General features: G+C 67.9%; 56 protein-coding genes and 1 pseudogene (1 of these 57 only partly in view). 24 read left to right on the plus strand and 33 right to left on the minus strand.

Annotated elements, in window-relative coordinates:
- Positions 1-197 precede the first annotated feature (197 nt).
- Both ACWF82_RS26520 and ACWF82_RS26525 read right to left on the minus strand, forming a co-directional pair.
- The gene (locus ACWF82_RS26520) at positions 198-1,484 is read right to left on the minus strand and encodes a thymidine phosphorylase (protein WP_452505406.1); all 1,287 of its coding nucleotides are present in this window, start codon (positions 1,482-1,484) and stop codon (positions 198-200) included.
- A gap of 59 nt (positions 1,485-1,543) precedes the next feature.
- A complete protein-coding gene (locus ACWF82_RS26525; protein WP_452505544.1) occupies positions 1,544-1,945 on the minus strand; it encodes a cytidine deaminase in 402 nt (133 codons plus the stop codon).
- Positions 1,946-2,235: 290 nt separating this feature from the next.
- On the opposite strand from ACWF82_RS26525, the gene sdhC reads away from it, so the two are divergent.
- From sdhC to ACWF82_RS26545, 4 genes are read left to right on the plus strand one after another with little or no spacing between them, the layout of a single operon-like run.
- Positions 2,236-2,640, plus strand: coding sequence for a succinate dehydrogenase, cytochrome b556 subunit (sdhC, locus tag ACWF82_RS26530; protein ID WP_452505408.1), 405 nt, complete (start codon positions 2,236-2,238; stop codon positions 2,638-2,640).
- A gap of 1 nt (position 2,641) precedes the next feature.
- Positions 2,642-3,088, plus strand: coding sequence for a succinate dehydrogenase hydrophobic membrane anchor subunit (locus tag ACWF82_RS26535; RefSeq protein ID WP_452505410.1), 447 nt, complete (start codon positions 2,642-2,644; stop codon positions 3,086-3,088).
- A gap of 16 nt (positions 3,089-3,104) precedes the next feature.
- Entirely contained in the window at positions 3,105-4,874 is a 1,770-nt protein-coding gene (sdhA, locus tag ACWF82_RS26540; RefSeq protein WP_452505413.1) for a succinate dehydrogenase flavoprotein subunit, read from the plus strand.
- Positions 4,874-5,644, plus strand: coding sequence for a succinate dehydrogenase iron-sulfur subunit (locus ACWF82_RS26545; protein WP_452505415.1), 771 nt, complete (start codon positions 4,874-4,876; stop codon positions 5,642-5,644). The genes sdhA and ACWF82_RS26545 overlap by 1 nt, the downstream gene beginning before the upstream one ends.
- Positions 5,645-5,795: 151 nt before the next feature.
- Here ACWF82_RS26545 and sph read toward each other — a convergent pair whose 3' ends face one another.
- Positions 5,796-6,773 carry a sphingomyelin phosphodiesterase gene (gene sph / locus ACWF82_RS26550; RefSeq protein WP_452505417.1) on the minus strand — a complete coding sequence of 326 codons (978 nt, stop codon included), beginning with the start codon at positions 6,771-6,773 and terminating at the stop codon, positions 5,796-5,798.
- Between the two features lie 109 nt (positions 6,774-6,882).
- On the minus strand, positions 6,883-7,773 hold the full coding sequence (locus ACWF82_RS26555) for a fructosamine kinase family protein (protein WP_452505418.1): 891 nt from the start codon (positions 7,771-7,773) through the stop codon (positions 6,883-6,885).
- Between the two features lie 180 nt (positions 7,774-7,953).
- Between ACWF82_RS26555 and ACWF82_RS26560 the strand changes: the two genes are divergently transcribed.
- The 3 genes from ACWF82_RS26560 (at position 7,954) to ACWF82_RS26570 (ending at position 11,199) form a co-directional block, all read left to right on the plus strand.
- A complete protein-coding gene (locus ACWF82_RS26560; protein WP_452505420.1) occupies positions 7,954-9,183 on the plus strand; it encodes a cytochrome P450 in 1,230 nt (409 codons plus the stop codon).
- 28 nt (positions 9,184-9,211) lie between these two features.
- Positions 9,212-9,928: a TetR/AcrR family transcriptional regulator gene (locus ACWF82_RS26565; protein ID WP_452505422.1), complete on the plus strand. Its 717-nt coding sequence runs from the start codon at positions 9,212-9,214 to the stop codon at positions 9,926-9,928.
- Positions 9,929-10,029: 101 nt separating this feature from the next.
- Positions 10,030-11,199, plus strand: a complete 1,170-nt coding sequence (locus tag ACWF82_RS26570; RefSeq protein WP_452505424.1) for a hypothetical protein — start codon at positions 10,030-10,032, stop codon at positions 11,197-11,199.
- 3 nt (positions 11,200-11,202) lie between these two features.
- Here ACWF82_RS26570 and ACWF82_RS26575 read toward each other — a convergent pair whose 3' ends face one another.
- Together ACWF82_RS26575 and ACWF82_RS26580 are read right to left on the minus strand one after the other, a co-directional pair.
- Complete coding sequence (locus tag ACWF82_RS26575) at positions 11,203-11,871, minus strand: JAB domain-containing protein (RefSeq protein ID WP_452505426.1); 669 nt, start codon at positions 11,869-11,871, stop codon at positions 11,203-11,205.
- Between the two features lie 66 nt (positions 11,872-11,937).
- Complete coding sequence (locus ACWF82_RS26580; RefSeq protein WP_452505428.1) at positions 11,938-12,156, minus strand: type II toxin-antitoxin system VapB family antitoxin; 219 nt, start codon at positions 12,154-12,156, stop codon at positions 11,938-11,940.
- 257 nt (positions 12,157-12,413) lie between these two features.
- Here ACWF82_RS26580 and ACWF82_RS26585 point away from each other — a divergent pair, with 257 nt between their 5' ends.
- A complete protein-coding gene (locus ACWF82_RS26585; protein ID WP_452505430.1) occupies positions 12,414-13,310 on the plus strand; it encodes a phenylalanine 4-monooxygenase in 897 nt (298 codons plus the stop codon).
- Positions 13,311-13,464: 154 nt separating this feature from the next.
- Entirely contained in the window at positions 13,465-14,148 is a 684-nt protein-coding gene (locus ACWF82_RS26590) for a SnoaL-like polyketide cyclase (RefSeq protein ID WP_452505432.1), read from the plus strand.
- Here ACWF82_RS26590 and ACWF82_RS26595 read toward each other — a convergent pair whose 3' ends face one another.
- Entirely contained in the window at positions 14,149-14,733 is a 585-nt protein-coding gene (locus ACWF82_RS26595; RefSeq protein ID WP_452505434.1) for a TetR family transcriptional regulator, read from the minus strand.
- Positions 14,723-16,234, minus strand: a complete 1,512-nt coding sequence (locus ACWF82_RS26600) for an MFS transporter (RefSeq protein ID WP_452505436.1) — start codon at positions 16,232-16,234, stop codon at positions 14,723-14,725. Before ACWF82_RS26600 ends, ACWF82_RS26595 begins: the two co-directional genes overlap by 11 nt.
- 119 nt (positions 16,235-16,353) lie before the next feature.
- On the opposite strand from ACWF82_RS26600, the gene ACWF82_RS26605 reads away from it, so the two are divergent.
- A complete protein-coding gene (locus ACWF82_RS26605; RefSeq protein WP_452505438.1) occupies positions 16,354-17,664 on the plus strand; it encodes a D-alanyl-D-alanine carboxypeptidase family protein in 1,311 nt (436 codons plus the stop codon).
- Between the two features lies 1 nt (position 17,665).
- Here ACWF82_RS26605 and yhjD read toward each other — a convergent pair whose 3' ends face one another.
- The 4 genes and pseudogenes from yhjD to ACWF82_RS26625 all read right to left on the minus strand — a co-directional run.
- Positions 17,666-18,688, minus strand: a complete 1,023-nt coding sequence (gene yhjD / locus ACWF82_RS26610; RefSeq protein ID WP_452505440.1) for an inner membrane protein YhjD — start codon at positions 18,686-18,688, stop codon at positions 17,666-17,668.
- A gap of 42 nt (positions 18,689-18,730) precedes the next feature.
- Positions 18,731-19,762 (minus strand): tryptophan--tRNA ligase, encoded by a 1,032-nt coding sequence (trpS, locus tag ACWF82_RS26615; protein WP_379303427.1) that lies wholly within the window; start codon positions 19,760-19,762, stop codon positions 18,731-18,733.
- A 22-nt stretch (positions 19,763-19,784) separates the two neighbouring features.
- A complete protein-coding gene (locus tag ACWF82_RS26620; protein WP_452505442.1) occupies positions 19,785-20,729 on the minus strand; it encodes an oxygenase MpaB family protein in 945 nt (314 codons plus the stop codon).
- Between the two features lie 157 nt (positions 20,730-20,886).
- Positions 20,887-21,105: pseudogene (locus ACWF82_RS26625) on the minus strand (IS200/IS605 family transposase); the annotation flags it as partial.
- Positions 21,106-21,121: 16 nt separating this feature from the next.
- Between ACWF82_RS26625 and ACWF82_RS26630 the strand changes: the two are divergent.
- A complete protein-coding gene (locus ACWF82_RS26630) occupies positions 21,122-22,270 on the plus strand; it encodes an RNA-guided endonuclease InsQ/TnpB family protein (RefSeq protein WP_452505444.1) in 1,149 nt (382 codons plus the stop codon).
- A 79-nt stretch (positions 22,271-22,349) separates the two neighbouring features.
- Positions 22,350-22,985: a TetR/AcrR family transcriptional regulator gene (locus tag ACWF82_RS26635; protein WP_452505446.1), complete on the plus strand. Its 636-nt coding sequence runs from the start codon at positions 22,350-22,352 to the stop codon at positions 22,983-22,985.
- A 37-nt stretch (positions 22,986-23,022) separates the two neighbouring features.
- Here ACWF82_RS26635 and ACWF82_RS26640 read toward each other — a convergent pair whose 3' ends face one another.
- The 4 genes from ACWF82_RS26640 to ACWF82_RS26655 form a co-directional block, all read right to left on the minus strand.
- On the minus strand, positions 23,023-23,265 hold the full coding sequence (locus tag ACWF82_RS26640; protein WP_452505448.1) for a hypothetical protein: 243 nt from the start codon (positions 23,263-23,265) through the stop codon (positions 23,023-23,025).
- A 107-nt stretch (positions 23,266-23,372) separates the two neighbouring features.
- Entirely contained in the window at positions 23,373-23,843 is a 471-nt protein-coding gene (locus tag ACWF82_RS26645; protein WP_452505450.1) for a barstar family protein, read from the minus strand.
- A complete protein-coding gene (locus ACWF82_RS26650) occupies positions 23,843-24,376 on the minus strand; it encodes a ribonuclease domain-containing protein (protein ID WP_452505452.1) in 534 nt (177 codons plus the stop codon). Before ACWF82_RS26650 ends, ACWF82_RS26645 begins: the two co-directional genes overlap by 1 nt.
- 99 nt (positions 24,377-24,475) lie before the next feature.
- Positions 24,476-25,249 carry a helix-turn-helix transcriptional regulator gene (locus tag ACWF82_RS26655; RefSeq protein WP_452505453.1) on the minus strand — a complete coding sequence of 258 codons (774 nt, stop codon included), beginning with the start codon at positions 25,247-25,249 and terminating at the stop codon, positions 24,476-24,478.
- 57 nt (positions 25,250-25,306) lie between these two features.
- Here ACWF82_RS26655 and ACWF82_RS26660 point away from each other — a divergent pair, with 57 nt between their 5' ends.
- The 7 genes from ACWF82_RS26660 (at position 25,307) to ACWF82_RS26690 (ending at position 31,143) form a co-directional block, all read left to right on the plus strand.
- On the plus strand, positions 25,307-26,503 hold the full coding sequence (locus ACWF82_RS26660; RefSeq protein ID WP_452505455.1) for a M28 family metallopeptidase: 1,197 nt from the start codon (positions 25,307-25,309) through the stop codon (positions 26,501-26,503).
- A gap of 10 nt (positions 26,504-26,513) precedes the next feature.
- Positions 26,514-27,623, plus strand: coding sequence for a saccharopine dehydrogenase NADP-binding domain-containing protein (locus tag ACWF82_RS26665; RefSeq protein WP_452505457.1), 1,110 nt, complete (start codon positions 26,514-26,516; stop codon positions 27,621-27,623).
- 296 nt (positions 27,624-27,919) lie between these two features.
- On the plus strand, positions 27,920-28,549 hold the full coding sequence (locus ACWF82_RS26670) for a helix-turn-helix transcriptional regulator (RefSeq protein WP_452505459.1): 630 nt from the start codon (positions 27,920-27,922) through the stop codon (positions 28,547-28,549).
- On the plus strand, positions 28,531-28,857 hold the full coding sequence (gene cutA / locus ACWF82_RS26675; protein ID WP_378849269.1) for a divalent-cation tolerance protein CutA: 327 nt from the start codon (positions 28,531-28,533) through the stop codon (positions 28,855-28,857). Before ACWF82_RS26670 ends, cutA begins: the two co-directional genes overlap by 19 nt.
- Before the next feature lie 617 nt (positions 28,858-29,474).
- Positions 29,475-29,813, plus strand: a complete 339-nt coding sequence (locus ACWF82_RS26680) for a hypothetical protein (protein ID WP_452505461.1) — start codon at positions 29,475-29,477, stop codon at positions 29,811-29,813.
- The gene (locus ACWF82_RS26685) at positions 29,791-30,312 is read left to right on the plus strand and encodes a DUF6879 family protein (RefSeq protein ID WP_452505463.1); all 522 of its coding nucleotides are present in this window, start codon (positions 29,791-29,793) and stop codon (positions 30,310-30,312) included. Before ACWF82_RS26680 ends, ACWF82_RS26685 begins: the two co-directional genes overlap by 23 nt.
- Positions 30,313-31,143 (plus strand): helix-turn-helix domain-containing protein, encoded by an 831-nt coding sequence (locus tag ACWF82_RS26690; RefSeq protein WP_452505465.1) that lies wholly within the window; start codon positions 30,313-30,315, stop codon positions 31,141-31,143.
- Positions 31,144-31,461: 318 nt separating this feature from the next.
- Here ACWF82_RS26690 and ACWF82_RS26695 read toward each other — a convergent pair whose 3' ends face one another.
- A complete protein-coding gene (locus ACWF82_RS26695) occupies positions 31,462-32,241 on the minus strand; it encodes an exodeoxyribonuclease III (RefSeq protein ID WP_452505467.1) in 780 nt (259 codons plus the stop codon).
- A gap of 71 nt (positions 32,242-32,312) precedes the next feature.
- Between ACWF82_RS26695 and ACWF82_RS26700 the strand changes: the two genes are divergently transcribed.
- Entirely contained in the window at positions 32,313-33,167 is an 855-nt protein-coding gene (locus tag ACWF82_RS26700; protein WP_452505469.1) for an alpha/beta fold hydrolase, read from the plus strand.
- Positions 33,168-33,220: 53 nt separating this feature from the next.
- On the opposite strand, the gene ACWF82_RS26705 is transcribed toward ACWF82_RS26700, so the two are convergent.
- The 9 genes from ACWF82_RS26705 to glpK (ACWF82_RS26745) all read right to left on the minus strand — a co-directional run bounded on the left by ACWF82_RS26705 (position 33,221) and on the right by glpK (ACWF82_RS26745) (position 42,893).
- A complete protein-coding gene (locus ACWF82_RS26705) occupies positions 33,221-34,453 on the minus strand; it encodes an acyl-CoA dehydrogenase family protein (protein WP_452505471.1) in 1,233 nt (410 codons plus the stop codon).
- 13 nt (positions 34,454-34,466) lie between these two features.
- Positions 34,467-35,348 carry an SDR family oxidoreductase gene (locus tag ACWF82_RS26710; RefSeq protein ID WP_452505473.1) on the minus strand — a complete coding sequence of 294 codons (882 nt, stop codon included), beginning with the start codon at positions 35,346-35,348 and terminating at the stop codon, positions 34,467-34,469.
- A gap of 25 nt (positions 35,349-35,373) precedes the next feature.
- On the minus strand, positions 35,374-36,249 hold the full coding sequence (locus tag ACWF82_RS26715) for a MaoC/PaaZ C-terminal domain-containing protein (RefSeq protein ID WP_452505475.1): 876 nt from the start codon (positions 36,247-36,249) through the stop codon (positions 35,374-35,376).
- A 9-nt stretch (positions 36,250-36,258) separates the two neighbouring features.
- Complete coding sequence (locus ACWF82_RS26720; protein WP_452505477.1) at positions 36,259-36,693, minus strand: type II toxin-antitoxin system Rv0910 family toxin; 435 nt, start codon at positions 36,691-36,693, stop codon at positions 36,259-36,261.
- 20 nt (positions 36,694-36,713) lie between these two features.
- Positions 36,714-37,931 (minus strand): lipid-transfer protein, encoded by a 1,218-nt coding sequence (locus ACWF82_RS26725; RefSeq protein ID WP_452505479.1) that lies wholly within the window; start codon positions 37,929-37,931, stop codon positions 36,714-36,716.
- Positions 37,932-38,064: 133 nt separating this feature from the next.
- The gene (locus tag ACWF82_RS26730; protein ID WP_452505481.1) at positions 38,065-38,814 is read right to left on the minus strand and encodes an SDR family oxidoreductase; all 750 of its coding nucleotides are present in this window, start codon (positions 38,812-38,814) and stop codon (positions 38,065-38,067) included.
- A gap of 126 nt (positions 38,815-38,940) precedes the next feature.
- A complete protein-coding gene (locus ACWF82_RS26735) occupies positions 38,941-39,579 on the minus strand; it encodes a TetR/AcrR family transcriptional regulator (RefSeq protein WP_452505484.1) in 639 nt (212 codons plus the stop codon).
- A gap of 93 nt (positions 39,580-39,672) precedes the next feature.
- Positions 39,673-41,376: a glycerol-3-phosphate dehydrogenase/oxidase gene (locus ACWF82_RS26740; protein WP_452505486.1), complete on the minus strand. Its 1,704-nt coding sequence runs from the start codon at positions 41,374-41,376 to the stop codon at positions 39,673-39,675.
- Positions 41,376-42,893: a glycerol kinase GlpK gene (gene glpK / locus ACWF82_RS26745; protein ID WP_452505488.1), complete on the minus strand. Its 1,518-nt coding sequence runs from the start codon at positions 42,891-42,893 to the stop codon at positions 41,376-41,378. Before glpK (ACWF82_RS26745) ends, ACWF82_RS26740 begins: the two co-directional genes overlap by 1 nt.
- Before the next feature lie 115 nt (positions 42,894-43,008).
- Here glpK (ACWF82_RS26745) and ACWF82_RS26750 point away from each other — a divergent pair, with 115 nt between their 5' ends.
- Both ACWF82_RS26750 and glpK (ACWF82_RS26755) read left to right on the plus strand, forming a co-directional pair.
- Positions 43,009-43,761: an IclR family transcriptional regulator gene (locus ACWF82_RS26750; protein WP_452505490.1), complete on the plus strand. Its 753-nt coding sequence runs from the start codon at positions 43,009-43,011 to the stop codon at positions 43,759-43,761.
- A 13-nt stretch (positions 43,762-43,774) separates the two neighbouring features.
- On the plus strand, positions 43,775-45,283 hold the full coding sequence (gene glpK / locus ACWF82_RS26755; RefSeq protein WP_452505492.1) for a glycerol kinase GlpK: 1,509 nt from the start codon (positions 43,775-43,777) through the stop codon (positions 45,281-45,283).
- 33 nt (positions 45,284-45,316) lie between these two features.
- Here glpK (ACWF82_RS26755) and ACWF82_RS26760 read toward each other — a convergent pair whose 3' ends face one another.
- A complete protein-coding gene (locus tag ACWF82_RS26760; protein ID WP_452505494.1) occupies positions 45,317-45,898 on the minus strand; it encodes a TetR/AcrR family transcriptional regulator in 582 nt (193 codons plus the stop codon).
- 210 nt (positions 45,899-46,108) lie between these two features.
- Between ACWF82_RS26760 and ACWF82_RS26765 the strand changes: the two genes are divergently transcribed.
- Entirely contained in the window at positions 46,109-46,639 is a 531-nt protein-coding gene (locus tag ACWF82_RS26765; protein ID WP_452505496.1) for an ester cyclase, read from the plus strand.
- 57 nt (positions 46,640-46,696) lie between these two features.
- Here the strand turns inward: ACWF82_RS26765 and ACWF82_RS26770 are convergent, their stop codons facing one another.
- The 3 genes from ACWF82_RS26770 to ACWF82_RS26780 form a co-directional block, all read right to left on the minus strand.
- Positions 46,697-47,164: a hypothetical protein gene (locus ACWF82_RS26770; protein WP_452505497.1), complete on the minus strand. Its 468-nt coding sequence runs from the start codon at positions 47,162-47,164 to the stop codon at positions 46,697-46,699.
- 228 nt (positions 47,165-47,392) lie between these two features.
- Positions 47,393-48,595, minus strand: a complete 1,203-nt coding sequence (locus ACWF82_RS26775) for an MFS transporter (RefSeq protein WP_452505498.1) — start codon at positions 48,593-48,595, stop codon at positions 47,393-47,395.
- A 223-nt stretch (positions 48,596-48,818) separates the two neighbouring features.
- Positions 48,819-50,036, minus strand: coding sequence for an NADP-dependent isocitrate dehydrogenase (locus ACWF82_RS26780; RefSeq protein ID WP_452505500.1), 1,218 nt, complete (start codon positions 50,034-50,036; stop codon positions 48,819-48,821).
- A 244-nt stretch (positions 50,037-50,280) separates the two neighbouring features.
- Here ACWF82_RS26780 and ACWF82_RS26785 point away from each other — a divergent pair, with 244 nt between their 5' ends.
- A complete protein-coding gene (locus ACWF82_RS26785; protein ID WP_452505501.1) occupies positions 50,281-50,928 on the plus strand; it encodes a hemerythrin domain-containing protein in 648 nt (215 codons plus the stop codon).
- 21 nt (positions 50,929-50,949) lie between these two features.
- On the opposite strand, the gene ACWF82_RS26790 is transcribed toward ACWF82_RS26785, so the two are convergent.
- From ACWF82_RS26790 to ACWF82_RS26800, 3 genes are all read right to left on the minus strand, one after another.
- The gene (locus ACWF82_RS26790) at positions 50,950-54,798 is read right to left on the minus strand and encodes a BTAD domain-containing putative transcriptional regulator (protein ID WP_452505503.1); all 3,849 of its coding nucleotides are present in this window, start codon (positions 54,796-54,798) and stop codon (positions 50,950-50,952) included.
- Between the two features lie 81 nt (positions 54,799-54,879).
- Complete coding sequence (locus ACWF82_RS26795) at positions 54,880-55,569, minus strand: hypothetical protein (protein WP_452505505.1); 690 nt, start codon at positions 55,567-55,569, stop codon at positions 54,880-54,882.
- A 132-nt stretch (positions 55,570-55,701) separates the two neighbouring features.
- Positions 55,702-56,535 carry the 3' portion of an MFS transporter gene (locus tag ACWF82_RS26800; protein ID WP_452505507.1) on the minus strand. 660 nt of this gene lie beyond the right edge of the window, so only the last 834 of its 1,494 coding nucleotides appear in the window; the start codon falls outside the window, past its right edge — the gene reads right to left on this strand; it ends in the stop codon at positions 55,702-55,704.

Genomic DNA, 56,535 nt, shown 5'->3' on the forward strand with positions numbered 1-56,535 from the left:
CGCGCAGCGGCGGGTCCGCGGCCGTCCCGCCGATGAGAGGCCGTTGCGCAAGCGACGAAGGAGCAAGCAACGGCCTCTCATCGGCGGGACACAAGGGGCCGCGAACACGCGCGCGCCAGCGCGCCAACAAACACAGCACCGTTCTGGGACTGCGCACAGAAGGCCGCAGCCGACAACGTCAACCGGGCCGCGGCGGATCAGCCGATACGCCCAAGAACCAATTCCCCCGGCTTCCCGTCCGGCGCGGATTCGATAGTCACCGCGTCGACGAGTGCCCCCAACGCTCCCTCGAACGCCTCCGGGGTATCGGTGTGCAGGGTGAGCAGCGGCTGACCGGCGACCACGGCATCACCCGGCTTGGCGTGCATCTCGATCCCCGCCCCCGCCTGTACCTGTTCGCCCTGGCGAGCACGCCCCGCGCCGAGCCGCCAGGCGGCGATGCCGACGCCCATCGCGTCGAGCCGGGTGAGGATGCCGCTCGACTCGGCCCGGACGACCTCGGTGTACCGAGCCACCGGCAGCGGCGCGTCCGGGTCGCCGCCCTGTGCCTGGATCATCGCGCGCCAGTGGTCCATGGCCCTGCCGTCGGCGAGGGCATCGGCGGGGTCGATGTCCAGCCCGGCCTGGGCGACCATTTCGCGGGCGAGGGTGAGGGTCAGTTCGACCACGTCGGCCGGTCCCCCACCCGCGAGCACCTCCACCGACTCGGCGACTTCGAGCGCGTTGCCCGCGGTCCGGCCGAGCGGGGTGTCCATCGCGGTGAGCAGCGCGACCGTGTTCACGCCCGCGTCGCGGCCCAGCTTGACCATCGCGGACGCTAGTTCCCGCGCACCGTCGAGAGTCTTGAGGAACGCGCCGGAGCCGACCTTCACGTCAAGGACCAGCGCCGCCGTACCCTCGGCGATCTTCTTGCTCATGATCGAACTGGCGATCAGCGGAATCGACTCGACCGTGCCCGTCACATCGCGCAGCGCGTAGAGCCGCTTGTCTGCCGGGGCCAGATCCGCACCGGCCGCGCACACCACGGCGCCGATCGCCGGGTCGGCCAGGATCTCGCGCATCCGCGGCACGGTGACATCGGCCCGCCAGCCGGGGATCGACTCGAGTTTGTCCAGCGTGCCGCCGGTGTGGCCGAGTCCGCGGCCCGACAGCTGCGGCACCGCCGCGCCACAGGCCGCCACCAGCGGGGCCAGCGGCAGGGTGATCTTGTCGCCGACGCCACCGGTCGAATGCTTGTCGACGGTGGGCCGGGGCAGGTCGGTAAAGTCCATCCGGCTGCCGGAGCCGATCATCGCCGCCGTCCAGCGGGCTGTCTCGTGCCGGGTCATCCCGCGCCAGAGAATCGCCATGGCCAGCGCCGACATCTGCTCGTCGGCCACGATCCCCCGGGTGAATCCGTCCACCACCCAGTCGATCTGTGCGTCCGACAGCTCGCCCCCGTCGCGCTTGACCCTGATGACCGATACCGCATCCAGTGCCGTCATCCGGCCAGTTTGGCACGCAACCACCCGCCACGGCATGCGGACACCGTGGTCCAGCCAGCTTACCGCTGCCCGGCCGCCAGATCGTCCGGCCCGAACGCGTACGGCAGCAGCTCGCTCAGCGCCTTCGGCCCCTCCGCGTGAGCGACGAGCAACTCGCCCCCACCGTGCTCGAACAACAGCTGCCTGCACCGCCCACACGGCATGAGGATTTCGCCTCGGGAATCGGTCACGGAGACCGCAATGAGACGCCCGCCACCGCTCGCGAATAAGTTACCGACGAGTACACATTCGGCACACAGGGTTAGCCCATATGAGACATTTTCCACATTGCAACCGCTCACAATTCGACCGGCCGTCGTGAGAGCTGCCGCGCCGACCGGGAAACCCGAGTACGGCGCATACGCCAGGCCCATAGCGTGAATTGCCTTGTCATGCAAGGTATTCCAGTCTATTCCGGGCATCGCGAACCTCCAGCCGATCCCGCCGAACGCGTCGGCAATCAGGCCTCCGCACCAGTATCCGGCATCGAGAAAGGTAAACCTAACTCGGCTGATTCGCACGCAACGCACGGCACGCCGAATTAGTTCCGCGAAACAGAGAGGATTAGAGTCAGCCAAAGATCGGTTCAGGTTCCCGGCGGCGGGCCAGCGCTCGAGAACACAGCGCAGCCACCTGGGCATTTGCCTCTCCACGCACGCCGGCGTCGGATCTGTGACCGGGTCCATCAACGACGTTGGAGGCACCGCACTCTATGACCACGATAGAAGCTCCGGCTCCGGCTCAGCCGAAGCGGAAGAGCCTGTACCGAGGCGACCCCGGCATGTGGTCGTGGGCGCTGCACCGGATCACCGGTGTCACGCTGTTCTTCTTCCTCTTCGTGCACGTGCTGGACACGGCACTGGTCCGGGTCAACCCGGACACCTACGACAACTCCATCGCGCTCTACAAGAACCCCGTCGTCGCACTGATGGAGATGGGGCTCGTCGTCGCGGTCCTGTTCCACGCACTCAACGGTGTCCGGGTCATCCTGGTCGACTTCTGGTCCCAGGGTCCGCGCTTCCAGAAGCAGATGCTGTGGGTCGTGCTGACCATCTGGGTTCTGGTCTCCGCCGCCGGCGTCGGCCGCCAGTTCTTCTACCTGCTGACGGAGCACTGATATGTCTGCACCTGTCCTCGGCAAGTCCTACGATCGCCCGGCCAGCCTCGACGCCCCCCGCTCCCCGCGGGCGAACTCGAACGGCAACTTCGAGAAGTACGCATGGCTGTTCATGCGCGTCTCGGGCCTGTTCCTGATCATCCTGGTGCTCGGCCACATGTTCATCATGCTGATGATCGACGGTGGCGTGAACCGCCTGAACTTCGCGTTCGTGGCCGGTCGCTGGTCCAGCCCGTTCTGGCAGTTCTGGGACCTGTCGATGCTGTGGCTGGCGCAGCTGCACGGCGGCAACGGTCTGCGCACCATCATCGATGACTACTCCCGCAAGGACTCCACCCGGTTCTGGCTCAAGGCCATCCTGGTGGTCTCGATGATCCTCATCGTGAGCGTCGGTACGTACGTCATCTTCACCTTCGATCCGCACATCGACCCCAACTACACGGGTTAGGAACAGGCCCCCTCGCATGAGTGAATCCCGTCCGATTCAGGAACACCGCTACGACGTCGTCATCGTCGGCGCCGGCGGCGCGGGTATGCGCGCGGCGATCGAGGCGGGCCCCCGGGCCCGCACCGCGGTCCTGACCAAGCTGTACCCGACGCGCAGCCACACCGGCGCCGCCCAGGGTGGCATGTGCGCCGCGCTGGCCAACGTCGAAGAAGACAACTGGGAATGGCACACCTTCGACACCGTCAAGGGTGGTGACTACCTGGTCGACCAGGACGCCGCGGAGATCATGGCCAAGGAAGCCATCGACGCGGTCATGGACCTGGAGAAGATGGGCCTGCCGTTCAACCGCACGCCCGAGGGCAAGATCGACCAGCGTCGTTTCGGTGGCCACACCCGTGACCACGGCAAGGCGCCCGTGCGTCGCGCGTGTTATGCCGCCGACCGCACCGGTCACATGATCCTGCAGACGCTCTACCAGAACTGCGTCAAGCACGACGTCGAGTTCTACAACGAGTTCTACGTGCTCGACCTGGTGATGACCGAGTCCGAGCGTGGCCCCGTCGCCACCGGCGTCGTCGCCTACGAGCTGTCCACCGGCGAGATCCACGTCTTCCACGCGAAGTCGATCGTGTTCGCCACCGGCGGCTCGGGCCGCATGTACAAGACCACCTCGAACGCGCACACGCTGACCGGTGACGGCATGGCGATCGTGTTCCGCAAGGGCCTGCCGCTCGAGGACATGGAGTTCCACCAGTTCCACCCGACAGGCCTCGCCGGCCTCGGCATCCTCATCTCCGAGGCTGTTCGTGGTGAGGGTGGCATCCTGCGCAACGCCTCCGGTGAGCGCTTCATGGAGCGCTACGCCCCCACCATCAAGGACCTCGCTCCGCGTGACATCGTCGCCCGTTCGATGGTGCTCGAGGTGCTCGAGGGCCGTGGCGCCGGGCCGAACAAGGACTACGTCTACATCGACGTGACCCACCTCGGCGAGGACGTGCTCGAGGAGAAGCTGCCCGACATCACCGAGTTCGCGCGCACCTACCTGGGTGTGGACCCGGTGACCGAGCTGGTGCCGGTCATGCCGACCTGCCACTACGTCATGGGCGGTATCCCGACCAAGATCCGTGGCGAGGTGCTGCGCAACAACACCGACGTGGTCCCCGGCCTCTACGCCGCCGGTGAGTGCGCCTGCGTCTCCGTGCACGGCGCGAACCGTCTCGGCACCAACTCGCTGCTCGACATCAACGTGTTCGGCCGTCGCGCCGGCATCGCGGCCGCCGAGTACGCCCTGCGCACCGAGTTCGTCGAGATGCCGGAGAACCCGGCGCAGATGGTGCAGGACTGGCTGGCGCTGATCCTGTCCGACCACGGCAACGAGCGCGTGGCCGACATCCGCACCGAGCTGCAGTACTCGATGGACATGAACGCCGCGGTGTTCCGCACCGAGGACACCCTGAAGCAGGCCCTCACCGACATCCACGCGCTCAAGGAGCGCTACACCCGGATCACGGTGCAGGACAAGGGCAAGCGCTACAACAGCGACCTGCTCGAGGCCGTCGAGCTGGGCTTCCTGCTCGAGCTGGCCGAGGTGACTGTCGTCGGCGCGCTCAACCGCAAGGAATCGCGTGGTGGCCATGCCCGCGACGACTACCCGGATCGCGACGACGTGAACTTCATGCGGCACACCATGGCGTACAAGGAGGGCCCGGAGCTCATCTCCGAGATCCGCCTCGACTTCAAGCCGGTGGTGCAGACCCGCTACGAGCCGATGGAGCGTAAGTACTGATGACTGCTGTAGCCGAACCAACCACGCAGAAGCCTGCCCCCGTTCCCGAGGGCTCGGTCATGGTCACCGTCAAGGTGGCCCGGTTCAGCACCGAGAACGACAAGGGCGCGTACTGGGATTCGTTCCAGGTGCCGGTCCTGTCGACCGACCGCTTCCTGAACGTGCTGATCTACATCAAGTCCTACCTGGACGGCACCCTCACCTTCCGGCGTTCCTGCGCCCACGGTGTGTGCGGTTCGGACGCGATGCGGATCAACGGCGTGAACCGGCTGGCCTGCAAGGTGCTGATGAAGGACCTGCTGCCCAAGGGTGACAAGGCCCTCACCATGACCGTCGAGCCGATCCGCGGCCTGCCGGTGGAGAAGGACCTCGTCGTCGACATGGAGCCGTTCTTCGACGCCTTCCGTGCCGTCAAGCCGTACCTGATCACCTCGGGTAACGAGCCGACCCGCGAGCGCATCCAGTCCCAGCACGACCGCGCCCGCTTCGACGACACCACCAAGTGCATCCTGTGCGCCTGCTGCACCACCTCCTGCCCCGTGTACTGGAGCGACGGCAGCTACTTCGGCCCGGCCGCGATCGTGAACGCCCACCGCTTCATCTTCGACAGCCGTGACGAAGGCGCCCGCGAGCGCCTCGACATCCTCAACGACGTCGAAGGCGTGTGGCGCTGCCGCACCACCTTCAACTGCACCGACGCGTGCCCCCGTGGCATCGAGGTCACCAAGGCCATCCAGGAAGTCAAGCGGGCCCTGCTCTTCACCCGCTGACCATCCCCCGGTCCCCGAAGGCCGCCTTCATCGAAAGATGAAGGCGGCCTTCGCCATTGGTCGACCGATAGCCACCGGGTCCACGTCTGGGTCGTCCAGGCCGGGAGCGGCGGCTGGGCAGAGTTTCGGTGCCGCGCGGAGGTTCGGTTGATCAGCCGGCGTAGCCGAAGACCGGGTAGTGGTCGCTGTAGTCGGTGTACGTGTAGGTGGTGCCCATGGAGGTGACGCTCCAGGAGGGGCTTTTCACGCGGCGGGTTTCGTTGACGTAGCTGTCGGGGACCGGGTGGCCGTTGATGGGCAGAACGTAGTCGAGGTGCTCGGAGGCGTATTCGGCGCTGTACTGGTCAAGACAGACGGAGTTGTCGCGGCAGTCCCACGAGAACGGGTGACCGGAGTGTGCAGGGCCGACAGCGCCGAGTTCGGCGAGCATGGCGGGGTATTCGGCGCTGGATTCGATGACGTTCATATCACCTGCCACGTAGACCGGTTCACCGGCGGGGATCCGCTCCGCGGCGAGGAAGGCCGCGATCTGGGCGCGCTGCTTCGCGCGCACCTGACCCGGCTGCCCCGAGCTGCATCCTTTGTCCTCGGACTGCATGTGCGTGCCGATCACGTGGACGGGACCGTTCGGCGAGGACAGCCGCACGTAGGCGAAGCCCTTGTTGGAGAACCAGTCCGCGCCGCAGGCGTCCTTGTAGACGAATTGCACCTTGCGGCTGATCGGCCAGCGGCTGACGATGGCGACGCCGCCGTCCTCGGGCGTGAAGTCGGAGTAGGAACCCTGGGTGGAGTCCCAACCGGAGCGGGACCGGCCCACCACGGACGTCTGGTTCGGGTGGGTCCGCTTCAGATTGTTCAGCAGCTGGTCACCGCCCTCGTTGTGGAACAGCTCCTGCAGCACCACCACATCCTGATCGGCCAGCACATTCTGCTGAGCTATCAGATCGGCACGCTGTTCCTGCCCCCAGTTGGGGTGGATAGCTTCAGGAAGCATGAAGACGTTGTAGGAAGCGATCTTCGCCGGCGCACCAGCTTGTGGCGCGGCCCCAGCGGGGGCGACGGGGATGAGTACGGCCGCACCGCACAGGGCAGCGAATGCCAGTCGTTTGAACATGAGGCATTTAAACATCAAATCGTTACAGGAAATGTAAATCTGTAATCTTCGGTTCGGGACGCGCAGGGCGACAAGACCCCACCTTGACCGCCCTGACAGCAGCGGCGGCTCCCTCCGGGCATAGCTACCGGTAGCAGGCGGCGGCGTCGAGGACGGCGGTGCGGTAGGGGCGGCCGAAGAGGACGGCGTGGGCCAGGAGGAGCGTGAGGTTGTGGAGGGGGATGCGGGATTGCCAGTCGGGGGCCAGCGGGTGGATGTCGTTGTAGGCGGCGATGATTCGGGGAAAGTGGGCGGCGCCGCCGAAGAGGGTGAGGGTGGCGAGGTCGGTTTCGCGGTGGCCGCCGTGGGTGGCCGGGTCGATCAGCCAGGGGGTGTCGGCGGGGCCCCAGAGGATGTTGCCGGGCCAGAGGTCGCCGTGGATGCGGGACGGGGGTTCGGGTGGGGCTTCGATGTGGATCGATTCGACGGTGGCGGCGTCGGCGGGGTCGAGGGCGCCCGCGTCGACGGCGAGTCTCAGGTACGGCAGGATGCGATGCTCGCGGTACCAGGCCGGCCAGTCGTCACCGGGAGTGTTGTCCAGGGGTAGCCCGCCGAGGAAGCCGTCGGTGGTGGCGCCGAAGGCCGGGGCGCCCGCTCGGTGGGTGTGCGCCAGTGCCGCGCCGAATCGTTCGGCGGCCGCGCGACTCGGTTCGGCGTGGTCGATCCACTCCATCAGCAGGAGTTCTTCGGTGACGGCGTAGACCTCGGGCACCGCGACCCCGTCCGCCTCCCGCAGCCAGCGCAGACCTTCCGCCTCAGCCGCGAAGAGACCGGCGGGCGCGGCCGTGGACTCAGCCGTCGGCGCGGCGGAAGCGCCGCCCGGCCAGGTCTTGAGGAACAGATGCGTCCCGTCGTCGAGCACGATCCGCTCGGCGACACAGATCGAGCCACCCGTGACAGGCGTCGTCCGCAGCCGCTGATGCGCGAGGAAGGTCGGCAGCAGATGCGGGTGCGCACGCAGAAACGGCAGGTCCACGCGGCCATCTTGCCCATCCGGCGGCGAGCATGGTCGGCGAACCGCCCGAATGCCGCGACCACTTTTTCTAAACAGGTATTACTAAACACTGTTCATAAACCGGGTCGGCGTGGTCTCATGGTCTCGGAACGTGTTCTACATCACCTGCGAGAGCGGCGTGACGGACCGGAGGAGACACCCGTGATCAGCCCGAATATCCCGGCAGGATTCGATTTCACCGACCCCGACCTGCTGGCGTCCCGATTGCCGATCGAGGAGTTCGCCGAGTTGCGGCGGACAGCGCCGGTCTGGTGGTGCGCGCAGCCGGACCGGGCCAGCGGGTTCGACGACGGTGGCTACTGGGTGGTCTCCAAGCTGGCCGACATCAAGGAGATCTCGAAGACTCCCGAGGACTTCTCCTCGCACGAGAACACCGCCATCATCCGGTTCAACGAGGAAACCACCCGCGAGCAGATCGACATGCTCGGCAACATGCTGATGCTGAACCTGGATCCGCCGCAGCACACCAAGATCCGGCGGATCGTGTCCAAGGGATTCACGCCGCGCGCGGTGGAGAATCTGCGGGCGGCGCTCACCGAGCGGGCCGAGCGGATCGTGTGGGAGGCCAAGAGGACAGGGCGGGGTGACTTCGTCGAGCAGGTGGCCGTCGAGTTGCCGCTGCAGGCGATCGCCGAACTGCTCGGTGTCCCCCAGGAGGACCGCCGCAAGATCTTCGACTGGACCAACCAGATGATCTCCTACGACGATCCCGAGTTCGAGGGCAACCATCACGTCGCCACCGCAGAGGTGATGGGGTACGCCTGGAATATGGCCGAGCAGCGCCGCGGTTGCCCGGCCGCTGACATCGTCACCCAGCTGGTCAACGCCGACGTCGACGGCGAGCACCTCGGCTCGGACGAGTTCGCGTTCTTCGTCATCCTGCTCGCGGTCGCGGGCAACGAGACCACCCGCAACTCGATCACCCACGGCATGAAGGCCTTCGTCGACAACCCCGACCAGTGGGAGCTCTACAAGGAGCAGCGCCCGCGCACCGCCCCGGACGAGATCGTGCGCTGGGCGACGCCGGTGACCGCGTTCCAGCGCACCGCCACCCGCGACCTGGAACTCGGCGGTCAGCGGATCAAGAAGGGCCAGCGGATCGGATTGTTCTACAGCTCGGCCAATTTCGACGAGGAAGCCTTCGCCAACCCGTTCGAGTTCGATGTGCTGCGCAACCCCAACCCGCACGTCGGCTTCGGCGGCACCGGCACGCACTACTGTGTCGGCGCCAATCTCGCCCGCCTCGAGATCGACCTGATGTTCAATGCCATCGCCGACGCGATGCCGAACCTGCGCCAGGTCGCCGACCCGGTGCGGCTGCGCAGCGGCTGGCTCAACGGCATCAAGCGCTGGGAAGTCGAATACGCTTGAACCTCAACGTGATCGAGGGGGTGGCCGGGTGACGGGCAAGGCACGTGGCCGTGCGCCGGTGGTGACCGATGCCGGTATCCGGCGGGTCTCGCGGGCGCTGCTGGCCGAGCAGGGTCCGGACGCGGTCACCCTGCGGGCGATCGCCCGCGAACTCGGGGTCACCGCGCCCGCGCTGTACCGGCACTACGCCTCGCGCGACGAGCTGATCGAGCACATGCGGGTCGAGTTCTGCGCCGATCTGGCCGAGTACCTCTCGGCCGAGATCGAGCCGCTGCCCGACGACGGTGCGGTGCAGTTCCTGGCCATCTGCCGGGGGTTCCGTCGTTGGGCGCTGGCGAATCCCAGGGAATTCACCCTGGTGTTCGCCTCGCCCACCTCGGGCCGGTCGATGATGCGCCGCTTCGACGAGCCCTTCGGCCGGATCTTCCTCGCCGCGGCGGGCAGGCTGCTGGCCGGCTTCGAGATCGCGACCCCGCCGGGCGAGACCATCCCCGCCGAACTCCGCGACGACCTCATCGGTTTCCAGACCGAACTGCTCGCCATGCTCTCGGAGTCCGGGCAGAAGTTCCCGGCCGAGAAGCTGGATCTTGGCGTCACGTACCTGATGGTGCAGATCTGGGCCCGGCTGTTCGGCCACGTCACCCTCGAGGTCTTCGGGAATTACCCCATCCCCCTGGCCGACCCGGAAGTCATGTTCGACGCCATGCTCGCCGACTTGGCCCGCACCACCGGTTTCGCCGGCTGAAAAGTCCTGGTCGCGAGTCCGATCGCCACGGACGTCTCGACTCTGTCGGTGCGGTGGGTCAAGATCGAGCGGTAACCGACAGGGACGGGGAGTGACTGGCGATGGAGCGCGAGCAGTTCGTGCAGGCCGTGATGACGAGTGTGCGGGCCCACGGGGTCGGTGACGCCGAATACTCCGCCGACGAGTTCAGCGTGCATCACAGCGATGGCCGGGTTATTTACCTGGACAACATCTTTCGCGAGTGCCAGCACCTGGACGCCGAGGAGGGCGGCGAACGGATCACCGCTTTCGTCGCGGCGATGACCAGTTCGGACGAGGTGCCGGAGGACTGGGATTCGGTCCGGCCGATGCTGCGCTCGGTGCTGCGGCCGGTGACACTCGGCCAGGACGGACCACGGCCGCTGCACCGGGCGGCGTTCCCGTTCATCGACGAGGTGGTCGTCGTCGATCTGCCACGGACCCGGTCGTTCGTCTCCGTCGACCAGGCCGCGACATGGGGTGTCACCGCCGAGCAGGTGTTCGCCGAAGCGCGGAACAATCTGGCGGCGCTGTCGAAGCCCGGCTCGCCCGACGACCTGCAGATCCTGCGGTTCGTCGACGACGGGGATTCCTACTTCGCCTCGTGGCTGCTCGTGCCGGGCTGGCTGGCCGGATACGCGGGCGGAGAGTTCCGCCCGGTCGCCTTCATCGCCGAAAATGATTCACTGCTGGTCGTTCCCGACGATCCGGAGCTGCTGGTCGACGTGTTCGAGATGGTGGAGCAGCAGTACCGCGACGCCGCGCGCCCGGTGTCGCCGCAGGCGTACACGGTGAACGAGGACGGCGCCGTCGTCCCGTTCGACGAGGCGGGCGAGCACCCGTCGATGCCGCTGGCGCTGCGGGCCCGCGCGGGCCTGGCCGCGACCGAGTACAGCATCCAGACCGACTACCTCAACAACACCTTCGAAGAATTCCTGGAACTGCCCGACCTCGACATCGACCCCGCCTACGCGGCCACCGTCAACTACGAGGAATCCACCGACGGCGCCTTCACCTCGGTCGTCTGGGGCGAGGGCGTCGAGTACCTGCTCCCCGAAACAGATGTCGTCCGCTTCCTGCGCCGCGACGACAACGACGAGGTCGAACTCCTCTGCACCGTCCCCTTCCCCACCGTCGTGGAAATCCTCGGCCTCACCCCACTCCCCACCCTCGAACCCACCCGCTTCGAAGCACGCCACTGGCCCGACCCAACCACCCTCGCCCGCCTCGCCGCCGCCGACATCGAACAGTAGGGCTCACTCCAGAGGTGGCGCGGTTGACCAGGTTTCGCCCGCGATGACGAGGTGGTCGAGGTAGCGCAGGCCTACGGTGGTGGCTGCTCGGGTGAGCAGGGTGCTCGCGCGGCGGTCGTCGGGGCTGGGGGTCGGGTCGCCGGAGGGGTGGTTGTGGACGACGGCGAAGGCCCGGCCGTCGTGGCGCAGCACGGTGTTGAGGATTTCGCGGACGGGGACCGCGACGTGGTCGATGGCGCCTTCGGCGACGAAAGCGCGGTGGCGCAGGCGGTTCTGGGTGTCGCAGATGAGGACGAGCAGGCGTTCGACCCTGGCGCCGGCGAACAGGGGAACCGCGACGCGGGCGATGTCGTCGGGGGTGGACAGTTGCGGTACCGATTCGGTGGTGCGGGAGCGGGTGCCGAGGTGGAACGCGGCGATCACGGTGGCCGCTTTGGCAGGGCCGATGCCCGCCCTGCGGGCCAGTTCCTCCGGTCGCGCCGCGGCGAGTTCGGCCAATCCGCCGTATTCGCACAGCAATTGGGCCGCCAGCTCCAGTGCGGACAGTCCGCGCGTGCCCTGCCCGAGCAACAGCGCGAGCAACTCGCCGTCACTGAGCGCGTGCGGGCCGAGTAGCAGCAGCCGCTCGCGCGGACGCTGGGCGACGGGCAGATTCGCGATCGGTACCGACATCGTTCCCCCTGCGGATCGGCGACGAGGACGATCATCCCAGCAGGCACCGACAGATTCGCTGCGCAGCTATCCTTCGGCCACCGGTTCGGCGCCGACGACCGAGCCGGCCGGTGGTGCGCTGAAGATCGAATCGGCCATGAGCCGCTCCAGATTGCGAAGCTGGCGCTCGTGCACGACGATGCGGCGCAGCGCCTCGTTGACGGTCGCGTTGCTGTCGGCTGTGCCCATGATGTCGGCTGCCGCGGCCAGCAGGTGCTGATCGAGATCTATCCGCAGGGATCGCAATCGTCCTCCTTCGTCGGTCGCAATCTTGCGTTATTCGCCCCGCGCGCGTCCGCCGATTCACCGCGTCGTTACCGAATAACCGCGTTCGCAAGTACGCACAGCAACCGGGTCGAGCCACGTGGGTCACTCGCCAGCAAGCGCACAGAAAACGCTGATGTACGCCGGAATCAGCGGTCGAGCCGCACCCGAACTGCGCAGTTTGCACAGTTGTGCGCGTCGTTGTTGTCGCCGTGGCGGCGCGGTGCTTGCCTGGAGGCATGTTCTCCGAGGCACAGCTGTATTCGCCGGTGACGCGCGAGCGCGACGGCGATGTCACCGTGCACCTGAGCTCGGATCACCCCGGCGTCAACGACGAGGTCTACCGTGCGCGGCGCAACGCCATCGCAGCCATGGCACTCGACTACACAAAGGGCAGCCCGATCCCGCACGTCGACTACACCGACGAGGAACAGCAGGTCTGGCGGATCGCCTCGGCCGAGCTGGCTCGCAAGCACGAGATCTACGCATGCGGCGAAGTGCGCGAGGCAGCGGCGAAGCTTGCCCTGCCGCGTGATCACATCCCGCAGCTCGACGAGGTCTCCAGCCTGCTCGGGCCGCTCACCGGCTTCAGCTATGTGCCTGCCGCCGGCCTTGTTCCGCTGCGCGAGTTCTTCGGCTCCTTCGCCGAGCGCACCTTCCACTCGACCCAGTACATCCGCCACCACTCGGCGCCGCTGTACACCCCGGAACCCGACGCGATCCACGAGATCATCGGCCACGCCAGTCAGATCGCGAGCCCGCGCTTCGCCGCGCTGTACGAGACGGTCGGTGCAGCGGTCGGCCGCTTGCAGACCCAGACCGCGCTCAAATTCCTTGCCGATGTGTTCTGGTTCTCGCTCGAGTTCGGCGTTGTCCGAGAGGGTGACGAGATCCGTTGTTATGGCGCCGGATTGCTGTCCTCCTACGGTGAGATCGACGAGTTCCGCCACGCCCGGCTACGCCCGCTCGACGTCGCCGAAATGGGCACCATCGACTACGACATCACCCACTACCAGCCGGTGTTGTTCTGCGCGGAGTCGGTGGATCAGATCGTCGATGTACTCGGCGAATTCTTCGCGACCATGGACGACGAGACGCCTGCCAGACTCGGGCACCACCGGCACCCGGTGGCATAGCTCCATTCGAAATCGTTGTTACAGAACACAGTTCATCATTCTTCGATTCTCATCTACTGAGATCGGACAGGCGCGACGGACTGATCGGCTGTTACTTTCGACCGGTTCTTCGAGCTTTTTGAAAGGGTCGGGTAGACCGAAAATGACTGTGGATGTGACGGATACGCAAGCGAATCAGAACCCCGAGCCGGAAGCCCCGCTGTGGCTGCAGGGCCGCGAAGCGGTGATCGCCGCCGCGGCGCCGGAAGAATGGCGCGGCAATGTCCCCGACTACGAGCTGAGCCACGAGGTGATCCCTCGCGAGCGCAGCACCTCCCACGCGCCCGGCTCGCTCGAGGCGATCGTCGAGGACCTGGTGAAGGTCTTCGAGATGGAGGTCTCGCACAAGGGCGATCCGGCCACCTGGCTGTCGGTGGTCGCCGAGCAGTACCGCGGCCGGGTCAACGGCGGCGAGTGGCAGGACGCCGAGGAATTCGCGCGGATCGGCAGCTACAACATCCTGATCGGCGACAACCCGTTCTACGAGGCGGCGAACGAGACCTTCGAGTCCTCGCACAAGGTCTTCCACACCGCGTTCCCCGGCGGCTTCTTCTGGGAGGTCATCGAGGTGCTGTCCGGCCCGCCGACCGTGAGCTTCCGCTGGCGGCACTGGGGCAGGTACGAGGGCGAGTACAAGGGCCACCAGCCCACCGGTGAGCAGATCGAGATGTTCGGTGTGACCATCGCCCGCGTCAGCGAGGATCTGCGCATCCTCGAGCTGGAGCACTTCTACGACAACAACAAGCTGCTCGGCCCGCTGGCGCACGGCTGCCCGGTGCAGCACGGCAAGTCGGAGTGATCAGGCCTGATCGCCGAACGGCAGGCCTGCCTGCAGGAATGTCAGGGCGTCGCTGACGTTGGTGACATTCATCGGAGTGGCGGGCGCGATGGCGAGCATGGAGCCGATCATCGCGCCCGCGGCTACCCGCACCTCGAAATCGTCCGCGGACCGACCCGTGTAGTCGGCCAGCATCTGGGCGGCGAGTTCGATACTGCGCAGAAATTCCAAACCGATGGCCGAGCGTAGTTCCGGCACGTGGAACAGCAGCGCCTGCCGTTCCTGCTCGAAGGCGAGATCGGCGGGCGACATCCTCCCGAACACCGCCGCGGTCGCGGTGCGGATGGCGGTGATCGGATTCAGGCCGCGCGGGAGCGTGGCCAGCTCCTCGATCATCACCGGGTCCTGGTCGTCGGCGATGACCAGCTGTTCCTTGGTCGGAAAGTAGCGGAAGAAGGTACTCGGGGACACCTCGGCCGCCGCCGCGATCTGCTCAACCGTCGTCTCGGTGTAGCCCTGTTCCCGGAACAGCCGGAACGCCTCGACCCTGATGGTTCGGCGGGTCCGCTCCTTCTTCCGCTCGCGTAGCGACATCTCAACCGACATGCATCGATTCTGCCGCATCCGAGTCGGTGACCGGTGCCGTCGGTCGCCGCAGCCCCAGCGCGGTCACGAGTCCGGCGATCAGACACAGCGCCGCGCACAGCCCGAGCATCGTGTCCATGCCGGCGACGAAGGCCTGCTGCACCTGCCCCAGCATCGCCGGATCACCGGTCTCGCGCGCGACCGCGACGCCCGCGTTGACACCGTCGGAGATCGGCGCACGGTCGAGCGCGCCGAGGTCGGCCCGGTACCGGGTGGACAGCACGGTGCCGAGTACGGCAACGCCGATGGTGCCGCCCGCCTGCCGAAGTGCCTGCAGCAGTGCCGAACCCGAGCCCGAACGTTCAGCGGTCAGCTCGCCCATCGCCAGGCCGACCGCGGCGGGCATGACCAGGCCCATCCCCGCGCCGAGCACCGTCGTCCACAGCGCTGTCAGCCCGTAACCACTCTCGACCGTGGTGAACGCGCCGAGTCCGAGGCCACCGGCGAGCACGAGCAGTCCGGCGGTGATCACCACCCGCACGCCGAGCCGGGGCAGCAGCAGGTCGACCAGCCTGCTGCCGATGACGAGTCCGCCGATCAACGGCAGCAGCCGCAGCCCGCTGCCGAGCGCGTCGACGCCGAGCACGGCCTGGAAGTACTGCGGGACGGTGAAGAACATGCCGAACATCGCGAAGCTGACCAGGATCGAGATCGCGGTGCCCCACCGGAAGCCGGGCGCGGCGAACAGCGCGAGATCGATCAGCGGATGCTCGGTGTGGCGCTGCCACCACAGGAACACGGCGAGCGTCACCGCCCCGGCCGCGACGACGAGCCAGCCGAGCAGGTCGTCCCAGCCGCGTTCACCGATCCGGATGAAGCCGTAGGTCAGCCCGAGCATGCCTGCCGCCGAGAGCAGTGCGCCGAGGAGATCGACGCGAAAAATGGTGTCGCTCCGCGATTCCGGTACCAGGGTGGTGACGGCCAGCGCGCCGATGACGACCAGCGGCACATTGATCAGGAACACCGAACCCCACCAGAAGTGCCGCAGCAGCCAGCCGCCGAGGATCGGGCCGAGCGGCAGGCCGATGGCGGTCGAAGTGACCCAGATCGTCAGCGCGCGTTGCCGCTCGGTGGGGTCGGTGAACAGCACCGGCAGCACCGACATCGAGAGCGGGATCAGCGCGGCGGCGGCGATGCCGAGCACCACCCGCGCCACGATCAGCTGGCCTGCCGACGCGGCGAACGCGCAGGCCACCGAGGCCGCACCGAACAACCCGAGCGCCGCGAGCAGGACCTTCTTGCGCCCGTACCGGTCGCCGAGCGCGCCGGCGGGCAGCATCAGCGCAGCCAGTGCGAGCGTGTAGGCGCTGCTGAACCATTGCAGCGCAGCGGTATTCGCGTGCAGGTCGACCGCGAGGGTCGGCAGCGCGACAGTGAGCACCGTGACGTCGAGCCCGATCGTGAGCATCGCCATGGCGAGTGCGCCGAGGGCGAGCCAGCGGCGGGTGGATTCCGTCCGCATATCTCCTCCAAAAATGAGAGTTACTATCTTTTGCTAGTAACTCTCATTTGATTGTTCATGTCAAGAGTTGTCTCCGGCCGACGCGCCGTCGCCGCGAGGGCTCGCTACTCTCTGAAGCGATGAAGATCCGCGAACTCGGCGTGCGCGCCGCCTGTACCCTCGGCGCCGCCGCGATCGCCGCGGTCATGGCCTGTGCTCCCACCGCCACCGCCGTGCCGCCGACCGACGTACTGCCGAACAGCGGCTCGGGCACGACGACCACACCCCCGTTCACCACCCCGAACACCGACAGCTGCCCGCAGAAGACGCAGCCGCCGCCCCCGGTCGACACCTCCGAGGTGCCTGCGCCGGGCGAGCCGACGCCGAGCGCGCTGCCGGTGCCGTCGCCCGCCATCGGCGGTGACCGGATGAGCGAGTGCGGCGTCGCCCTGCCCAAGGGCGCGCCCCCGCCGCCCGCCGACATCTCGGCGACCTCGTGGATGGTGTCGGACCTCGACACCGGCCGGGTGCTCGCCGCCAAGGACCCGCACGGCCGCTACCGGCCCGCCAGCACCATCAAGGTCGCGCTCGCCATCGTCGCGCTGCGCACCCTCGACCTGGACACGGTCGTCATCGGCACGCAGGCCGACGCCGACGTCGACGGCACCAGGGTCGGTATCGGCCCCGGCGGCCGCTACACCAACCGCCAGCTCATGCAGGCGCTGATCATGTGCTCGGGCAACGACGCCGCCCATGCCATCGCCACCCAGCTCGGCGGCGACAAGGCCGCCGTGGCGAAGATGAACGACGTGGCGAAGTCGTTGCGCGCGTTGGACACTCGCGCGGCCACCCCGTCGGGCCTCGACGGCCCCGGCATGAGCACCTCGGCCTACGACCTGTCGGTGCTGTTCCGCGAGGCGATGAACATCCCGCTGTTCGCCGAGCTCATCCACACCGAGCAGGTCGACTTCCCCGGCTACCCGGCCGACCCGAAGATCCCCGACGACAAGGATCACCCCGGCTTCCCCATCGCCAACGACAACCAGCTGCTCTACAACTACGAGGGCGCGATCGGCGGCAAGACCGGTTTCACCGACGACGCCCGCCAGACCTTCGTCGCCGCCGCCGAACGCGACGGGCACCGGCTCGTCGTCACCCTGCTCAAGGCCGACGTGCGCCCGATCCGGCCGTGGGAGCAGGCCGCCCGCCTGCTCGACTACGGCTTCGCGCTCGACGCCGACGACCGCATCGGCAAGCTGCCCGAAGCGGGCAGCGAGGCAGTGCAACCCAGCGTGCCGCTGGCCTCGCCCCCACCGCGGGCCGACGGCTCACCGGCCCAGCCCGACCGGCAGCCACATCAGGCCGCCCGCGTGGTCACCCTGATCGGCGCGCCGCTGTTCGTCATGGTGGTGCTGCTCTGGATCCGGCGGGCCTCCCGGCGCAGGCGCTGAGTCAGCGGCGCCTGCCGAACAGCACCAGCGCCAGCGCCGCGACCGCGCCCGCACCGAAATAGGCAGCGCCCGTGCCGGTCGACATGCCCTGTTCCACCACGCGCGGCCGGATGACCACCGCGTCCGGCGGCGCGATGTCGGCACTGCGTTCGTTGTCGGGCGAGGTCGCCGCCCATGCGGTGGCGAACAGCAGGATCCGGTAGGTGATGTAGCTGAACACCATCAGGCCGATGATCGAACCGAACGTCGCGCCCGCCGGGCTGCGCAGCACTATCTGCAGGTAGAACGCGGCGATGACCTTGAACACCTCGAACGCGATCGCCGCCAGCGCCGCCGCCCGCGCCGCACTGCGCAGCGAGACCGGCTCGCGCGGCAATCGCGCGATCATCCAGGCGAACACCGCCCACGAGGCGAGCAGGCCGAGCCCGATCGACACCACCGACAGCACCAGCGTCGCCCCCGGCAGATGATCCGCCCCGATCGCCGCGAGCAGTTGCGCGCCGAGATCGCTCTGCGCGAGCGCGGACAGCCCGAGCGAGACCAAGAACGCCAGGCCGAGACCGACGAGCGCGCCGACGTCGGACAGTTTGCTTCGCCACCAAGGACTTTCGGGGTGCTGCACCTCCCACTGCTCGGTGAGCGCCGCCCGCAGGTTCGCGATCCAGCCGAGCCCGGTGTAGAGACCGACGACCAGACCGAGCAGACCGACGGTGCCGCGCGAGGAGATCGCCTGGTCGATCAAGTCGTTGATCTGGGTGCCGAAAGCCCCGGGGACTTTCTCCTTGACACCGTCCTGGAGCTGGGTCAGCAGTTCGGGCTGACCGGCCAGGATGAACCCCGCCACCGAGAAGGCCACCATCAGCAGCGGAAACAGTGACAGCACAGTGAAATAGGTGATGCCCGCGGCGAAGTAGTCACCGCGTTGCCGCTGGAATCGCCCGCCGGCCCTGACCAGATGATCCAGCCAGGGCCTGCGCCCGATCTGCTTCTCGACCGCGGCCGAGATATTGTCGACGACCTGCATGGCACGCGCCCCTTCAGCCGAAAACCTCAGGCGCGCACCGGGTCAGCGAGCCAGGAAGCCCACCCGGTCGTACACCTGAGCCAGTGTGTTGCCTGCGATCTCACGCGCTCGCTCGGCCCCCGCGGCGAGGATCCGATCCAGTTCGGCCTGATCGGACAGGTACTCCTGCACCTTCTTCTGGACGGGGGTGACGAATTCGACCAGCGCGTCGGCCACGTCGGCCTTGAGATCACCGTAACCCTTGCCCGCGAAATTCTCCTCCAGCGTGACGATCGGAGTTTCGGTGAGCGAGCTCAGGATGACGAGCAGATTGCTCACGCCCGCCTTGTGCTCGGGGTCGTAGCGGATCTCGCGCTCGGTGTCGGTGACCGCCGACTTGACCTTCTTCGCGGTGACTTTCGGATCGTCGAGCAGGTTGATCAGGCCCGCGTCGGTCGAGGCGGACTTGCTCATCTTCGCGGTCGGATCCTGCAGGTCGAAGATCTTCGCGGTGCCCTTGACGATGTGCGGCTCCGGCACGACGAAGGTCTTCTTGAAGCGGGTGTTGAAGCGCTGGGCCAGGTTTCGGGTCAGCTCCAGATGCTGGCGCTGATCCTCGCCGACCGGCACCTGGTGCGGGCGGTAGAGCAGGATGTCGGCGGCCATCAGTACCGGGTAGGTGAACAGGCCGACGGTCGCGTTCTCCGCGCCCTGCTTGACCGACTTGTCCTTGAACTGGGTCATCCGGCTCGCCTCACCGAAACCGGTGATGCAGCTGAGGACCCAGGTCAGCTCGGCGTGCTCGGGCACCTGGCTCTGCACGAACAGGGTGGACTTGGCCGGGTCGACGCCGAGCGCGAGCAGCTGCGCGACGGCACCCTTGGTGCGGGCCCGCAACGCCTTGGGGTCCTGGCTGACGGTGATCGCGTGCATGTCGGGGATGAAGTACAGCGCGTCGTAGTCGTCCTGCATGGTCACCCAGTACTGCAGCGCACCCAGGTAGTTGCCGAGGTGGAAGGAGTCGCTGGTGGGCTGGATGCCCGACAGCACCCGCTGCTTGCGTTCGGCCGTCGCGGCCGGGGCAGGACTGGACATGCCCCTGATCTTTCCATGGCCCTCAAGCGGAATTACGCTGCACCCAGTTGCGCGGATCGACGCCGGGCATGCTCGGCTTGCCCGCCTTGACCATTCGCTGTTCGCGACGGGCCAGCAGCTGGTACGAGGGCGTGCTCGGCCCGGCGAGCGCACCGGCCAGGACCCGGGGCGCCAGCGGCGGGGCGACGTGCGCGGTGCGCAGGCTGCGGCACAGCGTGCTGTAGGCGAGCTGATCGGCGATCCCCCACTCGATGCCGTACATCCGCCGGATCCGGTCCGGAAGACTGCCCTGGACCAGCAGGTACAGCGCCGTGCCGACCTGCTCGGCGGGCGGGCGCAGCCGGTAGGCCTTGCGATGGCCCGCCAGGTAGGAACCGACCAGGTTGGCCTCGTCGGTGAGGAACAGCTCCGAGGAGTTGAGGTAGCCGTCGAAGTACCGGCGGAAGGCCGGGTAGTCGGCGGGCGCCGCGTCGCGCGGCATGCCGAACAGCTCGCCCCAGCGGACGTAGTCCTGGTAGAGGTCCTCGCGTTCGGTGGCGGTGAGTTCGCGCACCAGCCGGTCGTACATCGCCTCGGCCGAGTCGAAGGTGAAGGCCATGGTCATGAACATCAGGTGCGGATCGCCGGCCGCGTAGGCGGTGCCTGCGGGATGGTGTTCGCCCGCGTCCTCGGGCAGGGTGCCGACGACCTTGTCGTGCTTGCGCCGGGTGAAGGCCAGCGCGCGATCGGCTTCGGCCTTGCTGCCGAGGAAGACCGCCTCGAACAGGGCGCCGGTGACGGCCAGCCGGGTGTAGGGCGTCGCGCGGTGCGCGGTGTGCTCACTGGTGCCGACGAACAGCAGCGGGTGGACCGCGCCGATCACCAGGGCCCGCACGCCGTAGGTCAGGCCAACCGCCCGCTTGCTCATCACCCGTCGGATCATCGAATCGTCGGCGAAATATCCGGGTTCGCCCTGCCGTGCGGCCATGCTGCGCCTCCTCGTCGAGTGCATCTGGCAATAGAATCCACCAGATTCGGTAATCTGGCAAGAGTCTCTACCAGAAAATCGAAGGCGGACGGCAGCACGCAGAATGGATGCTGTGACCAGGAAACGTAGCGCGCAAGCCCGGTCCTTCAGGGCCGGGTTAGCGCATCAACTTCGGTCTTCCTGGGGTACGGGGTGGTCGGCGCTGCTGTTCGATGTATTGGCCGACGATCGTGATGGGTGCGCCGCCGCAGGACGCGGCGAAATAGCTTGGGGACCACAGGTGCCCGTTCATGCTGTGCCGGTTCACGCGGCCGGTGAACTCGTCGCGGAGTCGGCGGGCGGAGACACCCTCGAGGCTGTTCACGAGTTTGCTGAGATGCCATGCTGTGGGTGTGCAGCTCCGTTACAACTTCCGCGTCTATCCGACGCCCGGCCAGCAGATCTCGTTGGCTCGCGCGTTCGGGTGCGCGCGGGTGGTGTACAACGACGGCCTGCGGTTGCGGCAGGAAGCACACGCGGGCGCGCAGCCCTACATCAAGGACTCCGCCCTGCAAACCCGGGTGATCACCGAAGCGAAGAGGACCCCCGAACGGGCGTGGTTTGCCGAGGTGTCGTCGGTGGTGTTGGTGCAGGCACTCGGGGACCTGCACACCGCGTACCGGAACTTCTTCGCCTCGACCACGGGGAAACGGAAGGGCGCGAAAGTCGCGCCACCGAGGTTCCGGTCCCGCAAGGACAATCGGCAGGCGATCCGGTTGACCCGCAACGGTTTCTCACTGCGGGCGAACCGGAAACTGTATGTGGCGAAGGTCGGCGAACTCGCGGTCCGCTGGTCGCGGGAGCTGCCATCGGATCCGTCGAGCGTGTCGATCATCAAGGATGCAAGCGGCCGGTATTTCGCGTCATTCGTGGTGCGGGTCGAGGATGCGACTCTCCCACAGGTGGATTCGGAAGTGGGTATCGACCTCGGGCTGTCGATGTTCGCGGTCCTGTCGAACGGCAAGACCATCACCTCGCCGAAGTTCCTGCGCCTTGCCGAGCGGAAGCTCCGCAAGGCGCAGCAAGCCCTGTCTCGCAAACAGAAAGGCTCCCGGAATCGGGCCAAAGCACGCCTTCGGGTCGCCGAAGTTCACGCCAAAGTCGCCGACGCCAGGCGAGATTGGGCGCACAAGCAGTCCACGACGATCATCGGCGAGAACCAAGCGGTGTATGTCGAGGACTTGTGTGTGAAAGGTCTCGCCCGCACCCACCTGGCGAAATCGGTCCACGACGCCGGGTGGGGCATGTTCACCCGCATGTTGGAGGAGAAAGCCGCCCGGTATGGGCGCACCTTCGCCAAGGTGGATCGCTGGTTCCCGTCCACCCGAATGTGTTCGGTGTGCGGGGCGATCGGGGAGAAGAAAACACTGCACGTCCGGGAGTGGACATGCAGGTGCGGAACGATTCACGACCGCGACCTGAACGCGGCCATCAACATCCTCGCGGCCGGACGGGCCGAGAGGTTAAACGCCTGCGGAGGGGCTGTAAGTCCTGCCGCCTAGCGGAAGGCACGCCCCAGTGAAACAGGAACCCACCGGAGAGCCGCAAGGTTCAGGAGGAATCCCGGCCGTTCACGGCCGGGTGGATGTCAAAGCACAACGGACATACGGCGGCGTCTCGGCGCAACAGCGACAGGCCCAGCGCCGTACCGCCCTGCTGGACGCGGCGCTCGACATCGTCGCCGAAGAGGGGCAGGCCAAGCTCACCGTCGCCGGGCTGTGCGCCCGCGCCGGGCTCAACGAGCGCTACTACTACGAGAATTTCGAGCATCGCGAAAGCGTTTTGGAGGCCCTGCTCGACCGCATCGCCGAAGAACTGACCGGCGCGATCGTGGCGGCGTTGACCACCGCGCCCCCCGACAGCCGGTCCCAGTCGCACGCCGCGATCGACGCGGGCATCTCGGTCCTCACCGACGATCCGCGCAAGGCACAGGCCGCGCTGATCGCGGGCATGGCGACCCCGGAGTTGCGGGCCCGCACCGCCCGCACGGTGCGCGCCTTCGCCCGGCTGGTCGCCGCGCAAGGCACCGGTTTCTACGGGGTCGAGGTCCCGCAGAACCTGGTCGACTTCCGCGCGATCTACCTCATCGGCGGGCTGACCCAGACCCTGACCACCTGGCTGGCAGGCGACCTCGACCTCACCCGCGAGGAACTGATCAACCAGGTCACCGAGGTATTCGTGCTACTCGGCGACGATCTGGCAGGCCGCTACCGCTGACGGACAGCCGGCATCGCGGGCCGGCAGCTGCGACCTGCTAGGGCTGGGCCGGGAGCGGCACACACGCGTCGAGCATGACGCCATCGCATTCCGCGGCGGAACCGGTCGACAGCGCGTTCAGCACATTGCCGAGCAGATCGCTGGACCCCGCGGACGGCTCGGCGATCTGCGCAAGGCCGACCTGATCGCCCAGTGCCGAATCGGCGTCGGCCATCGCCATTCCGGTAGTCGCCGCCATGATCGCGGTGAAGATGCTCGCGCTCGCCAGTACTCGCTTCAACGTTCTCTCCTCACGGGCGACCTCGGAACGGCCGCACCGGCGACGACGTTAAGCGGACTGATCAGTCTTCGGCAGCCGCCAATTCCGGTGGCAGCGGAAACCCCGGATCATTCCGTGAGGGCGACGGCGCCGAAGGTCTCCGGGTCGCCCTGCAGGACGATACGGAAGGCGACGTCGCGGCGGGACCAGTAGGCGGCGCAATCGCGCATGGCGCTGCCGAACCAGGCGCGTTCGGTGGCCTCCTCGGCGAGCAGGTCGGCCGAATCGCGCACCACCGCGACGTACCCGGGCGCGTCGCCGACGAAATCGTCCAGGTCACGCAGACATTCGTCGAAGGCGTCCTTGTTCGCGCCGAAGTAGTACGGGAACTGGAATGCCGCGGCGAATTCGTCGAAGAGTTCGGCGGTGGTACGCATCTTGGGGCCGCGCAGTTCGCGGACGCGGTAGTCGGCGGGCGAGTCGTAGCGGACGCCACTGAACGCGGCGGCGTCGACGGCCAGCGCGCCGAACACGGGCTGCGACGCGGCGGGCGCCTCGGTGGTGGGACGAGCAAGGAACTGCGACAGCGTCATTCGCATCAGCGCATCCTCGTGAAGGTCTCGTAGTGGTCGCCGGTGTACCAGGCGCTACCGTCGCTACCGGTGACGATGCGTTCGGCATCACGACCCCGATTGCGCTGCTTGGGATTGACGTCCCACTCCTGGTAGGTCACCGGCTTGCCCGCCGAATCCTTCGGCGGCAGTTTGGTTCCCCGGTTCATCCACTGCTCACCGCCCTTGGTCCCCGGCGCGTTCGCCGAATCCGGCCAGCGGCCCCCATCGATCTCGAGGAGGGTCGTGTAGGCGCGATCGGGCACGCCCGCAGCCCCGTTGCCCGGCGCCGCGCTGGCATTCCCGAGGGGCGGGCCCGGCTTCGGCGCGGCCTTGGTGGTGGTGGTGATACCGGCGACCGCGCGGGTGGTGGTCGCGGTCGCGGTGTCGTCGCCGCCGCGTCCGGTGAACAGGGTGAGCCCCACCGCGAGGACGATGAGCAGCAGTCCGCCGAGCAGTCCGAGCGTTTTGCGCGAGAGATTCACCGGTATCGCACCGCCGAGGAAGCGCGGTCGGACCACCGCTGATCGTAGGCATCAGCGCGACCGGCGAGCGCGCGGCTATCTGTCATGACAGAGAAATCTACGTCAGCGGGGTTCGACCTTCCGACCCCGTTCGACCTAGCCGGCCAGGTCGAGCTCGAGCTGTGCCCCGGAGAGCATCAGCGCGCTGGCGGACAGGCCGAAGAGCCGGTGGAAGTTCTCGCTGAGGTGTGACGGGGAAGCGAATCCGGCGTCGGTGGAGCACCGGGTGAGGTTGTGGCCTGCAGCGATGCTCTGTGCGACCCGAAGCATCCTGGCCCATTGCCGGTAGCGGCGGAAGGTAGTGCCCGTCTGGGCCGCGAAGGTGCGGAGCAGGTGTGAGGTGGACCAGCCGACCCCGGCGGCGAGGTTTCGGGCTGTGACGGGAGTGGTGGGGTCGGCACGGATGATGCGGGCCGCCTCGGCGATGCGTGGGTCGAGGCCGGCTCCGGGAAGGGGGAGACTGGCGAGCTGCACGACGCGCTCGATATCGGTACGCAGTGCGGCGGTGATCAGCTCGCGCTCGTTGCGGTGCTGGAATCCGAACGGTCCCTGTTGTCTGCGCATGTGCCGAACATCCTGTGACCGTGCGGTGATCGCCGGGTCTACGAACAGGTAGAGCATGCGCCCGGGTGTGGCAGGCAGGTGGTGGGAGTAGCGGGCGGGTGCGCAGGCACTGCGGGTGGTCACCTCGTCCAGACCGGGCGCGCGAAAAACGAACGGTTCGTCGAGCCCGACCGCCGAGCATGCCAGCACCGGCGAGTGTGGCCCGATCGGCAACGACGGGCCGATATACCCCGCGTGACCAGGTCGAATCCACAGCACCGCGCGCGCGGAGTCACCACACGATTGTGAAAGCGCGGCCGAGGTCATGTTTGCCAGGCTAATCCGGTGCGTGTGCGAGGAACGCGCGCGGGAAGGAATGACACAGTGACACAGCGCAACACCACGGGTGCCGCGGCGATCGACGCGCCGACGGACGCCGAGGCAGGAATGGAAGAGGTCGTCGCGACGCTTGCCGCGATGGACCGCCGCACGGTGGGCGCGGGTGAGCGGGGATCGGCAGCCTGGCTGGCCGGGCGCCTCGGCGAGCTCGGGGCAGAGGCGGTGACGGTGAGTACGTTTCGGGGACAGTCGTCGTGGGCACCCGCTCACCTGGGGCATGTGGTGACAGCGATGGTCATCGGCCTGCTGCCCGGGCGGATCGGGCGGGCGCTGTCACTGGCAGCGGCGGTCTCCTACGAGCTGGAGGTCAGTGGGCGGTGGCAATGGATCCGGCGGGTGCTGCCGAGCCGCCCCGGGGCCTCGGTTTCCGCGCGGTTGCCCGCGGCGGGTCTGCCGTCCCGGACTCTGGTATTGGTCGCCCATCACGACGCGGCGCACAACGGGATCGTCTGGCACCCGAGAGTGGTCGCCGTCAACCGGCGGTGGTCCTCGCGGACCGGGCGCTCCATGCCCAGCCACCTTGTCCCGCTCGCGGCGATGCTCGCGGCGGCGGTACCCGTCGTCCCGGTGCGGCGGGCAGCGGCGATCGTGCTGGGTATCGCGAGCCTGGCGATGACCCAATCGATGCGCAGTTACACCACACCCGGCGCCAATGACAACGCCACCGGTGTCGCGGCGGTCCTGGAAACGGTGCGTCACCTGCGCGCCCAGCCGTTGGCAGACACCGAGGTGATCGTGGTGTTCCCAGGCGGCGAAGAGGCCGGGAACCAGGGGATGCGCCAGTGGGTCGCCGACAACCGTGGGCTGCGGGGCTCCGGACGGACGTTGGTGGTCAACCTCGATTCCCTCGGCAGCGGTGGGCACCTGGTCCTCGCGCGCCGGGAAGGGCTCACCAGCTTCGCCGCCCGTCGCGACGTCGACACGGTGACACAGATCGCGAACGAGGCGGGGATCGAGCTCCGCGCGGTGGACTTCCCCAATGTCTGCGATGCCGCTGTCGCGCGGCACGCGGGTATGCGGGCGATCAGCGTGCTGTCCTATGCCGACGGCTGGGTCGAGCACCTGCATCAGCGCTCCGACACCGCCGACGCCGTCGGCTGGAACACCGTGCGTGCGGCGGTCACCCTCACCGAACACATTGCCCGCGCCTGGGACCGCGGCGCCTTCTCCAACGATGCCTGAGGAACGAGATATGCGAAATACCAAGAACGGCAAGGCGATAGCGGTCTACGGCGCAACCGGGTACACCGGCAGGCTGATCGTGCGGGAACTCGTCGGCTCGGGGCACGAGGTCATCGTCGCCGGTCGGGACGCGGCAGGCTTGCGCCGAGTGGCCGAACGTGCCGACGGCGCGGTGACCTGTACGGCGATCGCCCTCGACGACACCGCGGGGCTCATCGCACTGGCATCGCGAGTGCGCACGGTAGTCAATGCCGCAGGCCCGTTCGCGGACACCTGCGGACCGATCGCCCGGGCCGCCGTCGCCGGCGGTGCGCACTACGTCGACATCAGCGGCGAACAACACGCGATCCGGGCATTGTTCGACGAACTCGGCCCGGCCGCGACCGAACGCGGTGTCGCGCTCCTGCCTGCCAGCGCGTTCTACGCGACCCTGTGCGACCTGCTGGTATCGCTGGCCGCGCGGGACTTCGGTCCGGTCAGCGATCTCGATATCGCCTATCACGTGGAGAACTGGGTACCGAGCGGTGCCGCGTTTCGTAATCGGGTGCTCGGCCTGACCCTGTCCACCATCCAATTCGACAACGGCTACACCGACATCGACCGGCAACCCGCCACCCGTTTCGTCGACTTCGGCGGCACCATCGGACGCCGCCGCGTGGCGATGTATCCCGCCCCCGAGGTGCTGACCATCCCGCGCCATGTCGATGTCGCCCGCCTGCGCACGTCGATGGCGACCTCCACCCTGTCGCCCCAGCGGATCGCGGAGCCCCTGGTCCCGCTGCTCGCCCGCATCGCCGCCCGTGGCCTCGAGTCCAGAGCAGCACCGGTGATCGAGAAGCTGGTGACGGCCGGTATCGGCGGATCTCCCACCCGATTCGACTCCGACCCGACCCGATTCGACCTGGTGGCCCACCTGACAGGCACAGCAGGGAAACGCACCGCGACCCTGTCCGGCCCCGGCATCTTCGACATCACCGGCCCGATCGCGGCCCGAGTCGCCGCCACCACCACCGACGCCGGCTTCATATCCGCCGGCCCCCTGTCCGCCGCCCAAATCCTCGACCCGTCAGCCTTCCTCACCGGCCTGGGCGAGCGGGGTGTGTCGTTTCGGATCGCCTGAGATTCACCGGTATCGCGTCGCTCACGATGTCCTCCGGTTCGGCTGCGGCTCCCATTGTTCGAGTGCGGCCAGCAGGCGTCGGACTACCTCGGGCGGTGCGACGGTGATCGGTTCCAGCCGCTTCGGTTTCGGTGTGCGTTTCGGCAGTGGCACGGGGTCCCCTCCGGTGCGTTGTTTGGCCGCACACCCGACGCTCAGGGCCCCTCCACCGGGCGCCGGGGTGCTGTCCACGATTCTGCTCCAAGCGAGGCGAAACCGCCTACGCTAGACATATGCGCCTGAAATACGCTGGAACCATGAACACGACAGGCGATGTGATCCGGCGTCGCCGGAAGCAGCTGGACATGTCCCAAGCCGCTCTCGGGCGGCTTGTCGGGGTGGATCAGAAAACGATCAGTAGATACGAGTCCGGCGAGTTGACGCCGGACCTCATCACCGGCACCAAGCTCGCCGATGTCCTCGGTGTCTCCGTCAATGAACTAGCCGGGCGTGCATCCCGCACGCTCGACCTGTCCGGCGATTGGTGGGCCGCTTGGCAGACATGGGGAGACACCGGCGAGCGGGTAGACCTACACGAACTGGGGATGGTGCAAGACGGTTCGTTCCTCGAGCTGGACGGAGCCCGCGCCCGTCCGGTAGACGAAGGTTCGTACACCTGGCGTGGCGAGCTTCGGTTGTGGGACAACGAATCTCTGATGGGCTGGTACGTCGCGACCGAGGGCGCGGTGAGGTCCAAAGGATCGTTGTACTTCGCGCTGCACCCGCAAGGGCTCGCGCTGGCCGGTTCGTGGGTGGGCCAGTCCGCTGCCGGGCTCGTGATTCGTGGATGGGGCGCGATCGTTCGGCACCAGCGGCTCGCAGAACCGTTGATAGACCTACTCAGGGCCACTGATGGAAACTTGACCGCATGGCCGAAGAGTCTCTAGTCACCGTCACGATTACCGCTGAAACCGCAGAGTGGCTAGCCGAGTTCACCCGACGTCTGGTGGCAGACCGGCTGGCCGCGTGCGGGAACATCGTCCCGGCGGTGCGTTCGATCTACTCGTGGAACGGTGAAGTCCAGGACGACGCCGAAGCGCTGGTGTTGATCCACACCCGTGCGTCACTGGTCGACGCGATCATTCGCCGAGCGGACGACGAACACCCGTACGACACTCCCCAGGTGTTGGCTGTGCCGCTTACCGGTGCACACCCGGGGTATGCGGATTGGGTGGTCGAACAGACCATTGGCTGATCTGAGCGGAATTCCAAACGCGATCAGTATTCCGGCAGTCATCAGAAGTCCGCTCGATCACCGATCGGTTCTGGAACCGGCGCAGTTCGGTCACGTTCCTCCACTGCGGTCAACCACGCTTCCAGGTTGTCCAGTGATCCAGTGCAGACAACCCGGTACGGAGACGACAGCTCCCATCCGTACGGCGGCTCAGGTGCCCGCCGGACCGACATGGACCGCAACCGGGCGCGGTTTGTCACAGCGTCCAGTCGAACTCTGATTGCATCGCTCATGCGGCATCACGCTTCGGCTCCCACTTGTCGAGAGCTTCCAGCAGACGACGAATGATCGTTGGCGGGGCAACCTGGATCGGGTTGGGACGTTTCGTCTTGGGCGTCCGCTGCGGGAGCATCGCGGCCTCCTGATGGCGCTGGGTGGGTTCCGCTCCCGGCGAGGACTCTTCCGTTCACCCGCCGGGAGCGTTGAGACGAACCTACGAACCGGAAACCCATGCGCGGAACGAACTTGACCGAACTTGCCCAAGTTGGTTTCTAGCTGCCCCATAGGCAGCTGAACTGGGTGACACTGGAAAACGAACACGCCAAACAACGCCAAACCTTTAGACGGGGGTACAGGCCATGTTGAAACTCAAATTCCTGGGCAACGGCGGTTCAGGAACGGGCGAATGCCCAACGCTGTACGCGACAGATCAGGACACCTACGCGGTACAAGGCTGGACAACCGGCAGCGCGGATACGGTCGAGATTCCGCATTTGCTGTTGGGGTTCGCTGAGCCGGACACCTACGTAGGCACTCAGCTCGCCGACACAGGACGCGGAACGTTCACCCTCACCGGTCGACCGATCAACGACCCTGAGACGCTGGCACAGATGAACCTCGCCGACGACGAATCAGCGATCGAGGTTCCCAAGCACACACGGAGGTTCTACGGGAATGCTGCTGCGGCTCAACAATGAACCAGACCTCTGGGGTTCGCTGTTCGCTGAGTGCAAGCGGGAAGCGTTCCACCTCGAGACCCTGGACGCATACGCGGTCGCGTCCGAGTCTGAGCCGTTGCGTCAGTTCCTCGCCGGTGAACCCGCCGACACAACTTGGTTCGATCCTTGGCGAACGCTCATGCAGGACAGCGCAAGTCGCGGCGTGACAGTGCGCCGCGTGCGGGTAGTGACTGAACCGCTCAGCGACTATCAACGGTGGCTGCTGACGTTGACGCCGGAGAACCTCACTGCCGGTGAAGACATCCGCTATCTGGCTCGACACCTTGCCGGACAGGTGCCGACAGAGGATTACTGGCTGTTCGATGACGAACGGGTGGCGTTCCATGCCAGGGATGCCGAGAACCGTGGTCTTGCCATGGTCGTTACCGATGACCCTGGCTTGGTCGAGTACGCCATTGGTCACCGAAACCGGTTGTGGAAGTTGGCAACTCCGTTCGATCAGTACGCGGGTTCGTAGGTGACTTCACCTCGGCAAGCTCGGGAGTCGCTTGGTAGGCGACTCCGTGAGATGCGGAAGGATGCTGGGCTGACCGGACGACGGTTGGCCCAGCTTTCCGGGTGGCACGAGTCGAAAGTCTCCAAGATCGAGAACGGTGACCGATCACCCACCGAACCGGACCTACGCGCCTACACCCGCCACACATGCACCGAAGACCAGTTGCCAGACCTGATAGCCACCCTGAGAGGTATTGAGGCTGCCTACGTCGAATGGCGACGGGTACTCGCGACGGGCACCAAGAGACGCCAAGAACGATCGGTGACCCTTGCTGAGGAAACCCGGCTACAGCGGGTGTACGAACCGCAGATCATCCCCGGCATCTTCCAGACACCTGAGTACGCGGAGCAGATATTCCGGCGTGCAGTGCGGTTCTACGGCATCCCCGACGATGTAGACGCGGGAGTGGCGAAACGACTGGAGCGGCAACAGTGGCTGTACCGGGGAGACAGGCGATTTCACGTCGTCGTGACCGAACATGCCATCTACAACCCGGTTGGTGGTCCTGGTGTCCACAGAGGTCAGCTAGACAGGCTGCTGGCGGTCTCAGGACTCCCCAGAGTGCTGCTCGGGATCATCCCGACGAACCGGCCGATGCCGATGCAGTCAACGAACTTCGTCATGTTCGATTCCCGGCTAGTCCTGGTGGAGACACCTACCGCAGAGCTGTCGGTTACTCAGCCCCGGGAGATTGACACCTACTCCCGGCTGTTCGCTGAACTGGCTGAGTCGTCCGTGACGGGGGAACCAGCGCGGGCCATCATCCGCGCCTGTCTGGCCGGATACCCCTAGCAGCCGTGGTTGATCTGAGCAAGGTCGAACCACACCGCCGCCGGAATCGGAACGACCCACACCACCAGGTCTTAGCGATGATGAACACCTACGGTCAAGACATCGGATTACGGTTGTACCGCAACGATTTGTCCGCGTTCGTCACCGCCTGCATCCCCTTGCCGCCGCTCGTCGGCTGGTGCAGGAACGGGCCAGTGCGCGTGATCACTCGCGCGCACCCCGGGCACTGGCCCCCATCGGCTAAGCCCAGCTTGGGTGGTTGAGCAGACCATTGGTCGATCTGAGCAAGCCTGAGAGGCGGGAAATGGCCGAAGAGATTCACCGGTACTGCACGGTCACGGGAGCGTGGTCGGACCAGCGCTGGTCGTAGGCGGCGGCGCGTTCGACGACGGCCTGCTTGGCGCGGGAAGGCAGGTCGCCGAGGGCGAGCTGGTAGTCGATGCGCCAGCCGGAGTCGTTGTCGAAGGCGCGGCCGCGGTAGGACCACCAGCTGTAGGGGCCGGCGACGTCGGGGTGCAGGGCGCGGACCACGTCGACGTAGCCCGCGGTCAGCAGGTCGGCGATCCAGGCGCGTTCCTCGGGGAGGAAGCCTGCCGATTTCTGGTTGCCCTTCCAGTTCTTGAGGTCGACCTCGGCGGGTGCGATATTCCAGTCCCCGCTCACCACGAACTCCCCGGTGCGCGTCTTCAGGTAGGCGCCCAGCTCGGCCATGAACCGGTATTTCTCGTCCTGCTTCGGGGTGTTCTCCTCGCCCGAGTGCACGTACACGCTCGCGACGGTGACCTCGCCGAAGTCGGCCTCGAGATAGCGCCCCGACGCGGCGAACTCACTGCTACCGAACCCGATCCGCACCGCGTCGGGCGCGCGCCGCGACAGAATCCCGACACCGGCTCGCCCCTTCGACTCCGGTTCCGCGTGCGAGAGCACCCACCCGGCGTCGAGCGCGGGCGCGAGCGCGGTAGCGACCTGCGCGTCGGTCGCCCTGGTCTCCTGCAGGCACACGATGTCGGCTTCGGTCGCGTCCAGCCACGACAACATGCCCTTGGTCGCGGCGGCGCGCACGCCGTTGACGTTCACAGTCGAGAGGATTATCGGCACCGAACGACCGTACAATGGCTAGTCAGGAATGCTCCCCCCGGACACTGTCGTCCAGGAAGGGGTGAATGACGATGACGTCACGCACCGCCAAGTCCACCGTCCCCGCCGCGCCTGTCAAGGCATTGCATCTCGGGTCCGGTGACCCGGTCCTGCTGCTGCACGGGTTCATGTTGTCGCCGCACTGTTGGGAGCAGGTCGCGCGGCGAATGTCGTCGAATTGCGAGGTTTATGCCCCTGCCTTCGCCGGGCACTGGGGTGGTCCCAAGGTCGAGGGCTGGTTGCTGGACGTCTACGCGCTGGCCGATCAGATCGAGGACCAGCTCGACGCGCTGGGCTGGCGCACCTGCCATATCGCCGGAAATTCGCTAGGCGGCTGGGTGGGCCTCGAGCTGGCGCGACGTGGCCGTGCCCGCACCCTGACCACCGTGGCCGCGGCGGGCGGCTGGGCCTCACCCTCGATCAGCCAGGTCAGGGTCGGCTTGAAGTTCGCCTCGATGATCCCGTTCGTCGAGATCGGCAAGCTGCTCGGCGGGGTGGCGATCAACAATCCGCTCATCCAGTACGTGGCCGCGTTACTGCTGGCCAAGAACACCGGCGCCGTCTCGCGCCGCGACCTGGCGACCACCATCACGGCCGTGCTGCACTGCGACGCGATGATCCCGCTGATCCTCGGCAGCCTTCGCGCCCCTGGCATGGACGACCTCGGCGAGCTCACCACCCCAGTGCGCATGCTGCTCGCCGAGTACGACCGGATCATCCCCAACCGCGTCTACGCCACCCGCTACCTGCGCGAACTCCCCGAATCCGCCGACCGCATCCTGGTGCACGGCGTCGGCCACGTGCCGATGCTGGAGGCGCCGGACCGCATCGCGACGCTCATCGCCGAGCACATCTACGCCAGCCGCGGGCACCTGCGCGCGATCTGAACACACGAGAACCCGGCCGCGCGAACAGCATTCGCGGCCGGGCCCTGTCGCGCCTACCTGCCGAGCAGTCCCTTGGCGATGTGGGTCACCTGGATCTCGTTGCTGCCCGCGTAGATCATCAGCGACTTCGCGTCGCGGGCGAGCTGCTCCACCCGGTACTCGCTCATATAGCCGTTGCCACCGAACAGCTGCACCGCCTCCATCGCCACCTCGGTGGCCGCCTCGGAACAGTAGAGCTTCATCGCCGACGCTTCGGCCAGGCTCGGCGGCTTACCCGCTTTGCCCCGCTCGAGCACGTTGAACACCATGTTCTGCACATTGATCCTGGCGATCTCCATCTTGGCCAGCTTGAGCTGGATCAGCTGGAAACGCCCGATCTCCTGACCCCACAGCGTGCGGTTGCGCGCGTAGTCGACGCAGAGCCGGTGGCATTCCTCGATGATTCCCAGCGCCATGAAGCCGACGCCGACCCGTTCGGCGGTGAAACTGGCTCTGGCGCTTTCGCGTCCGTCTCCGCCGCGATGTTCCTCGGTCTCGCCGAGCAGCCGGTCGCGGCCGAGCCGGACATTGTCGAAGAACAGTTCGCCGGTCGGCGAGGAGTGCAGGCCCATCTTCTTGAACGGCTTGCCCTGGGTGAGGCCCTCCATGCCCTTGTCCAGCACGAAGGTGAGCACCTTGCGGTGGCGTTTGTCGGCGCCGTCGCCCTCGTCGAGCTTGGCGTAGACGATCATCACGTCGGCGCACGGGCCGTTGGTGATGAAGGTCTTCTGCCCATTGAGGATGTAGTCGTCGCCGTCGCGTTCGACGCGAGTCTTCATGCCGCCGAACGCGTCCGAGCCGGAATCGGGTTCGGTGATCGCCCAGGACGCCACCTTGCGCAGCGTGACGATGTCGGCGAGCCAGCGCTGTTTCTGCGCGAGGGTGCCCCGCGACATGATGGTGGTGGCGCCCAGCCCGATGCTCACCCCGAGCGCGGACACCAAACCCATACAGACACCGGACAGTTCGCTGATCAGCACCGCCATCATCGACTGCTGCCCGGCGAACGGCGACCCACCGCCGCCACCGGACTTCTCCCCCGGCCCCGCGGCTTCCTTGGCGAGCATCTTGGCGACGGCGTCCTCGCCCATCGCATCGATCCCGAACTGGCTGAACAGTTTCCGCAGGATCGGGTACGGCAGCATCTCACCGCTGTCGAGGGCGTCCAGATGCGGGCGCACCTCCTTGTCGATGAAGGTCCGCACGGCATCGCGGATCATCAGATCGGTTTCGGACCATTCGATCATCGTCGTCTCCCGCTCAGGGCAGCCGCACGGCGATGTCGTCGATCGCCCACGGCCCTTCGGTCTCGATGGTCTTCACGTCATGCCAGCCGGCCAGCTCGGAGATGGCCCCGCCCTGCACCGCGAACACCTTGCCGGTGATGGGGCACTTGTCCGAGGCCAGGTAGGCGACCAGCGGCGAGATATTGGCCGGGCTGAAGGCGTCGAACCCGCCGGATTCCTCGGCCGCGGCGGCCTCGGCGGCGAACATCTCACCCATGCCGGGGGTGGCCAGGGTGAGCCGGGTGCGGGCGATCGGCGCGATGGCGTTGACCCGGACGCCGTAGCGGCCCAGTTCCTCGGCCGCGACCTGGGTGAGCGCGGCGATCCCCGCCTTGGCCGCGCCGTAGTTGGCCTGGCCCGCGTTGGGCAGCGTGACACCCGAGGCCGACGCGGTATTGATGACGGCCGCGTTGGGCTGATTGCCCGCCTTGCTCTGCGCCTTCCAGTAGGCGGCCGCGTGGTGCAGCACGGCCGCGTGCCCCTTGAGATGCACGGCGATCACCGCGTCCCACTGGGCTTCGTCCATCGCGGCGACGAAGACATCGCGCAGGATGCCCGCGTTGTTGACCACGATGTCGAGCCCACCGAACTCCGCGACCGCCTGGTCGATCAGGTTCTGCGCGCCGTCCCAGGTCGCGATGTTGTCGGTATTGGCGACCGCGTCGCCGCCCGCGGCCCGGATCTCGTCGGCGACCTGTTGCGCCGGACCGACGTCGGCGCCTTCGCCCGCATTGCTGCCGCCGAGGTCGTTGACGACGACCTTCGCGCCTTCCCGCGCGAACAACAGCGCGTGCTCGCGGCCGATGCCGCGGCCCGCGCCGGTGATCACGGCGACCTTGCCTGCCAGGGAACTCATGGGTGACTCCTGTATGTGAAGTTGGTCAGTCGGCGATCACGGCGAGGCCGTCGCTGAGCACGACATCCTCGCCGCGCACCGTCTCGAACGCGTAGGTGGTGACGCCGTCGGCGCTGGTGACGGGCCAGATCCGGGTCTTTAGGTCGTCACCGGGGAACACGAGCTTGGCGAAGCGCACCGCGAAGCGCCGCAGCCGATGCACATCCGACCCGGCGGTCGCGGTGAGCACGCCCCAGGAGGCCATCGCCATGGTGCACAGGCCGTGCGCGATGATGCCGGGCAGTCCGGCGTCCTTGGCGACCTGCTCGTCGAGGTGCAGCGGCACGGGATCGCCCGAGGCGGGCGAGTACCGGAAGGTCTGGTCGTCGTCGACGTGATGGTCGACGACCGCCGACGGCGCACTCGCCCGCAGACTCTCGTCGAACCGGTGCGACGGCGCCTGCTCCCCCACCGACTTGCCCGCGTCGATATTGCGGAAGAAGGCGGTGAGGTACTGCTCGTTCACCAGTTCGCCTGCGGCGTCACGGCATTCGACCAGGATGGTGATGGTCGTTCCGGTGGACTTGCTGGTGTAGCCGACCGCCTTGGCCCGCGAGACCAGCTCCTCGCCGGGCCGGATCGGCCGGTGGAAGTGGAAGTCCTGCTCGCCGTGCACGACCCGGCCGAAGATGTCCATCGGCGCCACGTCGATGACGGGCATCATCATGGCCTCGAACACCGGCACGATGGCGAAGACCGGCGGCGCGACCTCGCCGGTGCGGTGCGCCTCGATCGGATCATTGGTCGCCGCGGCGTATTCGGCGATCCGGTCCGCGGTGACCGCGAATCGCTCTGCGTCGCTCCACGTTTCCAGGCCCGCGTCGTCGAACTCGACGACGCGTCCCGATGCCTGCGCTGTCATCCCGGCGCCCTACGCCGAGGCCAGCGCGTCGAGCTGGTCGAGGGACTTGTCCAGCTGGGTGCGGCCGTCCTTCTCCACCGCCTTGCCCAGCGCGCCCTTGATCAGCGCGCCTTCGAAGTCGCCGGACACCAGGATGACGCTGCCGGAGCCATCGGGCTTGATGTCGAAGGTGAATTCGGTACGCACACCGGCCATTCCGGCGCCCGTGAGGGTGAGCCGGTTCGGCACCTCGACGGCCTTGACCGTCCATTCCATCTTGTTCGCCATGCCGAGCATGACGATCTTGGCGACCAGCCCGGCGCCCTCGACCAGCACGGCGGGCGGCTCCTCCATGAACTTCTCGTGGATGGTGAACCACTTGTCCCAGGTCTGCGGGTCCGAGACGACGGCCCAGAGCGCTTCGGGAGTGGCGGTGACGGTCTTGGTGGCTTCGATATGTCCCATTGCGGTACTCCTCGTGCGGGTCAGCGCACCGCGCGCTGGTAGGCGGTGACCACGGCGGCGCCGCCGAGGCCGATATTGTGCTGCAGGGCCGCGGTGACGTCGCCGACCTGGCGTTTTCCCGCGGTGCCGCGCAGCTGCCAGGTGAGTTCGGAGCACTGGGCCAGGCCGGTCGCCCCGAGCGGATGCCCCTTGGAGATCAGGCCGCCTGACGGGTTGACCACCCACTTGCCGCCGTAGGTGGTCTGGCCCGCGTCGATGAGCTTCCCGGCCTCACCCTCGCCGCACAGGCCGAGCGCCTCGTAGAGCAGCAGTTCGTTGGCGGAGAAGCAGTCGTGCAGCTCGATCACCTGGAAGTCCTCGGCACCGAGCCCCGCCTGCTCGTAGACCTTGTGCGCGGCAACGACGTTCATGTCGTAGCCGATCAGGTTCTTGGCGGTGCCGTCGAAGGTCGAGGCGAAGTCGGTGGTCATCGCCTGCCCGACGATCTCGACTGCCTGAGCCGACAGGTCGTGCCGGTCGACGAACGCCTCGCTCGCCAGGATCGCGGCGCCCGAGCCGTCGGAGGTCGGCGAGCACTGCAGTTTGGTGAGCGGGTCGTAGATCATCCGCGAGCCGAGGATGTCGTCGAGCGAATACTCGTCCTGGAATTGCGAATACGGGTTGTTCACCGAGTGCTTGTGGTTCTTGTAGCCGATCTTGGCGAAGTGCTCGGCGGTGGTGCCGTAGCGCTTCATATGTTCGCGGCCGGCCGCGCCGAACATCCACGGCGCCACCGGGAACAGCACCTCGGAGATCTCCGCCAGCGCCATCACGTGCTTGCCCATCGGCTGCTCACGGTCGTCCCAGGTGGAGCCGAGCGAGCCCGGCTGCATCTTCTCGAAGCCCAGCGCCAGCGTGCACTCGGCCAGCCCGCCCCGGATCGCCTGTGCCGCGAGGTAGAGCGCGGTGGATCCGGTGGAGCAGTTGTTGTTGACATTGACCACCGGGATCCCGGTCATCCCCAGCTCGTAGACCGCGCGCTGCCCCGAGGTCGACTCGCCGTAGACGTAGCCGACGTAGGCCTGTTCCACCTCGCGGTAGTCGATGCCGGCGTCGGCCAGCGCCTTGGTCCCCGCCTCGCGGGCCATGTCCGGATAATCCCAGGCCCGGGTGGTCCCGTCGGCCTCCTCGACCTGCTTGCGGCCCGGCTTCTCGAACTTCGTCATCCCGACGCCGACCACGTAGACCTTGTTCGCCATTGAACTCCCATCCTCACGCCTGGCCATAAACATACAGCCCTGAATGTATCTTCACAATGGGATTTCGTGACTCAGGTCACCGTCGAGCCGCGCGACAGCTCTCCCCGAGGGCGTGGCGGCGCCGGGTTTGCCGTCAGAGGAGTTTGCGGACCAGCGGGAGGGGGAGGGTGCGCAGGGCGAAGCCGATCGGGATCCAGGGCCAGTCCGGGACGTAGGCCTTGGCGCGGCGCTTCTCGATGGCGGCGACCATGGACCGGACGCCGGTTTCGGTGTCGACCATCAGCTTCGGCTCGTGCTTGATCCGGTCGTTCATCTCCGAGCGGATGTAGCCGGGATAGATCACCGAGACGTCGACGCCGGGAACGGCTTCCGCGCGCAGGCCCTCGGCGAGTGCGGCGACGCCGGCCTTGGTGGCGGCGTAGGTGGTCAGCGTCTTGGGCATGCCGCGCAGGCCGGAGATCGAGGAGATCATCACCAGGTGGCCGTTGCCCTGGGCGCGGAAGATCTTCATCGCCGCCTCGGTCTGGGCCAGTGCGGCGAGGAAATTCACCATCGCGGTCTCACGATTGGCGTCGTGGCGGCCGGTGCCCAGTGGCGCACCCTTGCCGAGGCCCGCGTTCACCACCACGCGGTCGACGGCGCCGAATTCGGCCGCGAACTCGTCGAAGACGGTGAACACGGCGGCGTCGTCGGTGACGTCGAGCTGTCGCACCGAGACGACGCGGTCGGGATGCGCGGCGAGGATCTCCGCGCGCAGTTCCTCGAGCCGTTCGGTGCGGCGCGCGCACAGACCGAGGTCATAGCCGATGGCGGCGAACTGGCGGGCCATCTCCGCGCCGAGGCCGGAGCTGGCTCCGGTGATCACGATGGTGCCCCGGCTCACGACACGACCGCCGATGCTGGTGCCCGTAGGGGCTCGATGTGCGATTCCATGCGCTCACGCTAGTCATCCGACACCCACCAGCGGAACCGCTCACCGCCGACGCGCAGCGGACCGCGGCGCTCGCGATCAACGGGGACTTGCCGCGATCACCGCAGACGCCGCGGCACGCAGGTCCACCATGGCGCGGTGCCAGCGGCGGTGCGCGCGTTCCGGGTCGGGGACGACGAAATTGGCGACGAGGATCCCGCGCAGCGCGTCCATCGCGGTGTAGGTGAAATCGCGGGCGCCCTTGCGGCGCAGATCATCCGGAACCAGATCGGCCACCGCCCGCAGTACCGCGGTGTTGACCAGCGGTTCGACCTCCTCCATGGCGGCGGCCAGCACCGGATCGGTCCGGCCCGCCACCCACAGCTCCACCGTCGCGATGAACAGCGGTCCCTGGTGCAGGTCCCACAGGAACTCGAGCGCGGCGCCGACCGGATCGTCACCCACCCTGACCTGCGGCATCTCGCTCATCGCTGCCGCAACCCGCCGCTCGGCCAGATGCTTGATCGCGGCGACCACCAGATCGTGCTTGGAGCCGAAATGGTGCACTTGCGCGCCGCGGGTAACGCCGGCGAGTTCGGCGACCCGGGGCGTCGTGGTGCCCGCGTATCCATATTCGACCAAGCAGTCGATGGTCGCGTCGAGCAGGCGCGTGCGCATCTCGCTGCTGCGCTGCTCCTGCGTCCGCCGCGGCGGCTTGTCGGCTGCGGTGCTGGTCATCGGCCGATCCTACCGCTTACATACAGCCCTGAAGGTAAGCGGTAGGTCCCTCCGCCCCCGGCACCCGCCGGGAGCGATGGTGGCGGCATCCGATCACCGCACAGCGACCAAGCGGGCGGTGTTGGCCGACTCGTCGTCGCTCGCCTCGTTGGCGGCGAGTTCGGCGTGCACCCGGTCGTAGTAGCGGTTGATCTCGGCGTTGGTGGTCTCGTCGTCCCAGCCGAGCAGCGGCGCGATCAGGCGGGCGATCTCCGGCGCGGCGGCGAGGCCGCGATCGGGGACCTCGATGGAGATGCGGGTGCGGCGGGTGAGCAGGTCGTCGAGGTGCAGCGCGCCCTCGTGGGTGACCGCGTAGACGGCCTCGGCGGCGAGGTAATCCGGCGCGCCCGGAATCGGCTGGCGCAGTGCGTGATCGGCGCCGAAGAGGGCGAAGATGTCGGTGGTCAGCGCGCCGTAGCGGCCGAGCAGATGCTCGACGACCTCGACGGGCAGATCCACCGTGGCGGCCAATGCGTCCGCCGCGGCCAGCATTTCGCGGTAGCCCTCCGCGCCGACGATCGGCAGCTGCGCGGTGTCCGAGGCGGGGATGTCGCCGCCGAGGCGGGCGGTGACGGCGTCGACCACGTCGGCGGCCATCACCCGGTAGGTGGTGTACTTGCCGCCCGCGATGACGTACAGGCCCGGCGCGGGCTCGGCGACGGCGTGCTCGCGCGAGAGCTTGGCGGTCTCCTTGGTCGCACCCGTCATCAGCGGGCGCAGTCCGGCGTAGGTGCCGACGATGTCGGCCCTGGTCAGCGGCTCCCGCAACACCGCGTTGACGTGGTCGAGGATGTACTGCACGTCGGCGGCGGTGGCCGTCGGGTGGTTCTTGTCCAGCGACCACGCGGTGTCGGTGGTGCCGATGATCCAGTGCTCGGCCCACGGGATCACGAACAGCACCGACTTCTCCGTGCGCATGATCAGGCCGGTGTGCAGGTCGAGCCGGTCGCGCGGCACCAGGATGTGCACGCCCTTCGACATCTGGACGTGGAACGGGAAGTCGACGCCGGTCATCTTGATCATGTCGTCGGTCCACACACCGGTCGCGCTGATCACGCTGCGGGCCCGGATCGTGTGGGCGGCACCGGTTTCCAGGTCGACCACGTGGGCGCCGACGACCTGCTCACCCTCGCGGACGAGCCCGGTGACCTTGGTGCGGGTCAGCACGGTCGCGCCACGGTCGGCGGCGGTCCTGGCGATCATCATGGTGTGGCGGGCGTCGTCGACCTGGGCGTCGTAGTAGCGGATGGCGCCGGTCATGGCGTCGGAGCGCAGCGCGGGCGCGAGTTCCAGTGCGCCGGTGCGGGTCAGGTGCTTGTGCATGGGCACGGTGCGCGCGCCGCCGAGGGTGTCGTAGAGGGCGATGCCAGCGCCGATGTAGGCGCGCTCCCACACGCGGTGCTGCAACGGGAACAGGAACGGCACCGGGTGCACCAGGTGCGGGGCGAGCGTATTCAGCAGCAGCCCACGCTCTTTCAGGGCTTCCCGGACCAGCGCGAAGTCCATCTGCTCCAGGTAGCGCAGGCCGCCGTGGATGAGCTTGGACGAGCGGCTCGAGGTACCGGCGGCGAAATCGCGAGCCTCGACGAGGGTCACCGACAGCCCGCGCGAGGCGGCATCGAGCGCGGCACCGGCGCCGGTGACACCTCCGCCGATCACCAGCACGTCGATCTCGCTGTCGCCGAGCGCCGCGATCGCCTCGGCGCGGTAGGTGGGGTCCAGGGAAACGGACACGGCTTGCTCCTTGTCGGTGTTCATCAGTCGATTTCGGCCCAGTCGAGGGTGCGTTCGACGGCCTTGAGCCAGCGGCGGTAGCCGCGTTCGCGCTGCTCGTCGGACCAGGTGGGGAACCAGCGGACGTCTTCGTGCCAGTTCGCGAGCAGTTCGTCGGTGGAGTTCCAGACCCCGACCGCCAGGCCTGCCGCGTAGGCGGCGCCGAGTGCGGTGGTCTCGGCGACCACCGGCCGCGAGACCGGGACACCGAGCAGATCGGCCTGGATCTGCATGGCCAGCTTGTTCATGGTCACGCCGCCGTCGACGCGCAGGGTCGCCAGCTGGACGCCGGAGTCTCGCTGCATGGCCTCGACCACGTCGCGGGTCTGGTAGGCGATGGATTCCAGTGTCGCCCTGGCCAAGTGGGCATTGTTGCTGTAGCGCGACAGGCCCACGACCGCGCCGCGCGCGTCGGGTCGCCAGTACGGCGCGAACAGCCCGGAGAAGGCGGGCACGAAGTACACGCCGCCGGAGTCCTCGACCTGTTCGGCCAGGTCCTCGATCTGCGCGGCGCCCGCGATGATGCCGAGCTGGTCGCGCAGCCACTGCACGGCCGAGCCGGTGACCGCGATCGAACCCTCCAGTGCGTAGACGGGCTTGTCGTCGCCGAACTGGTAGGCGACGGTGGTGATCAGGCCGTGCGTCGAGCGCACGATGTCGGCACCGGTGTTGAGCATCAGGAAATTGCCGGTGCCGTAGGTGTTCTTGGCCTCGCCCGGCTGGAAGCAGACCTGGCCGACACCGGCGGCCTGCTGGTCGCCGAGGACGCCCGCGATCGGCACCGCGCCCTTGAACGGGCCGTCGGGATTGGTCGTGCCGAATCCGGCCGGGTTCGACGACGGCGCGATGGCGGGCAGCATGGCGCGCGGGATGTCGAAGATGCGCAGGAGTTCGTCGTCCCAGCGCAGTGTCTCCAGGTCCATCAGCATGGTGCGCGAGGCGTTGGTGGGGTCGGTGACGTGCACGCCGCCGCGGATGCCGCCGGTGAGATTCCAGATCAGCCAGGTGTCGAGGGTGCCGAACAGGGCGTCACCGCGTTCGGCGTCGGCGCGCACACCCTCGACATTGTCGAGGATCCAGCGCAGCTTGCCGCCCGAGAAGTAGGGGGCGGGCGGGAGTCCGGTCTTGTCGCGGATGAGCTCGCTGTGCCCGGCCGCCTCCAGCGCGGCGATGATGCGATCGGTGCGGGTGTCCTGCCAGACGATCGCGTTGTAGTACGGGCGGCCGGTGCGGCGGTTCCACACGATGGTGGTCTCGCGCTGATTGGTGACGCCGATCGCGGCCAGGTCGGCGGCGGTGAGATCGGCCGTCGCGAGCGCGGTCTTGACGACGGTGCGCGTGCGTTCCCAGATCTCGTCCGGATTGTGTTCGACCCAGCCCGCGCGCGGCATGATCTGCTCGTGTTCGAGCTGATGCCGGGCGACGACGGCGCCGTTCCGGTCGAAAACCATGAAACGCGTCGAGGTCGTGCCCTGGTCGATCGCGCCCACATACCGATTCATCGTGGTCCTTTCGAGGACTCACCATCGAGCCCGGAACCCACGCTAGAAACGGCGTGACCCGGCCGCCACGGCCGCCGTTCGACAATGCTGAACGGTTGGCTGATAGGTTCGGGCGGTGCCGGGTCCGATCCAGTCGATCGAGCGAGCCGCGGCCGTGCTGCGTCTGCTCGCGCGCGGGTCGGGGCCGATGGCGGTCGGTGAGGTCGCCGCCGCGCTCGACCTGGCCAAACCCACCGCGCACGGCATCCTGCGGACGCTGCTGGGGGTGGGCTTCGTCGACCAGGATCCGGCGACGGGCCGGTATCTGCTCGGGCCCGCGCTGGGCGAGCTCGGCAGCGACCATCTCGACGTCAACGAGCTGCGTTCGCGGGCGATCCACCGGGCCGACGCGCTGGCATCGCGGACCGGGGAATCGGTGCGGATGGCGGTGGCGCGGCCTGCCGGGGTGACGGTGGTGCACCACGTCTTCCGGCCCGACAACACCGAGCAGGTACTCGCCGTCGGCGAGGTGCTGCCCGCGCACGCCACCGCGCTGGGCAAGGTGCTGCTGGCCTACGACGCCACGACGGATCTCGGTGCGCTGCAAGCTTTTACGCGGCGCACTATCGTCGAGCGGGCGGCGCTGGACCGGGCGATCGCCGAGGTTCGGCGGACCGGCTGGGCAAGTGAGGTCGAGGAGTATCGGACCGGCGAGGCGGGCGTGGCCGCGCCGATCCGGGCCAGAGGAGGTCTGGTGGTGGCTGCCATCGGGATCTCGGGGCCGACGGATCGGCTGTGCGACAACCGGTTACAGATCCGGCCCGCCGCTGTCGAGCAGGTGCGCGCGGCCGCGCAGGCCGTGCACCGCGATCTGGGGGTGGCGCAATGAACGGGAGACTCCGGTGACGCAACGGTATGTGCTCGCCCTGGATCAGGGCACCACCTCGACCCGATGCATCGTGTTCGACCGGCACGCGCGGCTGGTGGGGTTGGCTCAGCGCGCGCACCGCCAGCGCTATCCGCGCTCTGGCTGGGTGGAGCAGGATGCGCTCGAGATCTGGCGGACCGTCGAGCGGATCGTGCCCGCCGCGCTGCGCGATGCCGGGATCACCGTCGCGCAGGTGGCGGCGATCGGGATCGCCAACCAGCGCGAGACCACCGTGGTGTGGGATCGCGAGACCGGGGTGCCGGTGCGGCCCGCCATCGTCTGGCAGGACATCCGTACCGAGGCGCTCGTCGAGCGGCTGCGGAAAGCGCCTGGCGCGCACCGGATCACGGAGCTGAGTGGGCTGCCGCTGGCCACCTACTTCGCGGCGCCGCGACTGCGCTGGCTGCTCGACCATGTCGACGGGTTGCGGTCGCGCGCCGAACGCGGCGAGGTGCTGTTCGGGACCATGGAGTCCTGGCTGATCTGGAATCTCACCGGCATCCATGTCACCGATGTCACCAATGCGGGCCGCACCCTGCTGATGAACCTGGCCACCAGGCAGTGGGACGAGGAACTGTTGCGGTTCTTCGATATTCCGCGGGCGATGCTGCCCCGTATCGAACCGTCGACCGGCGATTTCGGGACCGCGCGCACGGTCGCGCCCGGCGTCCGGATCGGCGCGGCCCTCGGCGACCAGCACGCGGCCCTGTTCGGCCAGACCTGTTTCGCGCCCGGCGAGACCGAATGCACCTACGGCACCGGTGGATTCCTGATGATGAACACCGGCGCCGACCTGATCCGATCCGAACACGGGCTGCTCACCACCATCGGCTACCAGGTCGGACCCGAGCCGGTGTACGCGCTGGAAGGCCCGATCGCGGTCACCGGGTCGCTGGTGCAGTGGCTGCGCGACATCGTCGGCCTGATCGCCACCGCGCCCGAGATCGAGACACTCGCCGACACGGTCGACGACAACGGCGGCTGCTACCTGGTTCCCGCGTTCTCCGGGCTCTACGCGCCGCACTGGCGCAGTGACGCGCGCGGGCTGCTGATCGGGCTGACCTCGTATGTCACCAAGGGCCACCTGGCCCGCGCGGTGCTGGAGGCCACCGCCTGGCAGACCCGCGATGTCGTCGAGGCCATGAACGCCGATGCCGGGTTGCGGGCGCAGTCGTTGCGCGTCGCGGGCGGGATGGCCGCGAACAATCTGCTCATGCAGATCATCGCCGATGTGCTCGGTGTTCCGGTGATGCGTCCGCTGGTGACCGAGACGGTCTCGCTCGGCGCGGCCTACGCGGCCGGGCTGGCGGTGGGGTACTGGCCGGATCTGCAAGGGCTGCGGCGCAATTGGCGGGTGGCCGCGCAATGGGTGCCGCAGGCCGATCGGTCCGTCCGCGACGAGGAGTACGAGCGGTGGCAGCGGGCGGTGCAGCTCAGCGTCGGCTGGGCGCGGCCCGCCGGTGGCGGGTCGGCCGCAAACTAGACCAATCGTTCACGAATGAGGGTGCGCCGGCGCTCAGCCCAGAATCGAGGCGGCGACCCGACCCGCGTCCCGCAGGCGGGTGGCGGAATTGGGTGCGCGTTCGAGCACCCAGACGCCCTGGAAGAAGACGAGCAGGAAGCGGGCCATGGCGCGCGTATCCGCGTCGGGCGGCAGTTCGTCCTGTGCTCGGGCGCGCGAGAGCGCGGAGAACAGGGCCGTCTCCGTGCGCGCCCAACTGGATTCGACCAGCCGGGCGACATCGGCGTCGCGGGCGGCGAGCTCGACCGCGGCCGTGGTGACCAGGCAACCCAGGAACCGGTTCTCCGCACAGGACTCGTTCACGAACCGGTCGATCAGCCCTCTGATCGCGGGCAGCGCCGGGCCAGGACGGGCCAATTCCGCGGTGACCCGCGCGTCGACGATCTCCAGGTGGCGTTGCAGCGCCTTCATGAAGAGCTCGTGTTTGCTGCCGAAAGTCGCGTAGATGCAACCCCTGGCGATACCGAGATGCTCGATCAGATCCGCTATCGATGTCGTCTCGTAGCCGCGCTGCCAGAACAGATCCAGCGCACGGTCCAGCGCGACATCGGGGTCGAATTCCTTGGTACGCGCCACTTTCCGAGCTTACCAAGGCTATTTCGACCGATCGGTCAACTATGCAAGCCGCCATCCAGCCCGGGGGATATCTCGATTCCGCCACCGACATCTTTCAGAGGGATGTCGTGCCACCTGACTCGATAGCCGTCGGCTACTAGTGTATGGACGCAGGACGCTTCCGAGACGCGCCGGTGAACTTGCCGCGCACTACGTGCATGGGAGTTTGAGATGACCGATACCAGTCGTACTCTGACCAGAATCGCTCCGCCGAAGGACGGCTCCCACGCGGAACTCGTCCGATGGGCGTTCGGGCGGCTCAACGCCAAGGATGTCGACAGTCTGCGTGGGGCCTGGTGGACGGCCGATACCGTCGTGTACCTGCCGACCGGGACATGTCGTGGCACCGACGAGATCGCCGCCTACTTCGAGCAGACCTTCTCCGCTGTGGCCGACCTCGACCTCGCGATCGTGGCGATCGCCGAGTCCGGTGATGATGTCTTCGCGCACTGGCATCTGACCGGTCGGCACGTCGACACGTACTTCGGGATCGACGGCACCGGTGCGCGCATCGACTTCGAGGGCATGGATCACTTCGTGCTCGCGGGCAGGAAGGTCGCCACCAATACGGTGCGCTACGACCAGATGGAATTCGCGCGCCAGATCAAGCTACTGCCCCCGGACGGATCGCTGGCGGATCAGGCTTTGAAGGCCGCCTTCAACGCCAAAACGCGCGTAATGGGCCTCGCTCGTCGTCGCTAGCGGCGATGAGTCGGTGCTCCGCGCTGGGCGATCCGGCCATCTCGGGCTCCGACGACGTCAGGTGAAGAGCTCGTCGGTGCTGGTTGCGGTGGCGGCCTGCGTCAACCAAGCGTCGAGCTGGCCGAGATCGGTGCATTCGGCGAGCTGAGTGCGTTGCGCGGCCGACAGCTCGAGCCCGCGAGCAGTGAGCACCGTGAGTACCGCATGGGCAGCATTCTCCACGCGTCCTTCCGCGCGTCCTTTGGCCACGTACTTGGTGGCGATACGGCCGCGGTATTCGGGAGTGGTCTTCATCAGTTCCTCCAGACGTCGGCTTGCCGCGATGGTCAATGCGTCGTCGACCAGATCAAGGTACCTTTTCACACGTTCGTCGTCGGTTTTCATCAGCCCGGCAAGGAAAGCGACGAGGACTTCCTCCATGTGTGGTCCCGCGCCGTGGGCGATCGCCGACAGGGTCGCGAGCTCGGGGCAGCGCCTGGTCTCATCCGGGTCGGTGACGACGGGAAAGCGGTCGGGCCCCAGCACCAGCGGTTGAATGACATGAGATCAAGCAAACCTTCGTGCAGGTAGCTCGGCATGCCGGGCACCGTATTAGTGAATGCGTGGAGCACCCGAATCATGGCGGTGTGTTGGGCGAAACACACCGGCCTGGTCGGCGTGCCGACGCGCACTCGCCGGGTCGGTGGCATGTGCGCGCGGCGATCTGGTAATCCAGATTTCGACCACGCCGGAATGTGGCATCGAGCCGGAGAGTCAGGCCGAGCGCCGTCCGCCCCACACGGTGACGGCGAAGAGCAGGACGCCGAGGACGGCCAGTAGGGCTCCGACCAGGGCGGGGGCGGTGTAGCCGAGCCCGGCGGCGATGACGAGGCCGCCGAGCCAGGCGCCCGCCGCGTTGGCGATGTTGAGGGCGGCGTGGTTGAGGGCGGCGGCGAGAGTTTGGGCGTCGGCGGCGACGTCCATCAGGCGGGTTTGCAGGCCGGGGGCCAGGGCCGCGCCGGATGCGCCGACCAGGAAGGCGCCGATGCCTGCGGTGATGGGGTTGTGGGCGGCCAGGACGAAGCAGGCCAGGATGACCACCATCGCGATCATGGCGAAGAAGATCGAGCGGTCGACACCGCGGTCGGCCATGACGCCGCCGAGGATATTGCCCGCGATCATGCCGAGGCCGAACAGGGCGAGCACGATGGGGACCGCGCCGATCGGCATGCCCGCGACATCGGTCATGGTGGTGGCGATGTAGGTGTAGACGGCGAACATGCCGCCGAAGCCGATCGCGCCGACGGCCAGGGTGAGCAGCACCTGCGGGCGGCGCAGCGCGCCGAGTTCGGTCATCGGGTTGGTGACCTTCATGTCGCTCAGCGAGGGCACATATCGCCACAGCGCGGCCACCGTCGCCACACCGATCACGGCGACGACGACATAGGCGTCCCGCCAGCCAAGATGCTGACCGAGCCAGGTCGCGCCGGGCACACCGATCACGTTCGCCACGCTCAATCCGAGCATCACCGCGGCCACCGCCTTCGCCCGCTGCCCGACCGGGGCGAGCGTGGCCGCCGCCAGCGAGGCGACACCGAAGTAGGCGCCGTGCGGCAGCCCGGAGACGAACCGGGCCGCCACGAGCGTGCCGAAGGTCGGGGCCAGCACCGTCGCGGCATTGCCGACGGTGAACGCGGCCATCAACGCGATGAGCAGTTTCTTGCGCGGCACCCTGGCACACAGCGCGGCGATCAGCGGCGCACCGACGACAACGCCGAGCGCGTACGCCGAGACCGCGTGCCCGGCGGTGGGCTCGGAGATGCCGAAGGCCTTCGCGATATCGGGCAGCAGGCCCATCGTCACGAACTCGGTGGTGCCGATGCCGAACCCTCCCAGCGCCAGCGCCAGCATCGCCGGGACATGCCAGCTCGTGCGTGGCGCGTCGACCTGGTCGGCGGCTGAGAGGGAAGAAGTCACGCCTCCATGCAACGGGCCGGGGTACCCGATCGCTACCCAGGGCGAGCGTGAGTTACCCCACCCCGAACGAGAACGACCCGGCGAGCAACCCACTGATCTCGTAAGAACATGGGTAACTCACCGGGTCGAGCAAACTCCACCCCTCGCTTATCCGCCGGTCGCCGACGCGGGTCTCGCGTCACCTGAGTCCGGCCTGAATTTGCGGGGAGGCGGGGGAGCTATCTCACTTCAGGGCGCGAGCGAGGTTCACGTCCAGCGCACCCAGGAATTCCTCGGTGCTCAGGTAGCCCTGGTCGCCGCCGACGAGCAGCGCCAAGTCCTTGGTCATCTGGCCGCCTTCGACGGTCTTGATGACGACGTCCTCGAGCGCCTGCGCGAAGCCGATCACCTCGGGGGTGTTGTCCAGCTTGCCCCGGTGCTCCAGGCCACGGGTCCAGGCGAAGATCGACGCGATCGGGTTGGTCGAGGTCGGCTTGCCCTGCTGGTGCTGGCGGTAGTGCCGGGTGACGGTGCCGTGCGCGGCCTCGGCCTCACAGGTCCTGCCGTCCGGGGTGAGCAGCACCGAGGTCATCAGGCCCAGCGAGCCGAAGCCCTGCGCCACGGTGTCGGACTGCACGTCGCCGTCGTAGTTCTTGCACGCCCAGACGTAGCCGCCCTCCCACTTCATGGAGGAGGCGACCATGTCGTCGATCAGGCGGTGCTCGTAGGTCAGGCCCGCCGCGTCGAACTGGCTCTTGAACTCGGTGTCGAAGATCTCCTGGAAGGTGTCCTTGAACATGCCGTCGTAGGCCTTCAGGATGGTGTTCTTCGTCGACATGTAGACCGGGTAGTTCTGCTGCAGCCCGTAGTTGAGCGAGGCGCGCGCGAAGTCTTCGATCGACTTCTTGAAGTTGTACATACCCATGACGACGCCGCCGTCCTCGGGCATCTTCACGACCTCGTGCACGATCGGCTCGCTGCCGTCCTCCGGGGTGAAGGTCAGCGTGACGGTGCCCGCCTCGTAGACCTTGAAGTCGGTGGCGCGGTACTGGTCGCCGAAGGCGTGGCGGCCGATGATGATCGGCTTGGTCCAGCCGGGCACCAGGCGGGGCACGTTGGAGATGATGATCGGCGCGCGGAAGATGGTGCCACCCAGAATGTTACGGATGGTGCCGTTGGGCGAGCGCCACATCTTCTTGAGGCCGAACTCCTTCACCCGCGCTTCGTCGGGGGTGATGGTGGCGCACTTCACGCCGACGCCGTACTTCTTGATGGCGTTCGCGGCATCGACGGTGACCTGGTCGTCTGTCTTGTCGCGGTACTCGATGCCGAGGTCGTAGTACTCGAGGTTCACGTCGAGATACGGGTGGATCAGCTTGTCCTTGATGAACTGCCAGATGATCCGGGTCATCTCGTCGCCGTCGAGTTCTACGACGGTACCTTCAACCTTGATCTTGGACATGGATCTTCGTGTCCTCCTAGGATGGTGCCCTCATTGCACGGCCAGGCGAACACGCTTGTGAGCGGACCCCAGCTGTTCCAACAGACAACGTATATGCCCCGCGTTGTCTGCGGGACGTGTGGTGCAAACAAGACGAGCGTACTGCTGCCCCCTACCTCACCGCGATGGGAGGGCCCGCTGTGCGGGACTCCGCCCCGCAGCGGACGGCAAACAGGTCACAAGTGACCGCGGGCACTGTCGGGTCATGACCGACATACGCTCGACTCCCAACCTACTCGGCATCCGGCTGGCCCACCGCGCGATGCTCGCCGATATCGCTCGTTTCGCCGTCCTGACCGGGGAGCTTGCCGCGGGGACGCCGTGTTCGCCGCGGCGGGCCCGCGCGATCGCCGAGTATCTGGGTCTGCTGTGTGACTCCATCCACCATCACCATCGCGTCGAGGACGAGGTCCTCTGGCCCGCGCTCACCGCCGCGGCGGGCGACGCGGTCGACCTCAGGGAGCTGACCGACGACCACGCCCAGCTCGACCCGATGCTGGTCGAGCTCAGGGCGGCCTGTGCCGACCTGGTCGCCCGGCGGCCCGGCGCGGCCGCCGTCCTGGCCGAGCGGCTGACCCGGCTGCACACCGTGCTCGACGAGCACATCGCCGACGAGGAGCGGACCGTGTTCCCAATCGTCACCGCGTACGTGACCACCGGGCAGTGGGAGAAGGTCGAGCGGGCGGCCCGCGGCGGCGCGGTGATGAGTTTCGAACTGCCGCGCATGGTCGCGGTGTGCACGCGGGCGGAGCTCGCCGAGGTGACCGCCGAGGGCGGGCTGCCGGTGCGAGTGATGCTGGCCGTGTTCGGCATCGGGTACCGCAGGCGGGAGCGGGTGCTGGCAGGGAGGTGACGGTGGGCCGTCGGGCGAGGGTTATGTCTTCGCCGAAGGCCCGGCGGTGGATGCTTGCCGGCCGGTAGTCGTTGTCGCGATGCCGATGTCGTCGAGAGCGGCCAGTTCGGTCGCGATGGCGGCGAGTACGTCCTCGGCCGCGGCGCGGTGCGCGGTCGCGGCGGCGTGGTCACCCAGCCGGTCGGCCAGTTCGGCGAGGACGGTGTCGACCGGGCCGAAGGCGACCGACCCGGAGTCCATGCCCGCGATGGTGCCCGCTCTGGGCAGCAGGTCCTGATAGAGCCGCCGGGCCGCCTCGACCGTGCCGATCCGGGCGACCACCCTGGCCTCGAACACCGACATCGCGCACCAGTAGTAGTCACGCAGGACCGGGGTGCCCGCGCCGAGCAGCGCGGCCGCTCGCTCGGTGTGTCCCGCGTCGAGCAGTGCCAGCATGTACGCGGACCGGAGCGCGTGCGGTGCGGCCGCGTTCAGCGCGGCGTATCCGTCGAGGCCGGGTGCGAGGTCGCCGAGCGCCCAGCCGGTCATCATCTCGGCCAGCAGGGTCAGTTCGGCGCCGTTGGCGTGACCTGCCGCGATCATCTTCGCGCTGAGGTCGGCATCGATGGCCTTGGCGGTCGCGAAGTCGCCGCGCAGTGCGGCGAGCACAGCCAGATGCGCGGTGGAGACGACCAGCAGCGGGCCGAGCTGACCGCCCTCGGCGCAGTCGAGTGCCTTGGCGATCTCGGCCCGCGCGGCGACCAGCCTGCCCGCGCCCGAGGCGACGAGGAAGCGCAGAAAATGCGCGACCGCCTGGTACTCCGGCAGACCCGCCTCGGTCGACACGCGCAGCAGTTCGTCGGCCAGGTCGCCGCGCTCCGGCCACAGATCGGGACCGAGCGCGACGAAAGCCCTGGCATTGAGTGCGGCGCACAACAATTCGGGATCACCGAGCTCGCGCGCCGCGCGCAAGGCCGCGGCGGAGCAGGCGAAGGCGTGCGGGTTGTCGAAGCCGACGACTTCGAAGGCGGTGGTGACGAGCAGCCGGATCCGCAGGTCCGGCGCCGTCGTGCGCGTCAGCGCGGCGGCCAGATCGGCCCGCATGCCACGGTCGGGAGCACCGCGTTCCCGGCTGGTCCAGATCGTGGGGGCGCGCCAGCAGGTGAGGACGGCGGCGATCGGGTCGGTGGTGATGATCGGGGCGTCGGTGCCGGAGCTCGTGGTGGCACCGTCCGACGCGGCGTGGCCGTCGGTGGGCGGTATGAGGGTGCGGGCGGTTTCCAGGGCGTCGACGCGCAGGATACGGGCTTGTTCGTCGTTGCCGCCGTAGGCGAGGGCGTTGATCAGGGCGCAGCGGGTCGACAGCGCGGCGAGGCGGTCGTCGCGAGAGGCGGTGGCGCTGCCATGTCCTGCGCGCGTGTGTAATTCGAGTGCGGAACGCCAGAGGGGCTCAGCGTCCTGGTGGGCGCGGCGGGCGGTGCGTCTGCGGGCAGCGGCGAGGACGTAGCGGAGGGCCCGGCCGGCGTTCGCGGTGCCCGCACCGGCGATGGCGTGGTGAGCCATGGCGTCGAGGTCGACTGTGCCGGTGCCTGATTCGAGGCGTGCGGTGCGGTGATCGGCAGACTGGTGAACGTCCGCGATGGTCGTGCCGGTGCGGCGTTCGAGCAGTTCCAGAGCCGACCAGTGCAGGCGGGCCCGACGCAAGGCGGGTATGTCGCCGTAGACGGCGTCGCGAATCAGCGCGTGGGCGAAGGTGATTCGATCGGTGCCCGCGATCCGGACGAGGCCGGCGACCGTGACGGTGTCGACCAGGTCGATGAGTGTCTCCTCCGGCTCGGCGGTCAGCTCGAGCAGGGTGTCGAAGTCGATATCGTCGCCCCACACGGCGGCCAGACGCAAGGCCCGGACCGCGCCCGCGGGCAGCCGGGCGATCCGGCGGCTCAGCACATCGCGCACACCATCCGGTACGGCATGCAGATCCCCCACCGCCGCAGCGAGTTTGGCGACTTCGCGGACGAACAGCGGATTGCCACCGGTCCGCTCGCGCAACCGCTCGGCGGTGTCGTCATCGATGGACCCCAACCCCGCACGGGCCGCGATCGCGCGCACCGCCGCGGTATCGAGACCACCCAGCTCCAACCGGCATCCGGTCGTCGCCGCCAGCGCCGCGGCCGTAGCCCGCACCCCCGCGTCGGCCTCGGACCCCCGGGCGGTGACCAGGACCAGCACCGGCCGCTGCGCCAGCCAGGCCACCACCTGCCGCAGGATCTGCAAGGTAGCGCTGTCGGCACGATGGACGTCTTCGAGAACCACCAGCACAGGCCCGTCGGCCAGTCGCTGCCCACATGCCCGAGCCACCGCCTGTGCGATAGCGAACGGCCCCGCCTTCGCACCGAACCCTTCCGGCACCGAACCTGCCGAGCCCTGTGCCCCAAACCCATCCGGCACCGAACCTGCCGATGCTTGCCCACCGCCCCACCCCGACACCAGGCCAACCGTCGTCGGAGCCATCGCAATCTGCGCGCCCTCGACTCGCGGAGATCCCGGAGCCGCCGACTGTTCAGCGCGCTCACCTCGCAGCGATACCGCGCCTGCCTGCACCTGCACGCCGAGTCCGTCGAGCAGATGTATCCAAGCCCACGCGGCGGGAGCGCCGTCGACTTCGGGGCACGCCGCGCTCACGACGGTCCACCCGTCGGCAGCGAGTGCGCCTGCCAGCGATTCGGCCTGGGTGGTCTTGCCCGCGCCCGCTTCACCTTCCAGCCACACCACCCTGGCCCGCCCGTGCGCCACCACCTCCGCCGCCTCGGCGAGCAGCGCCGCCCGCTCGATGTCATAGCCGACCGCCGCGCCGATGAACCGCGATCGCGTACCGGCCAGATCCGCGCGGCTACCGTCGCCCCAGGGCCGATCCGCCGCCGCACCGTCTACCGGCGGGGGAACGTGTGCGGGGCGAGAGGCACCCGCGGCACGATCAGCGGGCTGAGTGGCACCGCCCCGTGCAGAATTCGCACCATCGCCGATGAGCCGACCGACATCAGTCAGCCGATCAGCGGCATCGGCAAAGTGCTGGTCGGGGAACGGCGGATCGGACTTCGGTCGGCCGGCGATCGATGGTGTCGGCGCCTCTGGCCGCGTCGAATCGGGCGATCGGGGCGGGTCGGCTGGTACCGGGGGCTGATCCAGTTCCGGTGCGTGGGTGAGGATCGCGGTTTCCAGGGCGCCGAGGGCTGGTCCGGGGAGGACGCCGAACTCGGTGTCCAGGTAGGTGCGGACCCGGCGCAAGGTGGCGAGGGCGTCGAGTTGGCGGCCGAGGCGGTATTGGGTGAGGGCCAGGAGGCGGGCGGCGTTTTCGCGGTCGGGGTGATCGGCGACGTGTGCGTGGAGGAGGGCGAAGGCCTCGTCGGGGTGACCGAGGGCAAGGGCCGCTTCGGCGCGGCGTTCGACGGCGAGGCGGCGGAGTTCGTGGAGGCGGGCGGCTTCCGGGATGACCCAGTGGGTTGCCGCGAAGGGAGCGTACGGCTCGCCGTGCCAGCACGCGAGTGCGTCGCCGAGGACGCGATAGCGCTGGGCGGGGTCGGGGTCGCCGTCGGCGAGCAGGCGTTCGAAGTGCCAGGCGTCGACCGCGGACCGGTCGAGGCGCAGCGCGTAGCCGGGGGCCTCGGAGATCAGGACGGTGGCGGGTGCGCGGGGCGGGCGGCCTGGTTCGATGGCGCGGCGCAGGTAGGAGATGTGGGCCTGGAGGGCGCCGAGGGCCTTGGGTGGCGGGTCGCCTGCCCACAGGTCGTCGATCAGCCGGTCGGTCGACACCACGTCGCCGCCCGCGAGCACCAGGCGGGCCAGGAGCGCGCGCTGACGCGGTCCACCCAGATCGGCGGGCCGCTCCCCCACCTCGACCCGCAGCGGACCGAGTACTTCGATGCGTACGGCGGGCGTGCCGCCGTACGGTCCTTCGTCTTCGATACGGTCAATTTACCGGGCGATACGCACCCCCGCGATGCCGATCGCCAGACCCTGGGCGACGGTTCCGGGGATGATCCACCACCCCTCCGCGCCGGGCAGCACCCCCGGCAGCATGGCCGAGACCGTCATGGACAGCGTGCCCAGGATGATCAGCACCCCCGACCAGCGGCCGAACACCGCCGCGGGCCGGATCAGCGCGTACACCGCGAGCAGCACGAACCCGATCAGCAACGCCAGCGACAGCGGCGCCAGCACCGCGGCCGAGGCGTCGGAGATCTCGGCCGCGGTGTGGTGGTCGAGATGGGTGCTGACGAACACCTCGTGATAGGCCCCGATCGGGATCACCACCGCCAGCCCGGCGAACAGCAACCCGTGCGCGAGGGTGAGAAGCTTGCCCGCCCCCTCGTCACCCGGGCGGCGGATGGCCCGAACCAGCGCGGGTAACCCGACCGCCATCAGCACCGCGCCGACGGCGAAGGTGAGATGCGCGGCCGCCCAGGTCGGCGCTTGCTCGGAGGACTCGGCGTGTTCCAGCGGATGCATGAGGTTGCCCGCCGCCCACAGGGCCGCGCCGACGGCCAGGACCAATGCCCTGCCCCGGTCCCGGCTCCCCGGCGGGACGGAGCTCGACGCCGGGTCGACAGGATGCGGCACGGCAGCCACGGTGTTGTTCGCCTCATCGGCGGTCTCGATAGTCATGAGCAGAGCGTGACCGCGGCCGATTGGCGCCCACTTGCGAACGAATTGCGGTCGCCCTGGCCCTTGTGCCGCCGCCCGGCACACACGGGCCCCGCCCGCCGGAAACGGCGTGCGGGGCCCGGTGATCCGAACTCAGACGGCGATCGGCACCCGGGCGGCGTGCTCGTCGCCTTCGATCAGGTTCTCCGGCTTGTCCCTGATCATCACCGCGATCACCACCGCGGCGACGAGGAAGAAGCCGGCGCCGACATAGAACGCCACGTCGTAGCTGTAGATCGAGGCCCGGTCGACGAGGTGGTCGACGGTCGGATTGTCGGTCGCGTAGTTCTTCGCCGCCTGCACCGAGATCGTGGTGAGCAGGGCGGTGCCGACCGCGCCGCCGACCTGCTGGGCCGCATTGAGCAGGGCGCTGGCCACGCCGGAGTCGTCGGCGTCGACCTGATGCAGCGCGACGGCCTGCATGCCGACGAACAGCGGCCCCATACCGAGCGCGATCAGCAGCTGGGCGGGCAGCACGCTCAGCGCGTACCCGTCGCCGTAGCCGAGCTGGGCCAGCCACAGCAGGCCGACGGTGCCGAGCAGCGCGCCGACCACCATCAGCGGGCGCGGGCCGAGCTTGGGCATCAGCGCGCTGGTGACACCCGCCGAGACCGCGATGCCGACCGGGAACGGCAGGAACGCGACGCCCGCTTTCAGCGGCGAGTAGCCCAGGGTGTTCTGGTAGTAGAAGCTCAGGAACAGGAACATCGCGAACATGGCGATCGGGATGAACAGCGCGGCCAGCAGCGCCCCACCCCGGTTGATCTCCCCCGGAATGCGCAGCGGCAGCAGCGGATTCGCCGAGCGCGCCTCGATGACGACGAAGGCGATCAGCAGCGCGGCGCCTGCCCCGAGCAGGCCCAGTGTGCTCGAAGCCAGCCAGCCGTGTTCGGCGGCGCGGCTGAATCCGTAGACGATCGACACCAG

The sequence above is a fragment of the Nocardia sp. NPDC055053 genome, from assembly GCF_053608285.1.

Excerpts from the sequence above, each read along its gene's own strand:
- ACWF82_RS26520 (WP_452505406.1), bottom strand. The coding sequence starts at position 1,484 with ATGACGGCACTGGATGCGGTATCGGTCATCAGGGTCAAGCGCGACGGG.
- ACWF82_RS26525 (WP_452505544.1), bottom strand. The coding sequence starts at position 1,945 with ATGCCCGGAATAGACTGGAATACCTTGCATGACAAGGCAATTCACGCT.
- sdhC (WP_452505408.1), top strand. The coding sequence starts at position 2,236 with ATGACCACGATAGAAGCTCCGGCTCCGGCTCAGCCGAAGCGGAAGAGC.
- ACWF82_RS26535 (WP_452505410.1), top strand. The coding sequence starts at position 2,642 with ATGTCTGCACCTGTCCTCGGCAAGTCCTACGATCGCCCGGCCAGCCTC.
- sdhA (WP_452505413.1), top strand. The coding sequence starts at position 3,105 with ATGAGTGAATCCCGTCCGATTCAGGAACACCGCTACGACGTCGTCATC.
- ACWF82_RS26545 (WP_452505415.1), top strand. The coding sequence starts at position 4,874 with ATGACTGCTGTAGCCGAACCAACCACGCAGAAGCCTGCCCCCGTTCCC.
- sph (WP_452505417.1), bottom strand. The coding sequence starts at position 6,773 with ATGTTTAAATGCCTCATGTTCAAACGACTGGCATTCGCTGCCCTGTGC.
- ACWF82_RS26570 (WP_452505424.1), top strand. The coding sequence starts at position 10,030 with ATGGAGCGCGAGCAGTTCGTGCAGGCCGTGATGACGAGTGTGCGGGCC.
- ACWF82_RS26575 (WP_452505426.1), bottom strand. The coding sequence starts at position 11,871 with ATGTCGGTACCGATCGCGAATCTGCCCGTCGCCCAGCGTCCGCGCGAG.
- ACWF82_RS26585 (WP_452505430.1), top strand. The coding sequence starts at position 12,414 with ATGTTCTCCGAGGCACAGCTGTATTCGCCGGTGACGCGCGAGCGCGAC.
- ACWF82_RS26595 (WP_452505434.1), bottom strand. The coding sequence starts at position 14,733 with ATGTCGGTTGAGATGTCGCTACGCGAGCGGAAGAAGGAGCGGACCCGC.
- ACWF82_RS26600 (WP_452505436.1), bottom strand. The coding sequence starts at position 16,234 with ATGCGGACGGAATCCACCCGCCGCTGGCTCGCCCTCGGCGCACTCGCC.
- ACWF82_RS26605 (WP_452505438.1), top strand. The coding sequence starts at position 16,354 with ATGAAGATCCGCGAACTCGGCGTGCGCGCCGCCTGTACCCTCGGCGCC.
- yhjD (WP_452505440.1), bottom strand. The coding sequence starts at position 18,688 with ATGCAGGTCGTCGACAATATCTCGGCCGCGGTCGAGAAGCAGATCGGG.
- trpS (WP_379303427.1), bottom strand. The coding sequence starts at position 19,762 with ATGTCCAGTCCTGCCCCGGCCGCGACGGCCGAACGCAAGCAGCGGGTG.
- ACWF82_RS26620 (WP_452505442.1), bottom strand. The coding sequence starts at position 20,729 with ATGGCCGCACGGCAGGGCGAACCCGGATATTTCGCCGACGATTCGATG.
- ACWF82_RS26645 (WP_452505450.1), bottom strand. The coding sequence starts at position 23,843 with ATGCGAATGACGCTGTCGCAGTTCCTTGCTCGTCCCACCACCGAGGCG.
- ACWF82_RS26655 (WP_452505453.1), bottom strand. The coding sequence starts at position 25,249 with ATGACCTCGGCCGCGCTTTCACAATCGTGTGGTGACTCCGCGCGCGCG.
- ACWF82_RS26665 (WP_452505457.1), top strand. The coding sequence starts at position 26,514 with ATGCGAAATACCAAGAACGGCAAGGCGATAGCGGTCTACGGCGCAACC.
- ACWF82_RS26670 (WP_452505459.1), top strand. The coding sequence starts at position 27,920 with ATGAACACGACAGGCGATGTGATCCGGCGTCGCCGGAAGCAGCTGGAC.
- cutA (WP_378849269.1), top strand. The coding sequence starts at position 28,531 with ATGGCCGAAGAGTCTCTAGTCACCGTCACGATTACCGCTGAAACCGCA.
- ACWF82_RS26680 (WP_452505461.1), top strand. The coding sequence starts at position 29,475 with ATGTTGAAACTCAAATTCCTGGGCAACGGCGGTTCAGGAACGGGCGAA.
- ACWF82_RS26685 (WP_452505463.1), top strand. The coding sequence starts at position 29,791 with ATGCTGCTGCGGCTCAACAATGAACCAGACCTCTGGGGTTCGCTGTTC.
- ACWF82_RS26700 (WP_452505469.1), top strand. The coding sequence starts at position 32,313 with ATGACGTCACGCACCGCCAAGTCCACCGTCCCCGCCGCGCCTGTCAAG.
- ACWF82_RS26705 (WP_452505471.1), bottom strand. The coding sequence starts at position 34,453 with ATGATCGAATGGTCCGAAACCGATCTGATGATCCGCGATGCCGTGCGG.
- ACWF82_RS26710 (WP_452505473.1), bottom strand. The coding sequence starts at position 35,348 with ATGAGTTCCCTGGCAGGCAAGGTCGCCGTGATCACCGGCGCGGGCCGC.
- ACWF82_RS26715 (WP_452505475.1), bottom strand. The coding sequence starts at position 36,249 with ATGACAGCGCAGGCATCGGGACGCGTCGTCGAGTTCGACGACGCGGGC.
- ACWF82_RS26720 (WP_452505477.1), bottom strand. The coding sequence starts at position 36,693 with ATGGGACATATCGAAGCCACCAAGACCGTCACCGCCACTCCCGAAGCG.
- ACWF82_RS26725 (WP_452505479.1), bottom strand. The coding sequence starts at position 37,931 with ATGGCGAACAAGGTCTACGTGGTCGGCGTCGGGATGACGAAGTTCGAG.
- ACWF82_RS26735 (WP_452505484.1), bottom strand. The coding sequence starts at position 39,579 with ATGACCAGCACCGCAGCCGACAAGCCGCCGCGGCGGACGCAGGAGCAG.
- ACWF82_RS26740 (WP_452505486.1), bottom strand. The coding sequence starts at position 41,376 with ATGAACACCGACAAGGAGCAAGCCGTGTCCGTTTCCCTGGACCCCACC.
- glpK (WP_452505488.1), bottom strand. The coding sequence starts at position 42,893 with ATGAATCGGTATGTGGGCGCGATCGACCAGGGCACGACCTCGACGCGT.
- ACWF82_RS26765 (WP_452505496.1), top strand. The coding sequence starts at position 46,109 with ATGACCGATACCAGTCGTACTCTGACCAGAATCGCTCCGCCGAAGGAC.
- ACWF82_RS26780 (WP_452505500.1), bottom strand. The coding sequence starts at position 50,036 with ATGTCCAAGATCAAGGTTGAAGGTACCGTCGTAGAACTCGACGGCGAC.
- ACWF82_RS26785 (WP_452505501.1), top strand. The coding sequence starts at position 50,281 with ATGACCGACATACGCTCGACTCCCAACCTACTCGGCATCCGGCTGGCC.
- ACWF82_RS26795 (WP_452505505.1), bottom strand. The coding sequence starts at position 55,569 with ATGACTATCGAGACCGCCGATGAGGCGAACAACACCGTGGCTGCCGTG.